General features: G+C 45.3%; 58 protein-coding genes and 2 tRNA genes (1 of these 60 cut by a window edge). 25 read left to right on the top strand and 35 right to left on the bottom strand.

The annotated features are described in order from the left end of the window. Together tgt and queA are read right to left on the bottom strand one after the other, a co-directional pair. A protein-coding gene (gene tgt / locus AZI87_RS10890; RefSeq protein WP_063207851.1) for a tRNA guanosine(34) transglycosylase Tgt crosses the window boundary here: on the bottom strand, positions 1–868 show its 5' portion. The gene continues 248 nt to the left of window position 1, outside the view; 868 of the gene's 1,116 nt are visible here — the first part of the coding sequence; it begins with the start codon at positions 866–868; its stop codon lies beyond the left edge, outside the window. Continuing rightward, positions 865–1,884 carry a tRNA preQ1(34) S-adenosylmethionine ribosyltransferase-isomerase QueA gene (queA, locus tag AZI87_RS10885; protein WP_063206729.1) on the bottom strand — a complete coding sequence of 340 codons (1,020 nt, stop codon included), beginning with the start codon at positions 1,882–1,884 and terminating at the stop codon, positions 865–867. The genes tgt and queA overlap by 4 nt, the downstream gene beginning before the upstream one ends. A 128-nt stretch (positions 1,885–2,012) precedes the next feature. Between queA and AZI87_RS10880 the strand changes: the two genes are divergently transcribed. After that, positions 2,013–2,861, top strand: coding sequence for an EamA family transporter (locus AZI87_RS10880; RefSeq protein ID WP_063206728.1), 849 nt, complete (start codon positions 2,013–2,015; stop codon positions 2,859–2,861). Between the two features lie 134 nt (positions 2,862–2,995). Here the strand turns inward: AZI87_RS10880 and AZI87_RS10875 are convergent, their stop codons facing one another. The 7 genes from AZI87_RS10875 to AZI87_RS10845 form a co-directional block, all read right to left on the bottom strand. Then, positions 2,996–3,586 (bottom strand): outer membrane beta-barrel protein, encoded by a 591-nt coding sequence (locus AZI87_RS10875; protein ID WP_081112203.1) that lies wholly within the window; start codon positions 3,584–3,586, stop codon positions 2,996–2,998. Between the two features lie 38 nt (positions 3,587–3,624). Beyond that, positions 3,625–4,170, bottom strand: a complete 546-nt coding sequence (locus tag AZI87_RS10870) for a hypothetical protein (RefSeq protein ID WP_063206726.1) — start codon at positions 4,168–4,170, stop codon at positions 3,625–3,627. Positions 4,171–4,238: 68 nt separating this feature from the next. Further along, on the bottom strand, positions 4,239–4,493 hold the full coding sequence (locus AZI87_RS10865) for a hypothetical protein (protein WP_063206725.1): 255 nt from the start codon (positions 4,491–4,493) through the stop codon (positions 4,239–4,241). 240 nt (positions 4,494–4,733) lie between these two features. Next, positions 4,734–5,300, bottom strand: coding sequence for a hypothetical protein (locus AZI87_RS10860; protein ID WP_063206724.1), 567 nt, complete (start codon positions 5,298–5,300; stop codon positions 4,734–4,736). A 3-nt stretch (positions 5,301–5,303) separates the two neighbouring features. Then, positions 5,304–6,362 (bottom strand): DUF748 domain-containing protein, encoded by a 1,059-nt coding sequence (locus AZI87_RS10855; protein WP_063206723.1) that lies wholly within the window; start codon positions 6,360–6,362, stop codon positions 5,304–5,306. A 69-nt stretch (positions 6,363–6,431) separates the two neighbouring features. Further along, positions 6,432–7,010 (bottom strand): hypothetical protein, encoded by a 579-nt coding sequence (locus AZI87_RS10850; protein ID WP_063206722.1) that lies wholly within the window; start codon positions 7,008–7,010, stop codon positions 6,432–6,434. 26 nt (positions 7,011–7,036) lie between these two features. Then, positions 7,037–7,630 carry a BON domain-containing protein gene (locus tag AZI87_RS10845; RefSeq protein WP_063206721.1) on the bottom strand — a complete coding sequence of 198 codons (594 nt, stop codon included), beginning with the start codon at positions 7,628–7,630 and terminating at the stop codon, positions 7,037–7,039. Positions 7,631–7,835: 205 nt separating this feature from the next. Between AZI87_RS10845 and AZI87_RS10840 the strand changes: the two genes are divergently transcribed. The 3 genes from AZI87_RS10840 (at position 7,836) to AZI87_RS10830 (ending at position 9,842) form a co-directional block, all read left to right on the top strand. Next, the gene (locus AZI87_RS10840; RefSeq protein WP_063206720.1) at positions 7,836–8,594 is read left to right on the top strand and encodes a BON domain-containing protein; all 759 of its coding nucleotides are present in this window, start codon (positions 7,836–7,838) and stop codon (positions 8,592–8,594) included. A 13-nt stretch (positions 8,595–8,607) separates the two neighbouring features. After that, positions 8,608–9,186, top strand: a complete 579-nt coding sequence (locus AZI87_RS10835) for a type 1 glutamine amidotransferase domain-containing protein (protein ID WP_063206719.1) — start codon at positions 8,608–8,610, stop codon at positions 9,184–9,186. Positions 9,187–9,350: 164 nt separating this feature from the next. Continuing rightward, positions 9,351–9,842: a hypothetical protein gene (locus AZI87_RS10830; protein ID WP_063206718.1), complete on the top strand. Its 492-nt coding sequence runs from the start codon at positions 9,351–9,353 to the stop codon at positions 9,840–9,842. A 37-nt stretch (positions 9,843–9,879) separates the two neighbouring features. Here AZI87_RS10830 and AZI87_RS10825 read toward each other — a convergent pair whose 3' ends face one another. After that, on the bottom strand, positions 9,880–11,010 hold the full coding sequence (locus AZI87_RS10825) for a carboxylate-amine ligase (RefSeq protein WP_063206717.1): 1,131 nt from the start codon (positions 11,008–11,010) through the stop codon (positions 9,880–9,882). Positions 11,011–11,086: 76 nt separating this feature from the next. Beyond that, the gene (locus tag AZI87_RS10820; protein ID WP_063206716.1) at positions 11,087–11,515 is read right to left on the bottom strand and encodes a hypothetical protein; all 429 of its coding nucleotides are present in this window, start codon (positions 11,513–11,515) and stop codon (positions 11,087–11,089) included. Positions 11,516–11,790: 275 nt separating this feature from the next. Here AZI87_RS10820 and AZI87_RS10815 point away from each other — a divergent pair, with 275 nt between their 5' ends. The 6 genes from AZI87_RS10815 to AZI87_RS10790 all read left to right on the top strand — a co-directional run bounded on the left by AZI87_RS10815 (position 11,791) and on the right by AZI87_RS10790 (position 17,917). Then, the gene (locus tag AZI87_RS10815; protein ID WP_063206715.1) at positions 11,791–12,288 is read left to right on the top strand and encodes a hypothetical protein; all 498 of its coding nucleotides are present in this window, start codon (positions 11,791–11,793) and stop codon (positions 12,286–12,288) included. A 454-nt stretch (positions 12,289–12,742) separates the two neighbouring features. Further along, positions 12,743–12,825: transfer RNA gene (locus AZI87_RS10810), tRNA-Leu, on the top strand. A 117-nt stretch (positions 12,826–12,942) separates the two neighbouring features. Next, complete coding sequence (locus tag AZI87_RS10805) at positions 12,943–15,774, top strand: hypothetical protein (protein WP_063206714.1); 2,832 nt, start codon at positions 12,943–12,945, stop codon at positions 15,772–15,774. A gap of 123 nt (positions 15,775–15,897) precedes the next feature. Further along, positions 15,898–16,539 (top strand): hypothetical protein, encoded by a 642-nt coding sequence (locus AZI87_RS10800; RefSeq protein WP_063206713.1) that lies wholly within the window; start codon positions 15,898–15,900, stop codon positions 16,537–16,539. Positions 16,540–16,640: 101 nt separating this feature from the next. Further along, positions 16,641–17,231: a hypothetical protein gene (locus tag AZI87_RS10795; protein WP_063206712.1), complete on the top strand. Its 591-nt coding sequence runs from the start codon at positions 16,641–16,643 to the stop codon at positions 17,229–17,231. After that, a complete protein-coding gene (locus AZI87_RS10790) occupies positions 17,231–17,917 on the top strand; it encodes a Fic family protein (RefSeq protein WP_063206711.1) in 687 nt (228 codons plus the stop codon). The genes AZI87_RS10795 and AZI87_RS10790 overlap by 1 nt, the downstream gene beginning before the upstream one ends. Here the strand turns inward: AZI87_RS10790 and AZI87_RS10785 are convergent. From AZI87_RS10785 to AZI87_RS10765, 5 genes are all read right to left on the bottom strand, one after another. After that, entirely contained in the window at positions 17,914–18,765 is an 852-nt protein-coding gene (locus tag AZI87_RS10785) for an SDR family oxidoreductase (RefSeq protein ID WP_063206710.1), read from the bottom strand. The genes AZI87_RS10790 and AZI87_RS10785 overlap by 4 nt on opposite strands. A gap of 100 nt (positions 18,766–18,865) precedes the next feature. Next, a complete protein-coding gene (locus AZI87_RS10780; protein WP_063206709.1) occupies positions 18,866–19,246 on the bottom strand; it encodes an OsmC family protein in 381 nt (126 codons plus the stop codon). Further along, positions 19,239–19,655: a hypothetical protein gene (locus AZI87_RS10775; RefSeq protein WP_063206708.1), complete on the bottom strand. Its 417-nt coding sequence runs from the start codon at positions 19,653–19,655 to the stop codon at positions 19,239–19,241. The genes AZI87_RS10780 and AZI87_RS10775 overlap by 8 nt, the downstream gene beginning before the upstream one ends. 12 nt (positions 19,656–19,667) lie before the next feature. After that, entirely contained in the window at positions 19,668–20,369 is a 702-nt protein-coding gene (locus AZI87_RS10770) for a pirin family protein (RefSeq protein ID WP_063206707.1), read from the bottom strand. Between the two features lie 92 nt (positions 20,370–20,461). After that, positions 20,462–22,870 (bottom strand): hypothetical protein, encoded by a 2,409-nt coding sequence (locus tag AZI87_RS10765; protein WP_155722556.1) that lies wholly within the window; start codon positions 22,868–22,870, stop codon positions 20,462–20,464. A 249-nt stretch (positions 22,871–23,119) separates the two neighbouring features. Here AZI87_RS10765 and AZI87_RS10760 point away from each other — a divergent pair, with 249 nt between their 5' ends. Then, positions 23,120–23,512 (top strand): hypothetical protein, encoded by a 393-nt coding sequence (locus AZI87_RS10760; protein WP_063206705.1) that lies wholly within the window; start codon positions 23,120–23,122, stop codon positions 23,510–23,512. On the opposite strand, the gene AZI87_RS10755 is transcribed toward AZI87_RS10760, so the two are convergent. Next, the gene (locus tag AZI87_RS10755; protein WP_155722555.1) at positions 23,513–26,080 is read right to left on the bottom strand and encodes a hypothetical protein; all 2,568 of its coding nucleotides are present in this window, start codon (positions 26,078–26,080) and stop codon (positions 23,513–23,515) included. It lies immediately after the preceding gene. Between the two features lie 478 nt (positions 26,081–26,558). Here AZI87_RS10755 and AZI87_RS10745 point away from each other — a divergent pair, with 478 nt between their 5' ends. The 4 genes from AZI87_RS10745 (at position 26,559) to AZI87_RS10730 (ending at position 30,389) form a co-directional block, all read left to right on the top strand. Next, positions 26,559–26,927 carry a CoA-binding protein gene (locus AZI87_RS10745; protein ID WP_063206702.1) on the top strand — a complete coding sequence of 123 codons (369 nt, stop codon included), beginning with the start codon at positions 26,559–26,561 and terminating at the stop codon, positions 26,925–26,927. A 187-nt stretch (positions 26,928–27,114) separates the two neighbouring features. Continuing rightward, the gene (locus tag AZI87_RS10740; protein WP_063206701.1) at positions 27,115–27,849 is read left to right on the top strand and encodes an outer membrane beta-barrel protein; all 735 of its coding nucleotides are present in this window, start codon (positions 27,115–27,117) and stop codon (positions 27,847–27,849) included. A 10-nt stretch (positions 27,850–27,859) separates the two neighbouring features. Further along, positions 27,860–28,867, top strand: a complete 1,008-nt coding sequence (locus AZI87_RS10735; RefSeq protein ID WP_063206700.1) for a gamma-glutamyl-gamma-aminobutyrate hydrolase family protein — start codon at positions 27,860–27,862, stop codon at positions 28,865–28,867. 121 nt (positions 28,868–28,988) lie between these two features. Then, positions 28,989–30,389 (top strand): aldehyde dehydrogenase family protein, encoded by a 1,401-nt coding sequence (locus AZI87_RS10730; protein ID WP_063206699.1) that lies wholly within the window; start codon positions 28,989–28,991, stop codon positions 30,387–30,389. Here AZI87_RS10730 and AZI87_RS10725 read toward each other — a convergent pair. From AZI87_RS10725 to AZI87_RS10710, 4 genes are all read right to left on the bottom strand, one after another. Beyond that, positions 30,386–32,614 (bottom strand): cation:proton antiporter, encoded by a 2,229-nt coding sequence (locus tag AZI87_RS10725; protein ID WP_063206698.1) that lies wholly within the window; start codon positions 32,612–32,614, stop codon positions 30,386–30,388. The genes AZI87_RS10730 and AZI87_RS10725 overlap by 4 nt on opposite strands. Before the next feature lie 93 nt (positions 32,615–32,707). After that, positions 32,708–34,336 carry a S8 family serine peptidase gene (locus AZI87_RS10720; RefSeq protein WP_063206697.1) on the bottom strand — a complete coding sequence of 543 codons (1,629 nt, stop codon included), beginning with the start codon at positions 34,334–34,336 and terminating at the stop codon, positions 32,708–32,710. Positions 34,337–34,677: 341 nt separating this feature from the next. Further along, the gene (locus AZI87_RS10715; protein ID WP_063206696.1) at positions 34,678–35,400 is read right to left on the bottom strand and encodes a dolichyl-phosphate beta-glucosyltransferase; all 723 of its coding nucleotides are present in this window, start codon (positions 35,398–35,400) and stop codon (positions 34,678–34,680) included. Further along, the gene (locus AZI87_RS10710; RefSeq protein ID WP_063206695.1) at positions 35,397–37,484 is read right to left on the bottom strand and encodes a site-specific recombinase; all 2,088 of its coding nucleotides are present in this window, start codon (positions 37,482–37,484) and stop codon (positions 35,397–35,399) included. Before AZI87_RS10710 ends, AZI87_RS10715 begins: the two co-directional genes overlap by 4 nt. 134 nt (positions 37,485–37,618) lie before the next feature. On the opposite strand from AZI87_RS10710, the gene AZI87_RS10705 reads away from it, so the two are divergent. Genes AZI87_RS10705 through AZI87_RS10690 form a run of 4 tightly spaced genes read left to right on the top strand, consistent with a single transcriptional unit; the run spans position 37,619 to position 39,915 of the window. After that, positions 37,619–38,164 (top strand): redoxin family protein, encoded by a 546-nt coding sequence (locus AZI87_RS10705; protein WP_063206694.1) that lies wholly within the window; start codon positions 37,619–37,621, stop codon positions 38,162–38,164. After that, positions 38,165–38,584 (top strand): hypothetical protein, encoded by a 420-nt coding sequence (locus AZI87_RS10700; RefSeq protein WP_063206693.1) that lies wholly within the window; start codon positions 38,165–38,167, stop codon positions 38,582–38,584. Then, entirely contained in the window at positions 38,581–39,480 is a 900-nt protein-coding gene (locus AZI87_RS10695; protein ID WP_063206692.1) for a hypothetical protein, read from the top strand. Before AZI87_RS10700 ends, AZI87_RS10695 begins: the two co-directional genes overlap by 4 nt. A gap of 9 nt (positions 39,481–39,489) precedes the next feature. Then, positions 39,490–39,915 (top strand): FixH family protein, encoded by a 426-nt coding sequence (locus AZI87_RS10690; protein WP_063206691.1) that lies wholly within the window; start codon positions 39,490–39,492, stop codon positions 39,913–39,915. Here AZI87_RS10690 and AZI87_RS10685 read toward each other — a convergent pair. Beyond that, the gene (locus AZI87_RS10685; protein WP_063206690.1) at positions 39,912–40,238 is read right to left on the bottom strand and encodes a KH domain-containing protein; all 327 of its coding nucleotides are present in this window, start codon (positions 40,236–40,238) and stop codon (positions 39,912–39,914) included. The two genes, AZI87_RS10690 and AZI87_RS10685, sit on opposite strands and share 4 nt — an antisense overlap. 649 nt (positions 40,239–40,887) lie before the next feature. On the opposite strand from AZI87_RS10685, the gene AZI87_RS10680 reads away from it, so the two are divergent. Genes AZI87_RS10680 through AZI87_RS10670 form a run of 3 tightly spaced genes read left to right on the top strand, consistent with a single transcriptional unit; the run spans position 40,888 to position 42,415 of the window. After that, entirely contained in the window at positions 40,888–41,457 is a 570-nt protein-coding gene (locus tag AZI87_RS10680) for a TetR/AcrR family transcriptional regulator (RefSeq protein ID WP_063206689.1), read from the top strand. Positions 41,458–41,474: 17 nt separating this feature from the next. Then, complete coding sequence (locus AZI87_RS10675) at positions 41,475–41,762, top strand: YciI family protein (protein WP_063206688.1); 288 nt, start codon at positions 41,475–41,477, stop codon at positions 41,760–41,762. A 47-nt stretch (positions 41,763–41,809) separates the two neighbouring features. Then, positions 41,810–42,415: a DNA-3-methyladenine glycosylase I gene (locus AZI87_RS10670; protein ID WP_063206687.1), complete on the top strand. Its 606-nt coding sequence runs from the start codon at positions 41,810–41,812 to the stop codon at positions 42,413–42,415. Positions 42,416–42,475: 60 nt separating this feature from the next. Here AZI87_RS10670 and AZI87_RS10665 read toward each other — a convergent pair whose 3' ends face one another. Together AZI87_RS10665 and AZI87_RS10660 are read right to left on the bottom strand one after the other, a co-directional pair. Then, on the bottom strand, positions 42,476–42,772 hold the full coding sequence (locus AZI87_RS10665) for a hypothetical protein (RefSeq protein WP_063206686.1): 297 nt from the start codon (positions 42,770–42,772) through the stop codon (positions 42,476–42,478). A gap of 11 nt (positions 42,773–42,783) precedes the next feature. After that, on the bottom strand, positions 42,784–43,197 hold the full coding sequence (locus tag AZI87_RS10660) for a hypothetical protein (RefSeq protein ID WP_155722554.1): 414 nt from the start codon (positions 43,195–43,197) through the stop codon (positions 42,784–42,786). A 354-nt stretch (positions 43,198–43,551) separates the two neighbouring features. Here AZI87_RS10660 and AZI87_RS10655 point away from each other — a divergent pair, with 354 nt between their 5' ends. After that, positions 43,552–44,187 (top strand): hypothetical protein, encoded by a 636-nt coding sequence (locus tag AZI87_RS10655; RefSeq protein WP_063206684.1) that lies wholly within the window; start codon positions 43,552–43,554, stop codon positions 44,185–44,187. A gap of 95 nt (positions 44,188–44,282) precedes the next feature. On the opposite strand, the gene AZI87_RS10650 is transcribed toward AZI87_RS10655, so the two are convergent. The 10 genes from AZI87_RS10650 to AZI87_RS10605 all read right to left on the bottom strand — a co-directional run bounded on the left by AZI87_RS10650 (position 44,283) and on the right by AZI87_RS10605 (position 54,521). Next, positions 44,283–44,356: transfer RNA gene (locus AZI87_RS10650), tRNA-Cys, on the bottom strand. Between the two features lie 75 nt (positions 44,357–44,431). Next, positions 44,432–45,880, bottom strand: a complete 1,449-nt coding sequence (locus tag AZI87_RS10645) for an ATP-binding protein (RefSeq protein ID WP_063206683.1) — start codon at positions 45,878–45,880, stop codon at positions 44,432–44,434. Positions 45,881–45,966: 86 nt separating this feature from the next. Then, positions 45,967–46,845: a site-specific tyrosine recombinase gene (locus tag AZI87_RS10640; protein ID WP_063206682.1), complete on the bottom strand. Its 879-nt coding sequence runs from the start codon at positions 46,843–46,845 to the stop codon at positions 45,967–45,969. Between the two features lie 115 nt (positions 46,846–46,960). Then, positions 46,961–47,572, bottom strand: coding sequence for a hypothetical protein (locus tag AZI87_RS10635; protein WP_063206681.1), 612 nt, complete (start codon positions 47,570–47,572; stop codon positions 46,961–46,963). 80 nt (positions 47,573–47,652) lie between these two features. After that, the gene (locus tag AZI87_RS10630) at positions 47,653–48,420 is read right to left on the bottom strand and encodes a hypothetical protein (RefSeq protein ID WP_063206680.1); all 768 of its coding nucleotides are present in this window, start codon (positions 48,418–48,420) and stop codon (positions 47,653–47,655) included. Positions 48,421–48,888: 468 nt separating this feature from the next. Then, on the bottom strand, positions 48,889–50,712 hold the full coding sequence (locus tag AZI87_RS10625; RefSeq protein WP_063206679.1) for a hypothetical protein: 1,824 nt from the start codon (positions 50,710–50,712) through the stop codon (positions 48,889–48,891). Between the two features lie 36 nt (positions 50,713–50,748). Further along, positions 50,749–51,906, bottom strand: a complete 1,158-nt coding sequence (locus AZI87_RS10620; protein WP_253696719.1) for a SpoIID/LytB domain-containing protein — start codon at positions 51,904–51,906, stop codon at positions 50,749–50,751. A 92-nt stretch (positions 51,907–51,998) separates the two neighbouring features. Further along, positions 51,999–52,748 carry a slipin family protein gene (locus tag AZI87_RS10615; protein ID WP_063206678.1) on the bottom strand — a complete coding sequence of 250 codons (750 nt, stop codon included), beginning with the start codon at positions 52,746–52,748 and terminating at the stop codon, positions 51,999–52,001. A 10-nt stretch (positions 52,749–52,758) separates the two neighbouring features. Next, positions 52,759–54,033, bottom strand: coding sequence for an NfeD family protein (locus AZI87_RS10610; RefSeq protein WP_063206677.1), 1,275 nt, complete (start codon positions 54,031–54,033; stop codon positions 52,759–52,761). After that, positions 54,030–54,521, bottom strand: coding sequence for a hypothetical protein (locus tag AZI87_RS10605; RefSeq protein ID WP_063206676.1), 492 nt, complete (start codon positions 54,519–54,521; stop codon positions 54,030–54,032). Before AZI87_RS10605 ends, AZI87_RS10610 begins: the two co-directional genes overlap by 4 nt. 168 nt (positions 54,522–54,689) lie before the next feature. On the opposite strand from AZI87_RS10605, the gene AZI87_RS10600 reads away from it, so the two are divergent. Continuing rightward, positions 54,690–54,896, top strand: a complete 207-nt coding sequence (locus AZI87_RS10600) for a hypothetical protein (RefSeq protein WP_063206675.1) — start codon at positions 54,690–54,692, stop codon at positions 54,894–54,896. On the opposite strand, the gene AZI87_RS10595 is transcribed toward AZI87_RS10600, so the two are convergent. After that, positions 54,893–56,083, bottom strand: coding sequence for an MFS transporter (locus AZI87_RS10595; RefSeq protein WP_063206674.1), 1,191 nt, complete (start codon positions 56,081–56,083; stop codon positions 54,893–54,895). The genes AZI87_RS10600 and AZI87_RS10595 overlap by 4 nt on opposite strands. A 76-nt stretch (positions 56,084–56,159) precedes the next feature. Between AZI87_RS10595 and AZI87_RS10590 the strand changes: the two genes are divergently transcribed. Further along, positions 56,160–56,564: a hypothetical protein gene (locus AZI87_RS10590; RefSeq protein ID WP_063206673.1), complete on the top strand. Its 405-nt coding sequence runs from the start codon at positions 56,160–56,162 to the stop codon at positions 56,562–56,564. Positions 56,565–56,671: the final 107 nt, after the last annotated feature.

Genomic DNA, 56,671 nt, shown 5'->3' with positions numbered 1-56,671 from the left:
TGCGCTTAATGCTGACTTTACCTCTCCATGTGAAGATGGTTCCGTTGCGTGCCACTCTTGTAGGCATGACGCAGTCAAACATATCAATGCCGGAATCAATCGCGATGATCAAGTCCGTGGGAGTCCCTACGCCCATCAAATAACGCGGCTTATTTGCCGGCATTTTCGGAGCTACATCTGGTAAAAGTTCGTGCATCAAATGGATAGGCTCACCCACACTGAATCCGCCCAAGGCATAACCGGGAAGATCCACCGAACAGATTTGCTCCATACTTTTTAATCGATGATTAAGACTTAAACCACCTTGGACAATACCGAATAGAAGACTCTCTTTGCGAACCATGGCATCGCGCGAACGCAACAGCCAACGGTAAGTCAAAGCCATGGATTTATCGATCTCTTCTTCGGTAGCTGGGTACTGAAGACATTCGTCAAACGCCATGATGATGTCAGAGCCTAAATCCATTTGGATTTCCATGCTCTTTTCAGGAGAGATGAAATGTTTCGCTCCATCTAAGTGCGAGCGAAACTCCACACCCTCTTCAGACATATTACGAAGCTGCGACAAAGAGAAAACTTGGAATCCACCCGAGTCCGTTAAGATCGGGCCGTGCCAGTTCATGAATTTATGAAGACCGCCCATTTTCGCAATCGTCTTTTCACCGGGACGCAAATGAAGGTGATAGGTATTTCCTAGAACAACTTGAGTGCCGCACTCTTTCAACTCTTCAGGAGTCATAGCTTTCACGGTGGCTTTCGTACCCACGGCCATAAACACCGGAGTTTGCACCGGACCGTGTGCCGTCATCAGCGTGGCACGACGTGCGTTGCCCGCAGTTTGATGAACTTTGAATTCGCCTAAAGTCATTGTTTTGTTTCCGTCCAGCACGAGAGATCTCCGTATGAAAAGAGTCGGAACTTTCGCTCAATAGCCCAGTGATAGCAAGCTTTTACTGTTTCCAGGGAAGAAAATCCAGCGACCAGGGCTAAGAGCGTGGACTGCGGCTGATGGAAGTTCGTTAAGAGGCGATTGACTACTTTAAATTTATAACCTGGTTGAATTAAAAGCTTCGTAAATCCACGGAAACCCTCTTCTGGGTTCCCTTGCAAAAGACCGTTTCCCACACTTTCTAGCGAACGCGTGGTCGTCGTCCCCAAGGACCAAACCTTGTGGCCGTTTTTACGAGCGTTATTCACGACCGCCCACGTGGCTGCTGAAACTTCCACGTATTCTTCGTGCATGTCGTGATCATTCAAATCTTCTGCGGTGACCGGTAAAAAAGTGCCTAAGCCCACGTGCAAAGTAACTTCACAAAGGACGACGCCCTTGGCTTTTAAGGCCTCCATGTCTTGTGCAGAAAAATGCAAACTTGCCGTAGGAGCTGCAAAACTTCCCGGAGTTTTTGCCCAGGCCGTTTGATACCAGGACTCATCAGCCTCTACAGTATGGCGCTGTTCACGCGCTTTTTGAATATAAGGCGGCAAAGGCAGTTCCGCGACTTTTTGGAAATAATCTTCAGTGACTTCCTGATTCAGTCGCACTTTTTGAGGACGACCTTTTTCCACTAAAGTCATGGTGACGCCCAACGGAAGCTCGAGACTAGAGCCGACTTTATATTTTTTTGAAGGAAATAAAACTTCCCAGTCTACGGAACTTGTTTGCTTAAGAAAAAGAATCTCGACGTCGCCAGCAAACACCCGGCGCTTTAAAACGCGCGTATTATTAACAACCAGCACGTCCCCTGCGGGAATCCGTGACATCAACTCTTGCAAAGTGATTTCTTGCGGAACTCCCCCTTCCACCCACATCACGCGAGAAGGCCTTTGCGGGGAAGTCGCAATCAATTCTTCAGGAAAACTAAAATCTAAATCTGCCAATTTCATGAGCCCCGTTCATACCATATTTTGAGGGTGCCTGCTTCTTTTTTGGGTCTACAGCGCATCATTGATGCAGCGTAGACCCAAAAAAGAAGCAGGCACCTTTCGGGAAAAGCAGGTATGGTGGTTTTTATATGGCTACGGGTCCTTTATTGCTTATTGGTTCGGCTTTTTTACATGCGGGATGGAATGCCTTAGCTAAATCCTCGCAAGATAAAGAAAGCTTTCTTTTTCTCACGATTTTATTGTCGGGGCTTTTTACTTTTATGACTGTGTTCGTATTTGGCCAGTTGGAGTTTCCGAATAATACGGTCGGTGCCCTGGGATTTCTTTCGGGAATTTTTGAAGGACTTTATTTTCTAACTTTGGCGAAAGCCTTGCGCACGACCAGCCTAGGAAAATCTTATAGCATCATGCGCGGTGGGGCGATGATCGTCGTCTGGATGATCTCGACCATCTTTTTACAAGAGCGCGCGGCTTTTTTACAATACTTCGGCGCATTTACAATTCTTGCCGGCATTTTTACTATGAATTTGGCGGGACGAACGAAAGACGATCTTTCGGTATTTAAGAAAGAAGATATTTGGTCTTATCTAAGCGCGGTGTTCATCGCCGGCTATCATTTGACCTACCATCAAGCTTTGGAAAGAGGCGCGGAACCGCGCACATTGTTTTTTATCGCGATGGTTGTGTCCCTGCCGTTTTTATTTTGGAGTATTCGAAAAAATCCGTTTGAAAGAATTCGCGACACCGTGAAAACAAAAGGTTGGACTGTGATCGCAACGGGAGCCGGCGCCACGGCTTCGTTCTTGATTTTCCTTTACGGCTTAAAGATTTCCGCACCGGGCTTCGCGATTTCTCTGCGCAACACTTCGATCTTCTTCGCAGTGATCTTTTCTTACTTCCTAAAAGAATCACTGACGAGAAAACAAATCCTCAGCGCCTGCGCGATCGGACTCGGCGCCTTCTTACTCAGTCTTTGAAAGGTGCCTGCTTCTTTTTTGGGTCTACGGCGCATCATTTGATGCAGCGTAGACCCAAAAAAGAAGCAGGCACCATAAAAAAGAGCCCTTACACTTCCTGTATAAGGGCTCTTTAAACTCGCAGAAAACAGGTTTTATAAAGTCAGTGGCAATGAAATACTGACTAAACCTAATTTATTTTTCAATTTGTTGTCGATCTCTCCTGAGATTGGACCAGCTTGTTCAATCTCGGAGTCGTCGTATTCAAGATCCATGTATTCAACGTTCAAGCTGACCATGAAAATCTTAAATCCAAGTCCGACTTTGGGCCCCTTCGCTCCTGTGAACTTGACGTCCACACCACCGCTTTCTTCGGGATCCAGTTCTCCGCCAAAGATGTATCCACCCCAAATGCGCAAACCGATGTTTGGCATTTGGCCACCTAAGATCACCCCGTACAGAGACGACTTGGCATCCGCATCATAATCAGTTGCCGAGTGCTCGAACTTAGGTTGTGAGTAAGATCCATCTAGGCCCATGAAGAAGACTGAGTCATAGTGATAACCCAATTTGAGATTCACACCCAACCCCTTCGTATTTCCGGTGGAATCGCCAAGTGGTGCCGGCCACTCTAACTCGTTATCACCTTTTTCATAAGTGATACCGGGTTCAATGTAAAAGCCAGCGTAAGATTGTGCGGATACAAGGAAACCTAAAACCAGCATTAGTACACTCAGATTTCTCATGTGAGCCTCCTTCACAGGTGTCATTAATTAGTAAATCACTATTCCATGTAAACCATGATCACAGCTTTAGAAGCTTTCGCTTTTTGACCAAAGAAACCCGTTTCGTCCTGAGTTTTAGGAGCTGAACCGCTTTGCTCTAGAGCTGTTTTTGTTTTTTCAGTTGGTGTTTTGAAGAATTTTTGAAGTGCGTTGGGTCTTTCAGTCATGTTGTAAGTATTGACGTCATTCACTGAAAGTTCTTTTTTCACGAAAGACTTAATGTTCTCGCCACGCTTCTTTGCAAGATCGATATCAGACTTCGACGCTTTCGTGTCTTTCGCAGGATATTCGCGGTCAGCCCACGCTGCCACTTTCAATTCGTCGATCTTGCCGCTTTCTTTTGCGGATTTAATCAAGCCGCGGATTTCTTCTTTTGCCGAGTCATTCAATGCCGATTGACCTTCATCAAAAGAAATTTCTGTAACCATAGATGCGCCCAAGTTTTTAGAAGCTGTTTCTGTTTCAGAGTCAACAGCTGCTACTGCCTTCATTGAAACCAAAGAGAGAAATGCTAAACCTACTGCTACTTTGTTGATAGTTCTCATTCTGAACTTCCTTTCCTTGATAATCAGAGAAGGCCCCACCATGGGGCCCTATCTGGTAAAACTACAAATTAATGTCTAACGTTTGTCAGAGCGTGAGCCGCCCATATTTTGACTTTGGTTTTGATTCGGACCCGTGGATCCTCGTTGATTTCCGGAGTTTGATCCCTGTTGGTTGGATTGACCGGTTTGGTTGGGATTTCTGGATTGGTTCCCTTGTTGTTGATTTGATCCTCCTTGCGAATTTCTGGACCCTTCCCCGAATTTGAGGGGTTGACTGGAATTTCCGGTTTGGGAACCGAACTGTTGTGGTTTTTGCGATCCATTATTAGTACCTCTTTGTTCAGGGCTTGTAGAAGGCGTCATGCTTTCTCCTTTTGTTTAATCGCAGTCACGACCATACGGGCTGCACATTCACTAGAGCAGGAATCAGACCAAACGAAAAAATGATTGAGATCGAATATAAAAGAATTAAACAGGAATTTTTCGACAAGCAGCCCAAGGTGCCCCAGAGCTTGCGGGGAAAATTTCCGCATGGGCTGCTTAAAGAATTGCAAGAATGAAAACTATTCTGTGATAGCCATCACGATGGCTTTTGAAGCTTTCGAAGGAGTTTTAACTGCAGTGTCTGTTGTGGGAACTCCCGCCACTTCCAAAGATTTTTTTACGCGCGCGTCAGATGTGTTCAACATCTCCTGCAAAGCATTGGGTCTTTCTGCCATACTATATGTTTCGACATCGACACCTTTACTCGCCCCTTCGATGTACTTGCGAATGGCCGTATTTCTTTTCTTTACAAGCTCCACTTCAGCTTGTGAAAGCTTCTCTGTGTGAGTTGATGGGTATTCAGAGTCTCCCCATGTAATGACTTTAAACTCTTTGATCTCGCCTGACTTCTTAGCTTGATCCATGACCTGTAAAATATTTTTTTTCATTCCGTCTGACAATGTCGCTGAACCTTTTTTGAAAGCAAACTCTGTCACGTATGAGGCTTCCTCTTCAGCTGCCACCTGTTTGGCTTCAATGCTTGGTCCCGCCGCCGCTGCTGTTTTCTCAGCCTCTTTCTTTTCATCCGTGGCACAGCCAAATACAAATCCTGAAATTAAAAGAAGAGACATCAGCTTCACGTTCATAACTTACTCCTTTTCTTCATTTGTGTTCTTATTCATTTTATATTTATTTTCCAGGCCCGTAGGCAGCTCCTTGGTATAGCCATGGGCTAAAGCGCTGCTCACAATGCCACCTTTATCTAAATTGAGTGTCCCTTTTTCGTAAGAAAAGTTCACCATGGTGGCGACAGTTTTGTCGGACTTTCTGCTAAAGATCAAATTGGCTAACTCTCCTGAAATTTCTATGCCGAAATGTTTGATGCCTTGAAAATCTTTTTTATTCCCCACAGCCTGCATGTCTTTTACAAATGGTTTTATATACCCTTTGAGTCCATTATTTTCTCCTTTGACCTCGGCGTACACATCCATTTTTCCACCGGTAAAGTTGAGAGGAAGTTTATGCGTTAAGAAAGGATTGAGCGAAGTAATATCGAACTCTTTGGCTTCAAAAGAAAGAAGCCATTCTGCGGGTGTTTTCCACTGATTGACTTCACCCACGGCGTACATAGTTGCGGAGTCTTGCAAAACGGCCTTAATCTTTGCCAAAGTGAGAGGATCTTTTTCTGTTGCCGTGGCATTGCTTATACGTCCGTCGATCTGGGTGATTTTAATCTTAAGCTCTTCCGGAAGACCTTTCATATCAGCTACGGCAACTTCTGAATTTTTAATATCGACGCGCGAGATGCGAATCGGTAAAACTTTTTTTCCCAACTCTTGCGTATCTTTTGCCGAAGCTTCCGCGTTCTTCTTTACGGCCTCCAAAAGCTGATCATTTAAATCAAACTTCATTCCTTCAACAACGATATCAGTTCTAAGATTTCCTTGAAACAAATCTCTCCATGCTAAAGAGACGTCTATATATTCAATCTTTAGAAAGCTGAGTGGTGGATCTTTAATTTTTGCTTCAATGGCCTCTAAACGATAAGCCCCGCGCAGAAAACTCAGGCTTAAGTCATCTGCGCGAATCAAAAATACCTTTGAGAAATCCCCCATGAAGACGTTCAATGGATAAAGAATCATGTAAGGAAGGGCTATGCGAAAGACAACGAGCAGGCAGATGATAATTATGAGTGTGCGTTTTTTCACTGCGGGCCTCCGAGGACGTTCTAAAAAGAAAAAGACCCCCTCTGGTCGAGGGGGTCTTTAAAGAACAGATTAAATCTGTGATGAGCGGTTCATATTATTAGCGCGTTCTTCAGCCGATTTTTGGCTGACCTCGCTAGAGCTAGAGACATCTTTAGCTCCACACGATTCAAGAATGCGTTCTGCTTTATCCTCCCAATCTGAATCATCGACGTGAACAGAAAGAAGAATGCCGCCCTCTTTAACAAATTTCTCATAACGTTTGGCTTCGTATTCTGGAATACCGATACCGACCAAGGCTCCGGCAACGCCACCAACGGCACCACCGACTCCCAGTCCGGCTAAAGCCGCCATGATAGGGCCTGCGGCAACAAGTGGGCCGAACGCAGGAATGGTCGCAATCGCGCCAATACCCGCAAGCCAACCTAATGTACCACCGACAACAGCACCAGTTCCGCTACCGATAGCCGCACCTTCCGGTGCTTTAGTGCCTTTTTCATGAGCGAATGTCGCTGTATCGCCTTTGTCAGGCATCAACACAGAGACATCCTCGGGGCGGAAGCCTTCCATCTTCAAAGTGCTTACGCAGCTTTCAAGTCCGGAACGATTTTGAAAAATACCGAAAACCACTTTTCTTCCTTGTTTTGGCATAACCACCTCCTAGTAGTTGCTACAATCTAGTAGTTCGAAACTTCAGTTTGATTATCTACATTTTTGGCGCCTTGAACGCCTTCAGCCAACTCTTCGACACGGGCTTTTTCCTGATTAGTGGCAACAGCCCCTTTGAGCGTTATATTGCCGCCTTCGGAAATTACCGTGATGTTTTTAGCACGAACAGAAAGGCCAGGGTCATTCACCAAGGACTGACGCACACGACGGGTCAAATCAGTATCAGACTGACCAGTGCCTGCTTGATCCATTGCCGTCACGCCCGCTGCACCGGCAGCTGCACCACCCATCGCCGCTCCAGAAGAACTCGATGAAGATCCGCTGCTGCCAGGTGAGCGCGATGTTGCTGAAGAACCCGTAGAAGAAGAAACTTCCGATGGATCACGACTCGCTTCAGATGTTGCCAAACTGCGATCATAGCTGCTCTCTTCAGCTGCTTGATTCACGGAAGTCGTATTCATGTTTTCCATTTCTTTTTCCAAAGCACTGCCTAAAGATTTTGTGGCTGCTTCTGTATCTGTCATGTTTTCTTTAACGGAAGTCGCCAAAGCAAGGGAAGAACTCAGTCCTACCGCCAGCATTGCAATAATACTTTTTTTCATAATAACCTCCAGTTGTTTCATCCTCGATTTTTGGGACCGTATTAATGATAGGCCAAGATCCATTTTCACTCATCGTGTTTGATAGCAGTAACCACGGCCCTGGCTGTGACGAATGTCACTAGATCATTCAAAAATGTAATGTGTTTTAGAGTGAATTCTATTTCATGCTGATGCTTTCAATAGCAATGCTCAGGAGGATATTACTATGGCACAACAGTCCCGTGGTTCTATGTATGGTCGCAACCAGGAAAGTCGTCCGCGCAAAATCGATGAGCGCGAGGATTGGTACGAGCGTGATCCCATGGATGAAAGGTCCGGCTATAGAAATGAAGTCCCGTTTTCTGAAGAACGCCGTCGCCTTCGCCGAGACGACCGCTCCGACTACTCACGTCCAACAGAATATTATCAAAAAAGAAACTATGACTCTTCATATGACTACACCGGAAGAGCTTACCCTCAACCGCGCTATCAGGGTTCTTCAGAATACCGCGAAGAATTAGACAGGGCCTATCGCCAAAACTCAGGGGAACAAAATGTCAACTCCCCTGCTTATGCGCCTTCTTCTGGATTCATTGGCTCCTCATCTTCTTCCAGCTATTTTACAAATCAACAAGAAGGCCAAGGTCAATACTACGGAAAAGGGCCACGTGGATTTACAAGATCAGATGACCGCATCAAAGAAGAGATCTGCGAGATGTTAACTCGGCACGGGCAAATCGATGCGCAAGATATTGACCTTGAAGTGGACAATGGCATCGTCACTCTTACTGGTACGGTTCCGGAAAGAAAAATGAAGCATTTGGCAGAAGACTGTGCGGAGCACTGTCTTGGCGTCAAAGACATAATAAATAATATTCGAGTTAAGAAGGAAGATGAAGAGAGTAGCAACGCTCTTCCCGCGTCCACAACCGTAGAAAAAACGACTTCCAAAAAAGGAAGAACGTCGTCGACACCAAGGCATTAAAAAGGAGGCAGTCATGACACCCTCATTAAAAGGAAAAAATATTGCGATTCTTGCAACCGATGGTTTTGAAGAATCAGAACTCTTTGAACCGAAGAAAGCTTTGGATGATGCTGGGGCAAAAACCACAGTGATTTCTTTAAAAGAAGGCGAAATCAAAGGCTGGGCGAAAACAGATTGGGGAAAGTCCATCAAGGTGGATTTAACCGTTGAAAAGGCCCGACCCGATGATTACGACGGCTTGCTTCTGCCTGGCGGCGTGATGAATCCCGACAAGCTTCGCAAGGAAAGCAAGGCTGTCGAGTTTACAAAAAAATTCGCTGACTCTGGTAAGCCCATTGCCGCCATTTGCCACGGCCCGCAATTACTTATTGAAACAGGCATGGTGAAAGGGCGTCGCATGACTTCGTACCCTTCCGTCAAGACCGACTTAAAGAATGCCGGAGCCACGTGGGAAGACAAAGAAGTGATCACCGACAATGGCTTAGTCACCAGTCGTAAACCTGAAGATATTCCAGCTTTCAATCGCAAGATGATCGAGGAATTTGCAGAGGGTCGTCACATTCAAAGACCAGGTATCGATGCTTCTATCTAATGTCATTCGTCAGATTATAATAAAAAACTTCCCACTTTAAATGCGGGAAGTTTTTTATTTTCCCCTCCTTAAGCAGGGCTTCTCTTCAAGATTTTTTGTCAGGGGTTTCGCCGAGGTTCAAACAGCGAGACAATGAAGTCTGCAAGAATATCAAGGAGGTTTTTATGAAAACTCTACTTATTGTCGCCTTAACTAGCCTCTTTGCAGCTAGCATAGGCATGGCACAAATGACGACGTCACCTAGTTCAACGGGAACTTCCACGGGCTCCACCACGAGTGGAACTACGGGAACAACCGGAACAACTGGCTCTGTGACAAGTTCTCCAACGGGAACAACAACGTCTACAACTACACCTTCAGGCACAACCACTGGTTCAGCCACAACTAGTACGTCAGACACGGGATCAACATTAGGTACTTCAACTTCATCAGTCAGTGGCGCTCCGATGGGACCTCAAGGCGCCCCTACAACAACGAATACACCTCAGACATCTCAAAACACTATGCAACCGGGACAAAGCGAACTTGAACAATCTCAGCTAGAAATGCAAAGAACTATGGAAGAAAACCAACGGGATTTGCAAAACCAAACAACTCCCACAACTCCTTCAACAACAACACCGTCTTCAACACCCGGTGGAACAAGCACCTTCTAAGGAGCGAAGACTCACGGGCGAAAAACCCGTGAGTTTTTTATACTTTCAAATCATTTTCAAAATAATCACAAAGAGAGTCGACGACGGATTCTAGTTTTTGGCTCTGTTCAAAAACCAAACGTTGCTCAAGATAACTGGGTGAAGCCATGTCTTTTTCAACGAGATCTTTTAAATACTGTTCATAGCGCATGGCTGCGGCATCTTCTTTCATCTCGTTGATTAAATCTAAAATATCCTGGCGCACCGATTTCGTATTGCCCTCGTTATCTACCAACACATCAGCATCCAAACCGAAACGAGAAGCACGCCATTTATTTTCACGAATAAACCAATCCTGTGGCGTAGGTCGGCTTTGTCCTTGATCCAACTTTTTTTCCAGATAGCGAGCTAGCAAATGAATAAAGGCCACCAGGCGACTGGTGCGGCGGATTCCAGGAAGACCATCACAAATGCGGATTTCTAACGTTCCGTAATTGGGGCTAGGACGAAGATCCCACCAGACATCTTTAAAGCTTTCGATACTTTTACTTTTCGTCAGCTTATAAATGATGCTTTCAAAGTCCGCCCACGATTCCACCTTGCAAGGATGTCCTCCCGCAGGGTGAGATTCAAAGATCGTTATTCGAGAAGACGCAAGCCCCGTGTCACGACCTGACCAATAAGGTGAACTCGCTGAAAGGGCCAACATATGAGGAAGATAATAAAGAAATTCGTTCATCATTTGGATGCAGCGATCGCCATCTTTCATTCCCAAATGAACGTGCAGTCCATAAATCATCAAACGGCGGGCGATATGTTGGTTGCGTTCAATCACATACTCATATCGCTCGGACGGATAATAAATACGATCCTGCCATCGTGCGAAGGGATGCGTGCCATTGGATGAAATACGCGCCCCGCTTTTTTGGCAAATGCGGTGAAGCTCCCGGGCAGAAAGCAAAAGTGTCTCTTCGACTTCTTGGACATTTTTGCAAATAGGAGTGTCGATCTCCAACATACTCTGGAAAATTTCAGGTTTTAAGTGAGGCCCTGGCAACGACCACTCATCAAGAATTTCTGGAGATATCGGATAGAGGTCGCGAGTTTGCGGTTGAATGATCTGCAATTCAACTTCAACCCCCAAAGTAAGGGACTCCGATTTTCCGAAGGCAATATTTGGTATCGTCATAAATTCACCCTACGGGAAAGAATCACCGAAGGGCAAATTTATATATATGAAAACGAACGATAACGCTCTGCTCGCGTTAATTTAGACCTCGGTCTAATTTTGAGTTCATGGGACTCTTGTAACCCGATTTCAAAGATGAAAGATCTAACAAAGACCCATCCGCAAACTGACACATGGTGATCATCTGACCGCTGATAGCCTCAGCACGCACCGTTGTTGCATTCAAGCTTTCGCAAGAAGAAGCGGTTGAACTAACACCGCTTAAATAGGCATTTAAAGATAAAGCGATTTTCTTATCTGTCTTATAGACGAAGAACTCGTCCGCACCGACAAAAGAATTATCAAAAGAACAAGTCCACAAGAACTGATCTTTAGTTCCTTCAACAACCAAACCTTGAAAGAAACCTTCCGCTATACGACATACGCGCATCCAAGGATTAGGGTTCGCCATTGCCGCACTCGACGAAAAACAAAGAACCATCAAAATCAAAATTTTCTTAAACATAGGGTCCTCACTGAGTGAGGCACGTATACCAGTGATTTCGGAGAATTCTCAAGAGGTTTTGAAAAAAAGGCGGCCCATCCATAGGTCTTCGCAAACACTTTTCTGTAAAAAGAAAGAGTGTAAAGACCTTAGACACTCCTATAAGTGTTGCAATCCTCATTCACGGTTTTTGTGGTATTCCATCGCGGTTTCTTCTTACTTTAGCGATTCGGGGCGGTCTCTGGTAATATCCACCCTGTTTTAACAACCTCGAATGGATAATAAAGGAGACCCTTATGAAAATGCTTCTTTCGGCATTTATTTTTCTTTCTTCTCTGAACGTATTTGCTGCTCCCGCACGTTCTCTTGAAGGCACTTACCAAGTGGCTCAAGGCTGCAAAGTTGATAACTCCCGAATCGGCGTTTTGCAACTTATGTACTTCGAAGGAACTCCTGTCACTGTCGAAACCGATTCCGCAAATGGAGTTTTGCTATTTACAGCAGAACACAACACCTTAGCATTGCCACTGACTTCAAGTTCAGAATTAGAGCACATGAACTTCGCAGACTATTATAAAAATTCAGAAGTGCGTGTCACTGAGAATGCGTATGCGATGCGAACAAAAGGTTCGGAATGGTCGACATGCGATAACTATCCATTTCCTGGAAGTCATCCTTGCCGTCGCAAATGGGATGATGCTGTCGGCATGAGCGTGAATGCTCAGGGTCAGTTGCTGATCCAATGGAAAATCGAGAACTCCAAAGGCACTTGTGTTCTAGAACGCCTGAAATAAAAAAATGGGGGAGGTCATCCCTCCCCCGGACTCACGAAGGGAACCACCAAACCTTCGAAGAGTCGCAAAATACATAGAATTTAAAACTCAATACTAAGAAGCCCTTTTATTCTTCACTTCCACCCTTTGGGGCCGGCGGGCTACTGTGACCCAGAGAGCGTACATCACGACTCCTGAGTAAAAGATGCAGAACATTGCTACGTCATGTAATTCAGTCATTGTCCTTCTCCTTTATTCGGCCTTCCCTGGCCTCGGAATCAAGCAGTGCCATCCTAGCGTCTTCTTGTTTCCGTCTTAAGAGCGTCCGTGCTCTTACTCATAGGACTGGTAGGCTACATATTCAGGTTAAAGATTTTTGCTAAAAATGTGTGCATTTTGAGGTCTAGGGGGTGATTTTATTGCGTATTGCAATATATTGACTCTGGGAAATGACAATGGTCTGATAAAGCCTCGCGCGCGGATGGTGGAATTGGTAGACACGTACGTTTGAGGGGCGTATGCGCAAGCGTGAGGGTTCAAGTCCCTCTCCGCGCACCACTAAATAATATTCCCAGAATAACTGAATAATTTTCCAGAATATCCGGAACAAGAAATCTTATCTTCCTGTTTAGTTGCCTTACCCTTTATACCCATTTGGCAATTAAAGAGGTTCAAATGAATTTAAAGGTTTTCCTGTCCCTTTTGGTGACTGCGTCTGTCGTTCACGCTCAAGAGCAAACTCCGCCGCTCACTTTAGAAGAAGCTGCGAAGCTTTATAAACCCACTTACAAAACTAACTTCAGCACTGACATGACGGCGTTCATGCAGAACTCACCCATCTTTAATGGTTTGGGTTTCGTTTACGTCAATCCAAACGGCGTATCGCCAAAAATCACTGAGACCGTAGTATTTCACACGAACACGGTGAAAGTTCCAGTGACGACAACAACGATTGTCGATGTCCCTTACACTTACACAGTCCCTGTTACGACAACAACAACGGTGACTGTTCCTTATACCTACACCGTTCCTGTCACCAGAACTTGGACAACGACATCGGTTGTTCGCACTGAGGTTGTTACTCCCTATAGCGTAGTTACCTCCCAAAGCAGTCATTTCGACATGCAGTTTGGTGGTGGCTACCTTCCATCTTGGACGGTCTCAGACGTTATTGACCAAGTCCTAGCCAATGCAGGTCAGTTAACACCTTCGGAAACCCAAACATTTAATGGTGCAGACGTTTCAAACTATTGGGTTATCAATGGAGCGCCAACAAGCGCTCAAGATGTGCGTGATGCACTGAAAAACTCTGGGACTAAAGCACCTTGGACAAAGGGAGCTGTCGATATTTCCGGATACACCACAACGGGCGTTTCCAACGCGAATACAACAACAACAATTTCAAATCCTGCCGATTATGTTGATGGGTCCGGCGTATTACATCGCGCTCGCACGATCACGGTGTCGACCTATTCCGCAGTTGAAGACAGATCCAAAACGACAGTCTATGGTTGGGTCGATACCAATGGAAACGGCATCGTCGACGACACTGACAACGTGACTGTACTTACTAATGGCTCCTTCCAGGGCAATGCGACTTCAACAACGACGACTGAAACCGGTGAACGCGTCACGTTTACTGATGAAACAGTGACGGAACATCATTCCGAAACTGTTTTAGAAGAACGCACAGGAACACGCGAAGAAACTCGTACGGAAACGCGCGACGAAGAGCGTACAGGCGTTCGTCAAGAAGAGCGTTCAGAAACTCATGAAGAAGAACGCACTGAAACGACACAAGAAGTTGTTCGCAATAAAAAGAACACCTGGAAATTCAGCTTCTCTCCTATTCTTTCGTTAGATATTCAAACGCCAACGAAGATCACGAGCTTGGATTCTCAGTTCGTAGTCCCTACTGTTTCTCAGGGAACAAGCCGTAAATTTATCGAACCTTCTTCTTCAAACAAAGGCTTCTTGGTTGAAAAGAAAATGGCTGTTACCGGAGCTATCGGTGGCGCCGTGGTTGCTCAGTATTCTGCTTGGAAACCAGGAACCGCTTTGACCTTGGGCATGGCTCCTATCGCTGGAACTGAAAAAACATTCCGTACGATTGTTAAAACAGGTTATGAAGCGGAAAATGTTAAAGTTCCTTCCGTCCCTTCTTCATTGAATGACCTTAAAAAACTGAAAATCGGTGACTCTATCAGCTTTGCGCAAATGGGTGGAGTTATGTTCTCTGCCGGTGCAGCGTACGTGGCCTTAAACGTAGGCGTTAACTACATCGCCATTGGTCAGTGGAAAACAGACATCCAAAAAGTAAACGACAATATCTACTATGTGAACCGCACTGCGCTTAAAATGAATAACTTCGGTGCTTCTATTGGTACGACATTGACGGTGGCTTATTCTGCCAACCAATTTAAATCCACAGACTCTCAGTTCTCGTGGGTATTCAACACAGCGGACTCTCAAGGCGCGAAAGCTTTGGAAAACTTCGTATTCAAAGGGATTGCCCTGGACGCTCAAAAGTTGGTGAACACGACGGGCGAAAAAGTCGTCATGGCGGTTACGAAGCAAGACAATATTGCTCGTGGTCATATGCGCACGATCAGCATGGGTGTTCCTTATATCACAGCTAGCTGGGGTAAAGGTCGCATCAACCAGACTCAATTAACTCAATACTTCCCTGACAATACTTTGGGTGACGCGAACTATTCTGTTTATTTGAAAGCGCGCGACAGTCGTATGTTCAACTGGATTGAGAACTCAACAGTGGCGTTCTCTGCAGGCCGCTACAATGTTCGTGACGTGAATACGAACGAACTTCAAGACTCTGGCTATATGGGTCAGTTCATCGTGTCTTACACGGATACGCACACGAAAGGCTCTGAGCTTCAACGTGTCGTGAACCAACTTGTCGCTTTAACGGGAATGCATAAAGAGCTTTACGTTGAAGTTCCTAAAATCGGCAACTTGGGTTACGGAGCTCTTTCATTCCAACTGACTTTTGATAAATCAGCGACAGACTTCTTAATGGCCTTGGCGACAGACCGCATGGCTTCAAGAAAACTTGAAAGAGATGCGCAAGTGTTCCTGAATGGTTACGTGCGCGGTAACGGATTTGATCGCAGAAACAACTCTTCTTCGACCGATCCTATCGGCATGTGTGGCACGATCTACAACAACGTTATCGACACTTGTATCCGCCAAGCTCAAGAAGCAACATTGGATGCCACAGGTGAAGCAATCGTGAATCTTCGTGATATGAAGGCCGCTTTGGATCGTGGTGATCGCCGTGCGTTTACGACAGCTTACGCTGACTTCGGTAAATCTTTGACAGCAAGTCCATTTACTTTCCAAGCCGTTCTTTCTGCAGCGGTTGCAGGAACTGCGGGTAAAGGGGTGAGTTCTTCTTACAACGTGTCTGGAACACGCATTAAAAACTACTCTTTAACGCCTTCTTGGGATGCGGCTTTAGTTAACGAAGTAAATCCCCTTGTTAAATAACGCTCGATTCAAATAAGTTCGTCTTAAAGGCCAGGAATTCCTGGCCTTTTGTTTTTTACCAAACGTCCGCCCTTCCATCTTTATCTTCACCCCTTCCGTTGATCTGATGACGTAGGGGATCTGATGGTGAATCGTTTTAAAGATTTTTTTAAATCAAGTCTGATGGCTGCAGCCAGCGTCATTCTGCCTGTTCTACTTTTAATATTTCTTTTTGAGAAAATCCTGATCACCTTAGAACGCTTGGCAACCCCAATAGCTCAGGCTCTGTTCCCTGCTCAATTCTTGCAAACCCCGCACGCAATGAAACTGGCGATCATATTGATCTTTGTGCTTCTATCCATGCTCCTAGGTTTTATCGCCCAGACCGAAAAGGGCCAAAAAGTGGGACGTTGGCTCGAAGAAAAAACTCTGGGTCACTTTAAGATGTATCATGTGATGAAAGAGTTTTCCGAAAGACTGATTCCTTCTAAGACTAATAAACTTTTTGAGCCCGCTTTACTAACACGCACGGACGAGATGAACGCTCTCGTCTTCATTGTTGAGTACCTTGATGACGAAAGAGTGGTGATCTTCGTTCCGGGCGTTCCCACCGCCTTTAGTGGGAATCTTTATGTGGTGCCCCGCCTAGACGTAAAGATCTTAGACGTCCCGGTCATGGACGTAGCGAAAGTTTATTCCCGTTGGGGCGTCGGATACTCGAAGATCATCAAAACAACCAATACATCAAGCCGCCTCCAAGGCATCGAACGCAGCCGGATGAACTGAGTGTCAAATCTGTCAACACTCCTGAATTTTATTCCTCTAGGGAAACCCTCTTTTTTGCGGTATAAAGCGACTCGCAGTTCGAATCATTTTAGGAGTTCCATATGAAAAAAGAGTTATTGGCTAGTGTTCTTACGTTGACAGCAGGCATGGCAAGCACGGTGTCTTTTCCGCAAACGGCTTTAGCTAAATCGACGATCGTTGAAAAAGAATTTGCGAAAAACTTTGTTTTAAAATCTGCGAACAAAGCCCGCTACACTGATAGCGAAGGTAAAGTGGTGGTGGGGCATCTGTATCTTTCGATCGAACAATCTCCGTTGACTCCGGACTCTCAAAATCAATTGCGCGGTGAAATGACAGGTGTTTTCTATTTTGAAAGTGACGAAGCGACAGAAGAATATGATGGCGTTAAGTACACGACAAAGATCGTATTAGCAGGCGATGACGGTGAAGTCCTTTTGGATCGCACTCATAAAAGCCGCGACGAAAATCGTTATTCTCTTTATGGATGCAACTCGACTTTGACTTATTGTTCTCCTGAAAACTATGAACTGACATTGGCACCAGGAAAACTTGCAACAATGAATCTGCAGTTTTCAGCCAACATCGGTATTGAAGTTGAAGAAGTATGGCAAGGGGGCTCGCAATGGTCTCCGTATGCTTACAATGCTAAGATGATTGAAATCAAAAAATAATGAGTGTTTGGCTGGAGCGTCTTTCACGCGGTTTTACCGAAGCTGAATCTTCGCAGATTCAAGCAGAGATATTTAACGTCAAAGGCCTTCAGCTGGAATTAGATTCTCTTTCAACGGAGCATCTTCAAGAGGGGCTGATTCGCATGGCCCCTTACCGCCTTAAATATTCCGGAAGTCTTCGCCATGGGCGAGTCGAATCCTGGCAACAAGCCAACTCTTATGTAGCCGAAAAAATCCAAGCCAACGAAGCTCCGACATGGCAAGACATCTTAAATCTCAATGCCCTTTTAACTAATCAAGTGAAGTCAGAGATTCGCACCAAGCCTGTCTATCTAGGACCATTTGAGGCTTGCCCGCCTGAAGATCTTGCTTTGACTCTTCAGCACTTTGAAAGAGACATTCTAACGAACAAAGCTCAGCTTGATCCGCTCATCGCAACAGCTCTTTGCCAGTACTGGCTAGTGAGCTTGCATCCTTTTGAGGATGGCAACGGTCGGACGTCAGTTCTTTTAAGTGACTGGCTCTTAGGACTTAATGGCTATTTGCCTATGAGCTTTGATACGAAGTTAGATGGCATGGTCGCAACTCTCTCTAGCGATCGAGTTTCTGCGACGCCGGGAAATGCTGTTTTGAAACTTCTTACGAATGTTCAACGGTCCTATCGACTGGTTTTGAATGACGCCTAGGTGCGCTTCATTCTAAAACCTTGCATCATCATTTTATCGATCAAAGCTGCTGGCAGTAGGCGACTCATCAAAGAAAAAATCTTTACATTCTTTCCTAGAAGATAGTAGCGTTCCGGCGATCTGCTTTCTATGGCGTGAAGCATGGCTTTTGTTACTTCCTCGACCGGAATCGCAGTTTTCACCGTATCAAGAACGCCCTGCTTTAAAGCTTCTAATTGAGGCCCGTAAACTTTGCGCATTTCTTCGCTCATGCCCTTTTGCTGATCTTCGCTGTGAGAAATTGATTTTGACCAGATTTCCGTGCGCACCGGACCGGGTTCGAAAAGAACGACTTTTACACCTAATGGCAAAAGCTCTCTTCTTAAGGAATCATTGAAAGAACGTAAGGCAAACTTGGACGAACAATATGGCGACAAGAACGGTGTGGAAATTTGACCACTGATCGAGCCCACATTGATAATACGACCTTGGGTTTCCCGCAACAGCGGAAGGAATATTTGTGTCAGTCGAACCGGTGCAAAGACATTCACGTTAAAAAGATCCTGCCACTCTTTGAGTGGCAAAGCTTCAATCGGGCCACCTACCGCAACCCCGGCATTATTCACTAATATCAACTCATCTTGAGTGTTAACTGTACGACGGATCTTTTCGAAAGCATCTTGAATATCTTGTTCATTGGTAACGTCCAACTTTAAAACTTCAAGCTGCTGGGGAAAACGAGATTGCAAAGACTGTAAGACTTCAGGCCGCCTGACACCAGCCCACACTCGATAACCTTTTTCACAAAGGCTCTTTGTTAGATCAAAACCAATCCCCGTAGAAGCTCCTGTTACCAAAACTTGTTTCAAGCAAAACTCCCCGCTAATTCTTTGGTATCATGGAGCCCATTCAGTGTCCATCTTCACTGGACTCTATCACAAGGGTCTTCACTTTAATTTGACAGTCCGTTTAAGAGACCGTCGTGCTGATTGTAATCTTGCTTTCTAAAAGGTTGTGAATAGGACACCTTTCCAGAATATCTGAAAGACGATCGCGCTGTTCTTGTGTGAGATCACCGCGATAAGAAATCTGACGACTGATTTGAGTTTCTTCCCCTTCAGAGACAATTTTAACAACCACATCTGTGGACTCTAAGGGGATGCCCTTTCGAGCCGCATACATCTGCGCAGTTAAAACCGTGCAAGCCGCCAAAGCGGCTTCCACGTACTCGTGAGGATTGGGACCTTCATCGTGTCCTCCTAATTTTTCAACAAGCCCGGCAACGAAGTGATGATTTCTGACTTTGAGTTCAGCCACCATGGCGTCTGATTTTCTTTGCGCTTTAACCATTTGCTGCCTCCATTCTTAATTCTGTTTCTGCCTTTTCAGGAACTACTGACAAGAGAGCATTGAGTTTTGAGTAGGCCAAAATAAATTCACCATCGTAACCCAAGTAACTCTGAATGCGGTCCCTAATAAGCGAGCCCTCGTGCTGCAAAACAAACACTATTTGATCTCGCACGTCCTGTAAATTCCAAGCTGGGACTTCTTCTTCATCGAGGAAGGCGTCCACATCGGCTATCAAAGTTGAAAAGGGTCTCATCCATGCAAAATTCTCGTCTTGGGTTAACAAAAAGAGGAAATCGAAAGAAGAGAGTTTTCTTTGCAAAAGCTTTTCCGCCTCCAAGCGTTCTCTTTCTAAAAATAGACGGTGAAGATTTTTAAGCTCTTTGTTGATTTCTTGCATTTGCCATTTCATGGCGCTCTCCTTTTAAGGAAGGTCGAAAAGAATAAACTCTGCGCCTTCGCTCCATTGAACTTTCAAGCGTTCAACTCCGGTAATTCCGGCGCCGTCGCCCGATTTTAAAGTTTCCCCTTCCACTTGCACATCGCCTTTGATCACTTGCACCCACAGATGGCGATGTTCATAAGTTTTCAGAAGCTTTTCTCCGGCGTCTTGGGCTTTGGCCGCGTACATATCCACGTCTTGGTTGATGGTGATAGACCCGTTACGACCATTTTTGGAAGCCACTAAAACAAGATCACTGCAGGATAAATCACTTCCGAAAAAAGTTTTTTGCTCATAACCGGGAGTCAGCCCTTTTTCTTGCGGCTGAATCCAGATTTGCAAAAAGTGCGTCGTCTGATCGTGAAGATGATTGTATTCAGAGTGACGAACTCCTGTGCCCGCGCTCATGCGTTGCACTTCGCCAGGTTTAATGATGGTGCTATTTCCCATGGAATCTTTGTGCTCTAAGGCACCTTCGATCACATAAGAAATGATTTCCATGTCCCGATGCCCGTGAGTATCGAAACCTGTCCCACCTTCGATGCGATCTTCGTTGATCACACGCAGGACGCTAAAGCCCATGTTTTTTTCGTCATAATACTCGGCAAAAGAAAAAGTGTGGTTTGAGTTGAGCCAACCGTGGTGAGCCTGTCCGCGTTCGTTTGATCTTCTTACTTGAATCATATGTTTCTCCCTATGAAGAAGAAACTACCGTCAAGTTAATATAAATGATATTTCTTATTTTTTATGAACTATATACATGTGATTTATATAGTTTAATCACAGTTACCTTCCCAGCGCCCCGCCTGCAAAGAACCGTTGCTCCAGCTTGACCAAACGCCAGAGGTATTATCCCGCACCCGCACTTGGAAAGTCATTTCTGAACCTCCGCAGCGACCTTCTAACGATAGACTATTGCTAGTCCCGCCACCGGTGACGATACCTGTAGAACCCATCCCGCCGTTGTTATTGCTAACTGTGCCTAGAATCCATTCATAACTATATCCACCACTTCCCACGCCACCGGCGGGCGTGATGGTTGCGGTGGTTCTCTGATCTCCCAATGACCCGAAGCTGACGGTGCTATACGATATACTTAAAGAAACCGCGGCATAATCCTGACAGGAAGTGATGGTGTAAGATCCTGCCATACTTCCGTTGGTACAACCCCGCGCCTGCGACAACGATGCACAAGTTGTGGGTGCCACAGCGTAAGTCGCCGAATAAGCAGTACCTAAGAAACCATGTGATACATTACCCCAAGGTGTTCCCGTACAACCATCGTTACACGCTACTTCATTAAAGCTTCCTGACAGCACTCCATCTGTGCATGTGCGCGTCTCTGCAATAGCAGAACAAGCAGATGTTGGAGCGGACTGTGAAAAACCCTGGACTGTTGCTCCGTGAGCTAGTGCTCCCCATGGTGTGCTTGTACAAGAAAGTGCGGCACGCGTTGTCACTGACCAAGCGTTGGAAGTGACGTTTCCTAAAGTTACCTGGGCCGTCACCGCCGTAGAGAAGGACGAAGATGAAGTGCGGCGGATCGTGATCGTATCCCCGGGCATAAAGCCGCCTACAGAAGTGCCACCCCAAACGCCGTTGCGCGCAATCGCTGAACAACCCGTGCAATTAGCGATAAGTGGACCATCAAAGCCACCCAGGGTGAGAGTATTTGAAGTGGTCAACGTAGAAAGCTCCACACCAGACTGAGCTGCGAATACTAAAGCATCTGGCGTGTTATCTGTACAGTGATCGCCACTTGGATCATAGCCGATGTCACAAGTTAGAACCGAACTTACTGGACAGCTGTTAGCACCACTTCCCGAACCAGAATAGACCACCGCCGTTGCGTGAACGGGAACATTGGTACATGCAAAGCGTGTGTCGTTATTCGCAGGGGAATAAAATCCTGAACCCACATCAGCACACGCGCTTCCGTCCCAGTATTTATCCGTGGCACACAACGCACGACATGTAAGACCATTTTGCGTGTAATTCGTTTCACACGTGTCGATGCTCACGATCGGACACGAGTTGCTTGTTAAACCCGAACTTGCGCCATAGCTAACACTTGCAGCGTGTGCGGGTTTATTAGTACATGCTGTGACTGTGTTAGCTCCGGCACTATCAACATAAGTACCTGTACCGGCACTCACACAAGAAGCCGAGATACTGTTTGATGGCTGATAAGTCCCTGGTGCACACTGCACGCACGAACCGGAACTTAAGTAATTTCCCGGCCCGCACTTCACGGTCAGAACCTGGATGCCGGATGCTGACCAATTTCCTGCTTCGTCACGTTCTTGCACATACAACGTATGAGTCCCAAAAGCGACATCACTGACGGAGGCATAACTCAATGACGTCGTCACCGTAGCGCCTGAAGAAAGATCTGAATCATTAATTTTATAGCGATAAACTCCATTCCCGCCGCCACCGCCACTCACCCACGTCCATACGGGGCGAATACCCGCGTCCGCGGCGGCTGGCAATAGCGGTGGATTTGGAGGAACGGTGTCAACACGAATCGCGATAGCGTCTGGTTCAGAATAAGGATCCTGACTTAATGAATTGAGAGAACGCACTTGAATCAGATGATCGGTTTCGGGATTTCCTGTTAACACCGGAAGAGTTAAAGACCAAGTGCCTGAGGTACAAGAAATCAGAGCGTTGTTCCAAGCTCCACCGCCAATTTTAACTTCCATTCCGTTTGTTTTTTCAGACAAACATGTGCCTTGTAAGAACGGAGTCGTATCGTTTGTTACAAAGTCGCGACCGCTATTTGATGTGATAATAGGCGAAGGAACAGAAGGACGCTTGTAATTCACTTCGTAAGTCGTTGGAACGGCCTTTCCATCCGGATAAACTGAAGAGGCTTCAAACAGAATCAGTCGATCATTGTTTGGATGGGGGACCTTGTAATTCACAATAAATGTTAATGTCGAAGGATCGCAGTTGGCATTTAAAGTTTCGCCTTCTACAAGAAGACGGACCTGCAAAACGTCTTCGGGACACTGCCCTTCGAGTTCCAACAAAATTTCATCCAAAACAACTTCATTGATTTTATGAGCCGTCACCGTAGGCGGCAAAGAAACAGACTTATGTAATGCAAGCTCTAGCGTACAGCCGGACGCGAAGAAAGAAGTAAGCAAAAGAAGTTCCCGAATACGCACTAGTGACTTCATCTTAAACTCTTCGGCGAACATTGCGGAATTTAAAGGTACACTCTGCTATGGTTTTGTCAGGATTGTGTTAGGAAGTGTCCTAGCTTGAAACGAAAATCCCATCGCGATGCAGTTTCTAGAGATAAATTCTAGAAAACTTTTTCTCGCAACATCACAAACGTCGAGCAGCGTTTTTCTTTACTTGGTCTCGTTAACTCCTAGCTGGAAACACCGAAATGTTACCATCCAAAATATGAGGAGGACGTTTCGATGAACAAAACAAAGCATTACGAATATTACGGGCATGAATTCAAATCTTACTTTAAACCTGTAGGTCATGGCTATGAAGTGGGGTTTACATTTGAAGGCAAACCTTTGTTTGTCGGAAACTTTGTACATAAAAAAGAAGCTATGGAATGGTGGCGTTCTTTCAATCAGGAAATACCCTACTTCTTTAGCAAGTATGAATTCCCAGTCGACGGCCCTCATCAATGGATGACAAAGTTCTTTACGAACTACATGTACACTTGCTACTACGCTTGGTTAGACAAAAAATTCAACAAGTATACAAAAGAGTACACGAAGTCGTTTGAAAGCAATGTGAAGTTCTATAAAAAGATGCAACCCGTTTGGAAAAAACGCGCTGAAAAACGTGCGGCTTAATTAAGGTGCAAGCTCTGCGGAGACGGCTGAACTGTCTCCGCCATAGCCTGCGTCTCCCCATGTGACCACCGTCCCGTCTGTTTTTACGGCAGCAAAAGCTTTGCTAGTCGAATATATTTTTACGACATTGGAACTTAATGCGGCAGCCACACTACTTGAGTCGCCACCATAAGAAGGATGCCCCCAAGTCACCACCGATCCGTTTGACTTAATCGCAGCAAAGGCATTTCTGTTCGCAAAAATTTTCACTACATTGGAACCTACGGCCGTCACCGATGTCGGCGCTGTCCCACCGCAGTTTGAAGATCCGCAGGCTGTACCACCCCACGCAATCACGCGACCATCCTGAGTTAATGCCGCAAAGGCATATTGAGTAGCGAAAACAGCCGCAATATTTCCCGCGGTCGTTGCCTCGGTTGGTGCAACACCGCCAGCGTCTGAGCTTCCCCAGGATACAACACTGCCATCATCTTTTTTCGCAGTGAATGCCGAAAAACTTGAAACCACTTCCAGGACTCCAGCTCCAGGAACCGTCAGCTCTGAAGGTGTTATTCCTCCATTAAGGCCTCCGGCTCCTCCACCCCAAGCAACAATAGAACTATCAGACTTTAAAGCCACGAATGCAAAATTATTACTGAAGAGTTTCACAACATTTGTGGAAGCAACAAGCTCCGCAGGCAACGAACTCCCATTGGAAGAGTTACCCCACGCTACGACAGAGCCATCGGACTTCAAAGCCGCGAAAGCGCCGTCGTTCGACTTCACACTCACAACTCCTGAAGACAATCGCGAGGCCACAGTCGAGCTATTTCCCCCGATGGAACTCGAGCCCCAGGTCACAACAGAACCATCCGCCTTGATAGCGGCAAAGGCGCCGGTGTTACTCACAATGCTTTTAACACTGGTCAATGCGGCACTGACGGAAGAAGAATCCCCTCCAAGGGCACCATTACCCCAAGTGACGCCAGAGCCATCCACTTTTACTGCCGCAAAAGCAGAACCCGTTCCATAGACGTCTTTAACTCCGTAGCTCAGTTGACTGACAACAGTTGAACTAGATCCTCCTGCAGCGCTATCCCCCCAGGTCGCAACAGATCCATTGGCTTTAACTGCAGCAAAGGCAATCGAGGTCGAAGCCACCTTCACGACATTTGCTGAAACATCACTTGCAACGGCAGAGCTATTACCACCCCAACTCGACTCACCCCAAGTGATCACCTTGCCACCTTTCACGGCAGCGAAGGAATAAAGATTCGAATAGATTTCAACTACAGGTAAGAGAAATGTTCTACTTATAGAACTTGAATGACCGACAGCATCTGTCAGAGTCGCCGTCAAAGACACAGAATTTGCGGACACCGCACTACTAAAATCAATTAAGGCGTTCCAAGTATCGGCGGTGCACGTCACAATACTTTGAGTCGGCCAGTTAAATGAGATGGTCTTACCATTCTCACTGCAAGTACCAGAAACAGAGGCCCATTGTGTTCGGCTCGGAAACTGAAAGTTCTCTGCCGGTGAAGTAATGATCACAGCTGGTGCAATATTATCAATCGTCACTGGCGATAACAAAAGTTGAGCTGCATGATTTCCAGCTTCATCTTGTGCCGTGTTTTCGTTCACCGTGACTGACAGCGGCCCATTTCCGGAACAATTTGTAATAACGATATTTCGACTATCACCCGTCCCATTCACAGCGACACTGCAGCCCACCGATGCCCCCGAAAGAACAATATCTGACGGTGACAGTGAGATAGTCGAAAAGCCGGAGTATCCCAAGCTCCATGAAAATGTCGAGCTCATAGATCCCGCACTCACAGGCATAGCGGCAACAGTGATTTCTGGAGCCGTTAAATCCACTTCAATCGAGTCCGTCAGAGTGCACGACGTCACATTACCCGCGGCGTCTTTGGCTTTTAAATAAAAGGTTTTAACTCCTTCACCACTCAAAACCGCAACATTACCGGAGGCAGGTCCCCAAGCTCCACCCGAGTTACAGGTGGCATCTTCTGTCACATAAACTTCAGCAATGCGTTCCCCGGTTACTATGTAGGGAATGCTTAAAGAGTTAGAATAAGCATCGCCATTTTTTAAAACAAACGAAGTGATTGTCGGTGGCACAATTTGGATGGAGATCGTGAGATTTTGCTCTTCAATAGCAAATGTTCTTTTGCTGCCTCGCCAATTTAAATTTCCCGCATTGAGCTTGATACGAACATTTGAGGCGACAACACCATTCTCCACCGCGACTGAAACCAGAAACGAACAGACATTGGTGTCACTATCACAGGATATGTCTCCTTCACGCGTGGCGTTTTGAATTTCGAACATCTCTGCTTTCAACGAAGCGGCATCTGCCATCTTCGGCAATGCCAACGACACAGGAATCCCAGTTATTTTGTTTGTCGGATTTGCTGGCGTGGATAAACCCACATCCAAAGTTTGCGACGCGAGCATTTGAACTTGGAGATCTCGCTCTGTACAAGCCTGCAAAAGAAAGCACAGGCACAGCAGGTAAACCCTGCGAAATACTTGCGCATTATTGAAAAGACGATCCACAGTTTGCACATAGACTTATCGGCACAATACACACTTTCGTCTAGAGTTTTGGCACGGTATTTTTCAAGCTCTCCTCATTCTGAGACAGACCTGATTCAGAACGGGATTTCCACAAAGACAGACCCACCTGACTTTGTAGGTTTACAGCCTACAGCCTCCTCCCCGGGAGGGATTCTCAACCTGCTTTCACTTGCTAAGAATTATTCTCAACAACTAGATTCCCCGCAAATTCCCGCCTTATCCTAAAGAAGGCGGAGGTGTTCAGTGCGAGTGGTTCGTTTAGTTTCCGGAAGCGACTGTCAAAGTTCACAACTCTCAGTAGAAGCCGTTAAACTTATTAACGCGATCGATACGGATCGTGCGAGGTCAAAGGATGTCGCAAAGCTCTGCTGCCAAGCGGGACTCTGCCCGGTGATCTTCATCAATAAAAACACAAAAGTCCGCTGAAAGAGATGACGGCCCCAATCAGGCGACATATACTTTCCGTATGAAAGAAAAAGTCGCCATTCTCGGAGCCAGTAAAAATCCAGAACGTTATTCTTACCTCGCAATGAAGATGTTGCGAGAATACGGACACACGGTATTTCCCGTAAATCCTGGCTTGGACGAAATCGAAGGCGTCCCCGTTGTCGCCTCACTCAGTAATCTTCAAGGTATCGATACGGTCACTCTTTATATGAATCCTAAAAATCTTGAACAGCATGTCGACAAGATCATAAAACTAAAACCACGTCGTGTGATTTTCAATCCGGGCACGGAGTCGCGAGAAATTGAAACCGCATTGCAGAATGCAGGCATTGAAACTTTAGAAGCCTGCACGCTCGTGATGCTAAGAACCAATCAGTTTGAAAAATAAGCCCTTGAAGTGCCAGGCGTTGTTTATCTGTTCAACGCCTTTTTTTGTTAGTGCCGCGTTCACATCTTTACCATCTCATAACGAGACATCGTTCTAAGTCCTCAAATAAACTTAAAAATCTCCTCACACTTTTCTTGCTCCTTCGGCACCGTCTTTGCTTTGTTAGAACTGCAAACAGGAGATTCAAATGAAAACAAAGATCTTTGTTACCGCTGCTTCTATCGTGATGGGTTTTTCATCAATCGCTTCTGCAAAATCCTTTAAAAGCATGCGCAACAATCAAGGGGCCGCCGGATATTCCCGCATGGATGCCATCGAACCACGATCTTCTTTCGTACATTTGGAACCTGTTATTGGTTACACTTCTTCAACATTCGGTGGCGTTGAAGGAAAAAATGGAGCGGAATTAGAAACTATCGGCGGCATGCAAGCCGGTTTAGGTTTGCGCTTAGGCCGATCTCAACTGCAGTTTGAAACAGGTCTCTATTATTCAGAGCGTGGAGCCAAACTTTCTTATCCTTATAGCTCTGACGATGTGATTGTTGCACCGGGCAGAGCAGCGTTTGATTACAAATTTAAGTATCTGGAAGCCCCCCTCTACGTTCGATATGCCTTTCAAGACCCAGAAGCCACACACTTCTTCATTAAAGGCGGTGGCGTTGTCGGACTGCTACAAGAAGCGAAAATGACCGGCACGGGAGGTCTTACAGGCAGCGTAGACATCAAAGATTCAGCGAACGAAACGGATTTTCGCGCAGGCCTCGGAGTCGGCGGCGTTCTTCGCATCAACAATATGTTTTCAGTCCTGATTCAAGGTGACTACCAATTGGGCTTAAATAAAGTAAATAAAGAAAGTGCTGAAGGAACAGAAATCAAGAATAGCTCCGTAGCTCTTTCCACTGGTCTTGTATTTGATATCTAAAGGGATATTAATGAAGTGCCTTCTCTTATTCTTAGCACTGACTCTTCAAGGACTTTCCGCCTTCGCGGCAGAAAGTCTGAAACTTTTTGAATGGCATGTTAGCGAAGCCATGGCGCCGCTGATTTTGCCAGTCAGACAATCAGAAACACCCGAACAAGCAGCACAACGGTATTTAAATAATTTAGGCAAAAACCCCGACCTCATGGAGCTATTTGAAGGACGTGTGCCCGCTTTACCTTTGCACGGCTTTAAAGCTCTCTCGCAAGAGGACCGCGAAAGTCGCGCTCTTCTTATTGCCAATCTTCCCAAAGACTACACACGCAATTCTTTGCGTGTGCAAAATTTCAAACGCATTTTCCAACAATCTCGACAGACCTCTTACATTCTTCCCATCAACGCCAACCTTGGCTTGAGCCAGGAAGAGACTCGGGAACTCTTTAAGCAGATCGCCGAAAAGTTCCCCATGATGGTGGCTATGGGCGGCGATGATGTCGACACCCACCTTTATAAAAAAGAGAACTTTCATTCGCGCAACACCATTCCCGCTCGTGACCAATTCGAAGTGGCACTTATCAAGTCTTATGTTGCACAAGAAAAAGGATTTCTTTTAGGAGTATGCCGAGGATCTCAGATCACTTCGGTCGCTCTGGGATATCAACTTATCCAAGATATTCCTTTTCACATCGGCGACAAAGTCGCCCATGGCAATGACTGGCACCCTATTGACGTCGTGGAAACGAAATACAACCTTTTAAAACCATTTGCTGACGGAAATATGAAAATGACCGTCAATTCTCTTCATCACCAGTCGGTGATTTTTAAAGAAGGTGGAATGCTGCAAATCGCGGCAAGAAGCCATGATGGCATCACCGAAGCCACTGAGTTTAAAAATGGGCGCGGAATGTTATTACAGTTTCACCCAGAGTTGATGAATAATGAATTAGGTTCTAAAATTCTGTGGAGCCTTGTGCAGCAGAAAAATCGCGTGATGCCCGCCCGTTGTTCAAAGATTTTCTAAAGTGCGGTTTGAGTCCAAAGCGGCTCGCCGCTCCTGATTCTTAACAGATATTTCAACAAGATTTTGTACTCGTCTTTAAAATAGGCGTTGCTTCCTTTACCTGGTCCTCTAACATAAATACATGCTTGAACAAATATTCCTTCATCAGAAACATTTCAGTCTTCAGCTGCGCAAAGAGCCTATCAAAACGCGCGTGGAATATTTGAATAAACTCGATGCCGTCATTCGTAAAAATATCCCCGACATCATCAAGGCTTTAAGTCACGACTTTCAAAAACCGGAAGCCGAGACTTTAATTACTGAAGTCTATCCGACACTTCATGAAATTCAGTTTGCAAAAAAGAATTTAAAAAAATGGTCCCGCCCTCAAAAAGTTAAAACACCTTTGCTTTTACTAGGCTCGAATAGTTCGATTTCTTACGAACCTCGCGGGGTCTGTTTAATCATCGCCCCGTGGAACTATCCCTTTCAACTCACTCTAGCACCTTTGATTTCGGCTATTGCGGCGGGAAACTGTGCCCTATTAAAACCTTCTGAATTTACAACGCATACATCCCGTCTTTTAAAGAGGATGATGGATGAGACCTTCGCTCCAGAGCATATAAAACTGATTGAAGGCGGCCCCGAAACCACAAGCGAACTTTTAAACCTGCCCTTCGATCACATCTTCTTCACTGGCAGTACACGCGTGGGAAAGATCATCATGGAGGCCGCAAGCAAGCATCTGACAAGCCTGACTTTGGAACTAGGCGGAAAATCCCCTACGATCGTTGACGCCTCCGCCAACATATCGCTGGCCGCAGAAAAAATAGCCTGGGCCAAGTTTCTTAATGCCGGGCAAACCTGTGTCGCACCTGACTACATTCTTGTTCAGCGCGAAATTCTTGCGGAGTTTAAAACGGAACTTTTTAAAAAGATCGAGGAGTTTTACGGCAAAAAAGAAGAGCAGAAAAAATCAAAACATCTCGCTCGTGTCGTATCGACTCATCACACCCGTCGCCTGGCGAATATGATTGAAGAAGCTAAAAACTCCAACGCAGAAATTTCCTATGGCGGAGATGTCGACGTTGGCTCTCACTATATCGCGCCCACAGTTTTAGAAAAAGTAGATCCACACGCCGCAATCATGAAGGAAGAAATCTTTGGGCCACTTCTGCCACTTGTGCCGTTTAAAGATATCGCTGATGCCGTTCACTATATAAACGAGCGCGAAAAGCCTTTATCACTTTATATTTACTCTCGAAGCAAACTCAATATTGAGCATATCTTGAAAGAGACTTCCTCCGGCGGAGTTTGCGTGAATGACTCCGTCATTCACCTTGCGAACCCCCATCTTCCCTTCGGTGGCGTTGGGCACAGTGGCATGGGTAGCTCCCATGGTTTTTTCGGTTTTAAAAACTTCTCACACGAAAAGGCCATTTTACGTCAGTCTTGGATGGGACGTCTGCTGCGCTTGATTTACCCACCCTACTCTGATTTTAAGCTGAAACTTATGAAGCTGATGATTGACCTGAAACTTTAATCAAGTTGCAGGATTTTTGTACGGTCACCGACAATCCAAAGAACATCACCTTTTTGCAAAGTCTCTGAAGAATCCGGATTCAAAATACGCATTCCTTCGCGTTCAACACCCACCACTAAGCCATTTGTCGCTTCACGCAACCCGCACTCACGAATGGTCTTATTCAAGTACGGAGAATCCTCGGTCATCACATACTGTTCCAGACTGTATTGCGAAGCTTCTCCGACACTCATCGCTGGGGAAACATCAAAGTTTTCAGAATCGATGAACGACTTAAAGCGAATCAGCTGCGCATCTGTTCCGATAACATGAACCTGATCATGAGGCATCAGGCACTCATTGCGCCCTGGGGCGGTGATTCTTTTGCGTCCACGTTCAATCAAGGCGATCGTAACACCATACTTTTCACGAATCGAAAGTTGATGAAAAGGCGTCCCTACGTAGGGAGCTTCCGGCGGAATGGTGAACTCGGTGATGTGCGCATCCCAAGGCGCCAACGCTCGGTTGCTCTTTCGCGCGTGCTTCTTTTGGACGTCATCATGAAGATTGGAAAGAAAACGATTTTCAAACCACTCGTAGATATCTCGCAATTTTTGGGAAAGAACATAACCAACAACCACCACCATCCAAAGCGTGATTCCCACCGCCCAAGCAAGAGGTACGAACTGAGCCACCATGGCACCCAATAAACCGACGGCTAGCATAATGCGCGAAACCAGAAATACGTAGTTATGATTTCCTTTACCTTGTTCGACCAACAGAATCTCAAACTGTTTGGTGCGACCAAATGCCAAGGCCCAAAGAAACGGAGCCGTTAACACCAGAGTGGCACTTAAAGAAATAAATTTAGCCGGCCCTTCTTCAACCTGTCTTTCTAACAGAAACGGCAGAAACACGCGCGCCATCAGAAGAAAGATCGCTACGACAACGACAGAATTCAAAACAACCTTCAAAATGTAAGAGCGCACTTGCTCTTTCCATTCTTTATTTCCTGACATGGAAAAAGAAATCACGCTATAGCTATCAAGAGCCGCGATCAACTTGGCGGGAAGAACTTTCTCTAAAAAAGCATACACTTTGCCCGAAGATCTTAACATGTAAGGTGTCGTAAATGCCGTTACAACCGAAACTGACACCGCAATCGGATAAATCTTTTCGCTTACGACTTTTAAGCTTAAGCCTAAGGTGGCGATGATGAATGAGAACTCACCGATTTGCGCAAGACTCATTCCTGATTGCACCGAAGACTTGAGCGTTTGTCCGGCAAGCACAGATCCCAATGTAACACTGAACGTCTTACCGACAAGAACGACACTTGATAAAATCAAAACTTCTTTCCAGTTGTCGCGAATCACAATCGGATCAATCAACATTCCGACGGAAATAAAGAACACGGCTGAAAACAGATTTTTGATGGGACCAACAAGATGATGAATACGCTCACCTTCAATGGTCTCTGCCAAAATAGAACCCATGATAAAGGCGCCCAGAGCTGAAGAAAAGCCCACGGAACTTGCAAAAACCACCATCACTAAGCAAAGACCCACAGCGACCACCAGAACGGTTTCTTCGTTCAAAAGCTTTTGGGCTTTTTTCATAAACGAAGGCAGCATGAAGATCCCGGCCACAAACCAGATAGAAAGGAAGAAAGAAAGCTTTACGATAGCACCCAACATTTCAGTGCCCGCAAAATCGCGAGTTAAAGCCACGGTTGTTAGAAGGACCATCAAAAGCACGGCCACAAGATCTTCGATAACTAAAATCCCGAAGACCTGACTGACGAAGCGAAGATTTTTGAATCCCAGCTCTTCGATGGTACGAATGATAATTGACGTGGACGAGATTGCTAAGATTCCACCCAAGAAAAGACTGTCCATCGGCGACCAATCTAATAGACGACCCGTCACGTAACCAAAAACAATCATCAACGAGATTTCTAAAATAGCCGTGAAACTCGAAGAACCACCCACCCGGAAAAGCTTCTTAAAACTGAACTCAAGGCCCAGGGCGAACAAAAGAAAAATAACGCCAATCTCGGCCCACAGGTGAATGCTGTCATTACTGACAATGGTTGGGAAGATTGTGGTCTTAGGACCGACCAGAAAGCCCGCAACAAGATATCCAAGAACAATGGGCTGATTGAGTTTTTTAAAGATCAAAGTCACTAGCCCCGCGGTACCAAGAATCAGGGCTAAATCGGAAATCATTGCTGGTAAGTGCTGCATATCAAAGATTATGACAACTCTTACAGCGGGCCACAAATAAAAAACGGCCTCCTTTTGAAGGAAGCCGTCTTTAATTTAGATTTTAAAATCTAATTACTTCGCGTTGATAGCTGCAGCAACTGCCGCTTCAGCGTTCACAAGACCTGCACCGTATTCATTGTTCGTGTTAGGACCCAATGCTGTTGCAGTTTGTTTTAGAAGTGCTTTCACTTGAGCACCCGTCAAAGCTTTGTTTGCAGACTTCATAAGAGCAACAACACCTGATACGTGAGGAGTCGCCATTGAAGTACCATCAAACGGAGCGTAGTCTGTAGCAATCGTTTGAAGAGTTGCTTTTACAGTTTGACCTGCAGTGATTGATTTCAAGATTTCTTGACCTACGTTTTGTTCGATCATGAACACCGCGATAGGAAGAACTGAACCATCATCAGTCAAAGCACCGTTGATCAAGCCAGGAGCGTTATTGTAGATAACCGCGCCAGCCGCACCCGCTTTGATAGCGTTTTTGATTTTGTCAGCGAAAGTGATTTCACCACGGCTGATCAAAGCATATTTACCTTTTACATCGATGTTCGCGAAATCAGTGTCTTTACCAAGACCTGCTGGAACAAGAACGTTGATTTCAGGAGTCAATACTTCTTTCGCACCTTGGAAAGTCGTTGAAGCAACTTTTGCAGATTTAGTGCCGATAGAGATTGTTACAGAAGACTCGCGGCCAGTTCCTTGTGGTACAGAAGAAACAACTGCAACACCTGGAGCTACGATCGCCAATTCAGGACCGTACTGAGAGAAGTCTGCTTTAAGGTTGTTGATATCAGTAGCACCTACTGCAATCACTGTAGAAAGAGCTGCTGGGTAAGAAACGCGGTTTGAACCGTTGTTACCAGAAGCTGCAACCACTGTGATGCCCGCTTTGTCTGCTTTAGCAACAGCATCGCGTTCAGCAGGAGTCGACCACATACCACCCAAAGACATAGAGATAACGTCTACTTTTTCTTGGATACCCCAGTTGATACCTTGAGCGATAGAAACGTTCGAGCAACCATTTTCAGAACAAACGCGACCCGCAAGGATTTTCGCCTTAGGAGCAACACCTGTGAAACCAGTTTTATCGATCGCACCAGCGATAGTACCCGCTACGTGAGTACCGTGACCAACGTGGTCTGTGTAATCAGAACCGTTGCTGTCACCAGTGAAGTCTTGACCTTTTTCGAAGTTAGACTTCAAAGAAGGGTGAGCTTGATCAATACCAGTATCTAGAACAAGAACGCGAGCGCCTTGGCCTTGATTAGATAGAGCCCATGCTTGAGGAGCTTTAACTGCATGGATACCCCATGGAGTTTTTTGACCTACTTTTTGTTGAGATTTTTGAGCTTTCGCCAAGAAACCTTTCACTGGGCGTGGCGCCTCGTGGAAAATCTCTTTTTCAACATAAGCAACTGCAGGATTTGCTTTCAATTTAGCAATCTCTGACTCGCTGTTTGTGTCGATGATTAGTGTATTTAGATTCTCAAGGCTGTCTTCAACTTTACCATCAACTTGTCCCAATCCATTTGGTTGTTGATCCCAGTTGAAACCTTTAAGTGCATAAGACCCCTTCATCTTATACGCCATGTGTGCCGATTTGAAGGCTTGTTTATCCTTCATAATAACAATCACACGCTCAGCTTGAGCCGCAGTCGCAAACAACACCGTAACGATGAGTGCAAATACGTTTTTCATTAAAGTCCCCCCATATCCATGGACTCCAACTATTGAAGTCCTCTATGGGTAGGCACTTCATTTCAGGTTGAAAGATTTATCAAGTACTCTTTTGGAACCACTTCAATTTTTTTTTCCACCTAAAAAAGTGAAATTTTCTGTCATGGCACTGGTAGTTCCAAAGTGGAACCTCAGCTCAAATTTAAGACAGGAACGCGGTTAAATATAAGAAACCCTTATAGAAGACATTATTTATGAGCTTGGTTTCTGCTTAATATTAAAACAACGTAAATGACGCTAAGAGTCTTCATTTTCTTGTTTGAGATCACAGAATTGTTCTTTATGACAACGAACTTTTTCCGTCAGCGAAGGCGCAGTTTCAGTTTAATCACCGTCCACAACATTTCTAAACTGTCGCGAATAATGTGCACGTGCGAGTGATCTTGATGACGCCAACGAATCGGCACTTCCGTCACGATTTTATTTCTTCTTAAGAGAAGAACTATCAGCTCCACATCCCACGCAAACCTTGTCACTTGCAAGCGCGGCAAGATTTCAGAGCGAAACACCTCATCATTGCGCAAAAGTTTAAAACCACATTGCGTATCCTGATAAGGAAGTCCGACCAGAAGCTTTAATATCTTATTAAATGTCTTTCCCATGTTCTGGCGAATCCAGTGCTGACGTCTTTCTATATGACTATGCACGAGGCCTCGCGACCCCATGACCATGTCTGATTTTACCGTCGACGGAAAAAGTTTAAAGAGTTCCTCCCACGGAGTCGCCATGTCGGCGTCGGCCACCAAGATATAATCGCCCGTAGCCTCTTTAAAGCCTGCATGAACAGCCGCACCTTTTCCTTGATTGGGAGACAACGATATCAAGCGCACCAGGGGAAATCCTTCACGATCATTCTGCGCGACTGTTGCTGTTTGATCCGTTGATCCATCATCGACAACCAGAACTTCCGTGATCACCCAATCGGGATTTTCTTCGGCGACAAATGACTTCAACGCTTGCAAAGTTTTAGGCAAGCGCTGCTCTTCATTGTACGCGGGAATAACTATAGAGATCTTTGATTTCAATGTTCGTTCCCACTCGACGAAGACCTTATGGAGGCTCCGACGGGTATAAAGAAGCTCAAAGGATTCGCGAAAAATCTTTTTGCGATCGCACGGCGGATCGCCCGTCTTTCAGTGACATTCACGCCACGAGCTTTGATCGCGGTGTAAAATGCCATACCAAAACTCACAAGCACGTTGAACGCGCCAACAAAAAAGATCCCAATCACCGCGCGCCAAAAGTCCCAGGTCTTTAAGAAATCCAGGCCTAGCACAGGTAAAGCGCCCGCTAAAGTTCCCGATGACAGCGTTACGTGTCGCACATCCAAAGGAATGCTTAAAAACTTCATGATCTCGGGCACCATTCCTAACAAGATACCTAAAGAGATATTACCTAAGAGACCTGAAATATTATTTTCTAAAAAGACCGCGATATTGCGAGCGCCTCTTTTACCAAAAATAGCGCGCAAGCTAGGGCTGCGAGCAAGAGTTTTACGCAAAGAATTTAAAGCAAACCAGTTATCTCCCCACCCGGCAATCAAACTTGACGAGTAAAGAAGAATTCCCGTGAAAGCAGCATAGATAACCGTGGGGCCTAAGATATCTACGGATTTATAAGCAGAAACGGCTTTTTCCATCGACATGATATTGTGTCCAACCAATAAAAAGAAAGCCGTATCAATTAAGATGACCGTTGGAATAACGAACATCACGTTACCTAGAATAGACGCCACCTGCGAGCGAATCAAATGCGTGATCTCGGTCACAAGATCCGCCATCCCTTTTTCAGTATCGACGTCTTCCATTTTTTCGGCTAGCGCTGGCGCTGTCATCGCCGGCTGCTTCGTTCCAAGCGTAAAGCCCGCAAGATGAATGAGCACGAAGCTCAGCGCATAGTTGATCGAAGCTAAAGAACCTTCGACGAAACCGCCCAACCCCAAGGCCAAAATACCTACTTTCACGTAAACCGTGATCGCCGTCACCGCACCACCACCGCCGGCGGCCGCGAGCATGTGACGGTATTGTTCTTTCGTGCGCGTGATGTAGTGTTCTCCCGTTTCGGCAGCACGCTCTACGACTTTGCGGGCGAATAAAGCGATGTTTTGCGAGAACAAAGATTTGATACTGCGCAGATCCTGATTTTCCTGAACGAGTTTTGAAAAGAAACTTGTGACTTTACGACTATCCAGGCGCTCGGTTAACAAAATCTCAAGCAGACTGTCGATGCGTTGTAAATAAGTGCTGAGTTTTGCGATCTGGAACACCAACGAGATGCTCACGCCGTACTCGTCAAGATGCTTGTGGACTTGCACGAGCTCTCGACGGCACTCCCACACAATCATGCGAAAGCGCGATGCTTTTTCAAAGGCCTGGTTGCGATCACCCGCAAGATAAGCATTCATAAACTCTTCATGCCCGCGCATCATCGCAAAGAACGCAGAGTCACGGAAATTTGTTTTATCTAAACGCGTGCGTATCGCTGGCGAAAGCCCAATCGCACGAACTTGAATGACGAGGTAAACCAAAGCGTCTTCAAGATCACTTTGCAAACGGTTCCAGTCACGCTCCTCAGCTGCGACTTCGTACTGAAAAAGCTCCACCAGTTTATCAAAGGTCACGTTGTCGATAGATGCCAACCACAATGGATCATCTTTGTCTGGAAAGAGCGCCCAAAACAAATATCCCAACTCGTGATCCAAAGGCGGAGTGGGCAGAAGCTTCATCATCAGACGATCTGAAAACTCACTCCACATTCCAAGTTCCTTGGGAAGTCCCGTATCGGTATAAAGCTCAATACCACTGACTTCATGAACAACCGTACGAAGAATGCGCGCGACGTTCTTTTTCCATTCCGGATTCCTGTCGAGTACCATAAGCAAAAAGCGCAAGCGAGCTACAGGCAGACGGCCTGTTTCTTTTTCCAAGTGAGAATCAACAGATCCTTCATAGCGAATCCACTGCATCAGCTTCACCAGCCATTGCAGTTGATCTTCTAATTGGCGTTGTTCTTTAGCGCCAGATAACAAAACATCGAGGTCGCTGTGGACTTTTCCACTTCGCTTGTATTGAATGAATCGTGCTCGGAGGGCCTTAAGTTTTGTAAACATACGGAAAGTTTACAGAAATCCTTTTTAAAAAGGTATGGAAAGAGGCCTATTTGAAACGCATTGCGCCGTACAGGTGGATTTACGCAACATTTGGTGGCGTTTGCGAGATAGACCTCGTGTGTTAGAAAGGCCTTATGCAAAGACTTTCGACTCTAATTCTGCTGACACTTTGGGCATCGTTTTCATGGGCCCTGCCGACTTTTGACGGAAACGATGTCACTTCACAAAAAGAATACCAGTTTTCGACATCAGATAAAGAGGCAACGGTCTTGATTTTTGTTTCTGCTAAATGTCCCTGCTCTGCCAGCCACGAAGCTTTACTGAAAAAATTATCGGAAGAATATAAAAGCATGCAGTTTGTGGGTGTTCATTCCAACTCCGATGAAACTGTCGAAGAGACCAAACAACATTTTGCCGAAGCTCAACTTCCCTTTCCTGTCATTCAAGATAGAAAATCTAAGCTAGCCAACGAACTGGGTGCGTTGAAAACACCTCATGCGTTCGTTTTTAATAAGAAAGGCGAAATGGTCTATCACGGCGGCGTGACCGACAGCCACGTCGGCCCCAGTGCGAAAAAGTTTTTCTTAAAAGAAGTTCTTGAAGACATTCATGCAGGCAAAGCGCCTCGTCACAAAGAAGGCCGCGCTTTAGGTTGCTACATCCAAAGGGAGGACAGCTAAGTGAAAGCTCTGATGCTCATTTTAAGTGTCTGTTTGTTTGCGAGTTGCGCGAATCCTGATTATGTCTCGGACGATGACCAACATCTGCAGAATAAGCCGATGGCCGACGGCGCTTACTTTTCTAAAGTTCGTATTATGGCTAAGATCAGCTGGGAAAATGCGCCGACAAGTGAACAAGCCAATGCATTCGTTTTAAATTTTTCAGCGCCTTCGGATCAGTTCAATGAATTGGCGGTCAGTCTTTGGATGCCGTCTATGGGCCATGGCTCGATTCCCGTAAAAATCGAAAAAATCAATGCGACTCAATACCGCATCACCGACGTGTACTTCTTGATGCCCGGAGATTGGGATATTCGCTTCACACTGAAAAACAACGGAGTCACGATTGACTCTTCATACGCCTCAATGATCGTTCCATGAAATATTTTGTATTTGTCTTGATTCTTTTTAGTGGCTCGCTGTCTTTGGCCGCAAGTTGTTGTGGTGGAAGTTTTTCTTTTCCCGCGCTGATTTTAGCTGACGACAAAGCTCAGGTAACAAGTACGTATTCTTACGCGCAAGTCAGCGATGAAGTTTTAGCCAATGGCAAATGGCTGCGTCGTCAGGATGGAAACTTAGCGCAAACACTGAAACTTGAAGGCGCGTCCTTGGTGAGCGACAGCTTGCAAGCCGGATTTTCGATCCCGGTGATGATGAAGTCTGCTGACAACTCTTCTGATTCTAGCGGAGTTGGCGATATTTCTTTATACCTGGGACATGAAACTTTTCCTGAAAGAACTTATTCTCGATGGAAACCCAAAGGTCTGACTTTTTTACAAGTGACCTTGCCAACAAGCCCTTCCATTTACGATTCCTCTATCACAACAGCCACAGACATTCGCGGTCGCGGTTTTTATTCCCTGGGCGGTGGCGTCGCTTTGATGAAAGCCTGGGCGACCTGGGACGCCAATTATAACGGAGAAATTCACTACTCTTTACCGCGCACGATTTCGAACGAGGCCTATGGTGGAGACGTTGAAGTAAAGCCTGGATTTGGAACCACTCAGACCGTAGGCCTTGGATGGAATCGTGGCGATTATCGCGTGGGTTCTGCACTCACCTATTTATATGAAGATGCGATTCGGCTTTCAGGCGCAACGAGTAGCGATGGCACAGCTCAAAGAAATTTCACCTTAGGATTTTCAGGCAGCTACATGATCAATCTCGCATCTGCGGTCACTGTCAGCTACAGCGACCAAAGTTGGATTGGCAATCCCGTGAATTCAAGTTTATCAAAAACATTTAATATCAGCTACCAACAACGGTGGCCTCGGTAGGAGAAGGAAATGAAACTTATTGGTTCTATTATTTTAGGAGCAGCTCTTCTTATTGCGGGTCTTCTCTTCAGTGCAAATGCCAGAGCTCAAGCTGGCGCGGCATGCCCTGTTTATTTCAAAACGTCAAATGTTTGCGCTTCGATTGAATTCACAAAAGGACCGTCTGATTCTGAAGAGTCTCAGTTCCTAGTAAAATTCTATGGGTACGCCTCTGCTAACGGCGAACCCGTGATGGTGGATCCACAAAATTTGAAAGTCGATCTTTGGATGAACATGGGCCATCATGGTCACGGTTCAGGCCCGGTCAAAGTTGTGAAACAGGATCAGGGTATTTACTTCGTCTCTGAAGCTTACTTCGTCATGGCAGGTCGCTGGCAGATCCGCCTTTTCGTGAATGGCGAAAAAGGCGAATTCGATGTCGATGTAAAACCTTAAGCGTCGACACAGTAGTACGGAATTTCAACAATGGCGCGAACACCTTTTCGCGCCAACGTCGCGCTGATCACCGCGCGCACGCCGTTGATATTCTTGCCCTTAGCGCCGATGATTTGGCCTAGGCACTTTTGATCGCATTCGACTTTATAAACAGTCGTCTTATCACCGAAACTGTATGTCACGATGATAGAATCCGGATGATCAACCAAGCCGCGAATCAATGTCTGCAACAATTCCTTGCCTTCCTCACGCACTCGACCTGAATCCAGGTCTTTAAGCTCAGGACGCTTTTTAATAACTTTGATCTCGCTTGGGCCCGTCATTTATTTCACTCCAGTAATGTTTCGGTAATAAACCTTTCGGGAGTTGTTTATGTTCTCTAAAGGGCCAAATCCCCACATTCATATTATTTTGTGTGATTTAAATCAGTTTAGGTCCACGATTCGGCTGGGATATTTTGCGAAGAATTAAATTTTCAATTCGTTGAGCTTTTATTTTACTAACAACATCCGAACAAAGCCGAATTATCAGAATTCTTTTCAGATATTTGTAATGTTGGATTCACGTCACGATCGAATTTCATGTTAAAGATCTTTGTTGCCTGGTTCGGCATTCAAGATCATGACAACTCGAAGTTGCTTTGAAAGTAAATGTCGCCTTATAAATAATCCGTACAGTGAAGGAGAACCTCTTTTGAGCAAAACAACCGAAGACAATGAAAAGCAGATCCGAATTAAAACTCTTATTATTCTGGGGTTGACGTTTATTCTGCCGTCGATCGGGACGCTGGTATTTATGGCGTTTTATCTTAATCGATAACTATTCTTTCTTTGCGTTTTCAGTCTGACGCACAATCATCTTATTTAAACTCAAAAATCAAACCCTTGACTCTTTAGGACGGTCGTCCTACTTCTAAGGTCGGTTAGGACACTTGTCCTATTGAGATGTCAACTCCTCCCCTTTGAGGTCGATATGCCTTTAGAAAAATCAACCCGCGAACACATCGTTGAATCAGCGGATGTACTTTTTTATCAAAGAGGTTTTGAACACACCTCTTTTGCTGATATCGCTAACGAGGTAAAAATATCTCGCGGAAATTTTTATCACCACTTCAAAACCAAAGATGAAATCCTTGAATCTGTGATCAAGTTGCGCCTGCATCGCACCCAAGAAATGTTGAATAGGTGGGAAGCCGATGGACAAAATCCGGCGGAACGAATTGGCAAATTCCTTCATATGCTAGTTATGAACCAGGCGAAAATTAAATTATACGGTTGTCCCGTCGGTACACTTTGTACGGAACTTGCAAAAATGGATCATGCCTCTAAGACTCACGCGAACAAACTGATGAGCTTGTTCAGAACCTGGCTAGGTAAGCAATTCGCAGCCGCTGGCTGCAAAAAAGAAGCCGATGAACTTGCCCTGCACATCCTTGCGCGCAGTCAAGGGATCGCCACTCTGGCAAATACTTTCCATGATGAGAAGTTTATAAAAAATGAAGTTCGTCAGATGGAAGAATGGCTGCAATCCAAAATTTCTTAAACACACAAGAGGAACACATGTTTATCATTTTATTGAAGTTTATAAACCGCGACCGCGCGGGCGCATTTATGGAAGGTCACATGCAGTGGCTGAAGCAAGGATTTGAAGATGGCATCTTCATTCTGGCTGGCGGCATAAAGCCTCAACTAGGCGGCGCTATTATTGCCAAAAACTCTTCTTTTGAAATCATTCAAAAGCGTGTGGATCAAGATCCCTTTGTGATTGAGAAAGTTGTTGAAGCGGAAATCTTAGAGATCAGTCCTTCTAAATTAGATGAACGCTTCGCCGATCTTTTGAAAGCATAAATCTTTTTTCCCGATTTTTTTATTCACTTTTTCCAAAGCGATAAACTATGAGCAAGACCATCCACTTTCCTGACAGAAAAAAGCGCTGCACATGGAGCGCCTCAGCTCCCGAGTTTTTAAAGTATCATGATGAGGAATGGGGCTTCCCAGTTGGCGATGACTATCGCCTTTTTGAAAAGCTGTCTCTCGAAGGATTTCAATCGGGTTTAAGTTGGCGCACGATACTCGCTAAACGAGAAAACTTCCGCAAAGCATTTCATCAATTTGATTTCAACAAGGTCGCAAAGTTCACCCAGAAAGACGTCACAAGATTACTTAAAGACGAAGGTATTATCCGCCACAAAGGAAAAATCGAAGCCGTCATCAACAATGCCAAGATGGCGCAAGAAATCGTTCGGACTCACGGCTCCCTAGCCGCTTATATTTGGAGTTTTGAGCCCGACAAGAAGGATCTTGCAACACCTCAAACGGCTTCAACCTCGGCAGCATCAATAGCGCTTTCAAAAGCATTAAAGAAACAAGGCTGGAAGTTCGTAGGACCAACAACAGTGTACGCCTTCATGCAGGCGATGGGGCTTATTAATGATCACGCTGTAGGTTGTATTATTAGATCTAAGGTTGAAGCTAAACGGCGAAGTTTTAAGAAACCATAGCCGGAGAGTGTAATCAGTTTCATACCTAAAGCAGCTCTGCGGCTCACGTAGGCAACTTTGCTAGTAAGTCATTATATAGATATAACAAACATTAACTATTACAAGAAGGCATACCAGATATCCAAAGTAGTAAATGATTTTTTCTGTTCTAGTCATATCCCCACTGCCCCATTCAATCAATTTCTTGCTACGCAACTTTAACGAAAGCTTTGCAAATAGTATCAAAGCAAACCCTACAGACATTAGGACTTTTAAATAGCCGTAATCGGATAATAAAGGGCTAATAAGAAGAAAGATAAACGCAACGCCATAAGGACCAAATAATAACCATGCGTTTATTTTAGCTTCTTTAAGCACACAGACTCCTCTTACGAAATCTTCCGACTAATACCACTTAATCCAGCTTTTTGAGCTGGCATTTTCAATTCAGCAGCTATTTGAATTACCGATTCTTCCGCAATCTCAATCGGTACAATTCTTAATATTAGAGGTGAGCTGAACAAATGAAAACCTTTTCTAAAAACTGCGATAGCGGCATATTTTTGTTCGCGGGTGGATAACAAGAGAACTTGCGGCGGAGTTGCAACTACAATTTTTCTAAATGAAGCAATTGGATATTCTTTAACTTTTCCGCGATTATGAATCAGGATTTTATTTTCTAGGATCTCAACTTCGCTAAACGCTATCTGGAAATAAAATCCGCGTAAAACAAAGCCTAACATCACCGCAGTCAAAATAAAAAGACCAGACATATCTGATGCAATTGCTATTGCAGCTTTCATAGAGTGATCGACATGATGGTAATAACTCGTGGTTTCAAGAATTAAAAGGAGCAAAAAAATTGGTAATACCACTATAAAAAATAGCTTAAAGAAATGAAGTATTGTCATTCTGCGTGCAAGTGAAATTGATAGGTCACTCGTCCGAAATTTCAAACTTCCTCCAGGTCCACACGATACTAATCGGAATAAATTTACAAAAGTTTAGTCAAAGCCCTAGTAGAATGGAAATAAACTAAATTATTTTGTGTGTATGCCGACTAATTGCTTTTTCTAGGCGAACATGCCTCAGGTCAACACATTGATATTAACAATATTTTGTTTTCTTATTTATAGATTTAGGAGAATAATTTAAACATGAATCACTTCAAAATTTACGTTTCTATCTTATTGTCTACAGTATCCGCGATAGCCTGCCCCAAAGAGAGTGATTGTTACCCGCGAGGTACAGTTTCCCTTAAAAACGGAAGAATGGCAGACGCAAGAATTTATAGCACAGTTATTCCTCGTGAAGATTCATCAATACTTGGAATAACTATTGGAGAAGATTCAACAGAAGTCTTGTTCAAAAAACTGGGGACCACAAAGAATTCCTCATCAAAAAATGGGCAGAAGTCGTACTGTTACAATAACAATAAAATTGGAACGATTGTATTTACAGTTTTTGGTGAAGAAAAGTTAGTTCAGTCCGCCACTTTGTCAGGCCGAAAAAACTCTACGTGTAGAAAAGTAAAATCAACCGATGTTTCTATTGCAAACTTTAAACTCGGTCAGAACAAAGACCAAATCATAAAACTTTTGGGTCAACCCAGTGTAGTGGATGATTCCTCAATTTATTATTTCAATATTAATTTAACACCTACAGATATATGTAAGAATTTTAAGCACGGCTCCTCTTTTACGTTTACGTTTGATAAGGATGATAAAGCCACCGAAATTGAGTTTTCTCGTGAGCATAGTTGCCTGCGAGAAAATGGAATGAAGATAAAGTAATGTAACGAAAATGCTTTAGACGTCGAAAACTTTTAACTAATTGAAGTCTCTTAGTCGCGAATTCTAATTTTTCTAAATTTTCGAGAAGAAGGAATTGGAGGTGGCGGCCGGAATTGAACCGGCGTGAGCGGTTTTGCAGACCGCGGCCTAACCACTTGGCTACACCACCTTAAAAAGGAGTCTCAATTTAAGGTTTAGGGCTCTTTAAGTCAATTGGAAAGACGGACAGTCTGCATAGAACCGCTCAGCAACCCAGGCGTTTCAATGCCTCAAACGGTACATAAGTGACTTTCAGAGCACGCTCTACATGCCGGGGTTCGAGTTTTTCACACATCTCTAAGTCGGCGTAACTTCTCGCAACGCGAAGCGTTGCTAAATCCCTGCGACGAGAGATCATCTCTTTAGGAAAGAGTTCTTCTAGGTAAAAACGAGGAAGATCCTCGATCAGCTCTTCCCAGCTCCAACGGGCCGACACCTTCCTAAATCTCAAATCATGAAGAGCGGTTTTTTTTCGGAAAAGGCGAACCTCTTCAAGGTGTTTTAAGATATCGGCGCCCAGTACCGTAGATCCGCTTTCGCGTTTTTGCGTAAAGAACAAAACTTGAAAGCGGTCGACAAGAGGTCCCGACAGTCTTTCCATATAGGATTGGCATTTCTTTAGCGAACGACCACAAACCACTTTGGATTGTGGAACCCAATCGCCGCATGGACATAAGTTTGTCGTCGCGATCACCAATGCTTCCGCAGGATGTTCTTCAATATACCTTCCCCGTCTAAGACGAATGCGGAATTCTTCCATGGGTTCACGCAAAGTTTCTTGAGCGCGTGGATTGAACTCCAAAAGTTCATCAAGAACGAGGATGCCTTTATGTGCGCGAGAAAATTCTCCTTTAAAAGGAGGCACACCCCCACCGATCAAACCGAGGGGCGATGTTGAATGGTGGGGATGAACCATAGGACGCCAATTTAGGGGGATCTTTGATTCTTTGTTATTGCGAAAGATCTCATGAAAATCTTCTTGCGAAGGCTCTTGCAATAAAGACAACAAAGATTTTGCGATGGTGCTTTTTCCAGAACCGGCAGGTCCCGCAAGCAACAACGAATGCTCACCGATCGCAATGAGTTTTAAAAGTTCAGCCTGTCTTTCGGGAAAACGAAGATCTAAACCGAACATCGGTCTTTCAATTAAATATTCTCGTGCGACTGCAGGATGAATTTCAGGTGCGAGCAAATCACGAAGCTCCTTCAAACAGGCACGCATAAAAGGAGTTTTGCGATGACTTCCCGCCCCTGTCCACACAACACGATCTTCGCTAGTTTCAAAATCTTCCGTCAGATCGTCGGGCTCAAAGACAGAACCGTTTAATGACAATTCTCCATAGACCAAAACAGAATCCTCCGCAGGCTTGGGGACTTGTTCACTTTCCCAAAGTAAACCCAAAGCCACGGCGAGTTCCAACCCTCGCGAAGACTTTTTCAAATGCGAAGGACGAAGATTCACTAAAATCTGCTGCGCTTTCGGAAATTCAAAACCTTGAGCACGAATGGCACTTTTGATTCGATGAATGCTTTCTTTGATGGCTTGATCAGGAAGACCCAAGAATTGAATTTGTGGCAACCCAGGAATCAAAGAAAGTTCGACTTCCACTGGCACCAGACGATCATTTTCACGAATTAAAGACTGTATTTTCATGCCGAAATATCTTTGCAAAAGAAATCTCGACTTACGAAAAAAACAAAGGGCTTCTTATTCTGAAGCCCCTTCGAGGTTCGGACGATCTATTTGTCCACTTCGACCATCTGCGACAGCGGATGGTGTTCTTCAATCGTGCGCGACATCGTATTTGTCGTTACACTCGTATAGATTTGTGTTGTTTGAATACTTGCGTGACCCAACAACATTTGAATCGAACGAAGATCCGCACCACTTTCCAAAAGAGCCGTCGCGCATCCATGACGGAAGCGATGTGGATTCACAGGTTCTGGGAATCCCGCTCTTAAAGACCAAGCTGCCAACCATCTCCACACATCGACGCGTGAAGGACGATGACCGCGATCATTAATCAAGATCGAAGGGCTGTTTTCTTTCACTAACATCGGACGGTGTTCTTTAAGATAAGTGGTTAGATTTTCCGCAAGCTTTTCAGTCAAAGGAACCAAACGCTCTTTGCTGCCTTTACCTAGAACTTTGATCCAACGATCCGTCGGATTGAAGTCTACGATGTTTAAAGCAATCAATTCAGAAACGCGGCAACCCAAGCCATACAAGAAAAGCAAAGTCAGCTGATTGCGAGCTGTGCGAATAGGATCTTGCACTTCAGCCGCATCAAAAAGCATTTGGAATTCTTGTGGAGTTAAAACTTTAGGAAGTCCGACTTTCACTTTCGGCGGACGAAGCTCACGAAGCTCCTCACATTTCATCCCGCGTGTCTCACAGAACTTGAAATACGTGCGCAGAGAAGAAATCACGCGCGCTTGAGAACGCGTGGAGAGTTTATTTTTCTTCATAAACTCATAAAATCCGCTCACCGTTTTGTTGGTTTTTTTGTATTCCATGTAGAGTTCTAAATCACGGCGATATGCCATCACCGTATTCTGAGAACGTCCCCGGACATTTTGAAGCTCATCAAAGAAGTCGATCCAAAGAGGTAATTCCATACCGATATTAGACCTAGACTTTCCTCGAAGCGCAAGCAATTATTATGTAAGGCTTTTGAAATAAAAAGCCCCAAGGTTTTATCCTTGGGGCGCAAGTTATTCTTAAGTTTTGATATTACAAGATCGTATCAGCAAACATCGCTGAACATACGTAGCCATTCGCGCGTACGATCGTAACTTTTGCATAAAGCTTACGACCTTCATCGACGAAACCGCCTCCAGCAACTCCAGTAGATTCGATCTTCAACTCGATGTTACCCGCAGTTGTTAGCAATGCTGGAACTGATACGTTTGCACCTAGGTTGCCAAGCTGTCCTACAGAGTATGTCTGCAAGTAGTAAGTTCCTGCTGGCACCACACAGCCTGAGTTTGTAGTATCGTAGAACGTAGTTGGTACAGTGAGAGTTCCTTGCATCGCAATGGGACCGTTGTACCACTTATAGTTGTAACCTGAAGCATTTGGCTGAATCAAACCCGCCTGCGCATACACTTGCATATTCGACAAAGTAAATGCGTTGGTCGATGCTTGGCTGCTAAAAGTTGTGATCACTGTTGGAGCAGTAATACCACCGCAGTTTTGGCAACCATTGATACCCACGATCGGCGTTGTCCCGCCGCTACCACCTTTACCACACGCTGCCAGTGTCAGAACAATTCCCAGCGCTGCTAAAGCTTTTGTGAATACCATTGCTGGAAAACTTAAAGTCTTTTTGTTAAGTCTTTCCATAAATCTCTCCTAGTTTCCAATTCTTTCTTTTAATCCCTAGTTAAACTTCTATCTAATTTCTACTTCGTTATCCGTCACTCTTATTTGATCGCTGCTGCTTTAGAAAGTCCTGAGAATGTACCAAGCTTTCTGTAACCGTCTCCAGGGTATGGAGTGTTTTTGTTCATCACAGCAGAAGCGCGGCAGTTGTAAGGACCGTCATAGATGTACCAGCATTTTCTGTAAGGTGATTGTTGAACATAGGATTGAGCAAAGTTTTTGTAGTAAACAGAGCCCGACAATGTTCCTGAACCTTGAGCGTCACCTTGGTTGATATAGTTATCAACTACTAGCACGATCGCACCGTAAGCATCTTGGAAGTATGCAGAGAAGTAGTACTTACCATTGATGATGAACCATCTGTTGAACTCAGCTTCCATCAAACCGTTATCTTTCATACCTTTATAGCTTACGTTTGTGCCGGAACCCGCTTCAAACTTACCTTCATATTGGTAACCAGTGTCTACGTAAGAGATTTTTACGACACCTGCGTATCTACCATTACCTGCGTTGTTCAAATCAACTGTCAGTTTAAAGTTCGTTGGGTTGTTCAACGGATGCATTGCTACGTAAGAGTTAAACTCTGAGATAGACACCGGAGTGAATGTCACAGTGTTTGAACCTGTTGCAGTGGAACCGTTATTGTTAGAGCCACTTCCATCTGGAGAATCAGGGATGATACCTTCTCCGCCAATGAGTGGTGGCTGAACTACTGAATTCGTTTGGAACTGATTGCTTTGACCACAACCTACACCCATAAGTGCGAATGCTGCCATCGTTAGGATCAGTTTTGAGTTGAATGTTTTCATATCAGCCTCTCTTTAAGCAGTCCGGTTTAAAAGGGACCGCTCACGAGGATACTATTGCGATGCTTGTGCCAACCCACTAAAAGTGCGCCAAACTATTGAAACCACAATACAATAGTCACATTTCTCGTGTTGAAACAGCAGCCTGTTTGTCGTCTAACGTCTGTGGCAGGTGCGCAAAATGGGCACTACTGTCACATCTTGAGATGGCAAAAAGTTCGACGAAAAAGAAAATATTTAAGATTTTTCCTCACCTTACCGAAATGGGATTGTAGCGAAAATATAAAGGAATTAGTCATGACTATCACAGCAACTAATGCATTGATCTTGGGCGCAGTTTTTATGTTCGCAGCTCGAGTCTTTTTGGGATTCTAAAATTTAACTGAATTTAGACTTTCCAAACTTTTACGAAGGACCTTCCTTGCGAAGATCCTTTTTTTATTTCTAGCTCTTCGTTTCTTCCCGAATAAATTAGAACTTACCGTGCAAGAAGACCATTCCTTGGACTTTGTTTTGAGTTGTTCCCATAACTGGTGACACCGGACCGATAACTCCAAATGGCGTGATTTGATTTCCGCGCGTGTGGGACACATTGGCGCCCAACTCGAACATTTTATTAAGCTTCTTCGTCCATTCTACAGAAACCGAGGAAGCTGGCTTGATGTCGTAAAAGGGGTCTTTGCTTTTGTTGTCAACGATGCGTCCCAGATCGGCACTCACGCTGAAAGTGCCTAACTTCTCTGTCGGCAAAACAGCCTTAATAGAGTTGCGAACGGCAATCGCGGAGGATGTATTCACTCCTTCCAAGAAATAAACATCCGCCCCCACAACAAGATAAGCTTCCTTTTTATCGGGCTTGCTGGTGTCATAGATCACACCGACGCGGTCATAAGTTGTTTGGAATTCTCGTTGATGTTTCTGTTCTAATTGAACTGGCATGAAGCTCCAAGTGCGGTCGGCAGAAGCTTTTAAGTTCAGCTCTTTCCATTCATGCTCTACACCTGCTTTGAGTTCCGTGCGAACGCCTGAAGTTGTATTCTTATCTTGGTCACCGCTTTTGGGTTTAAAATCAAAAGTAGAGGTGCTGAGTTCAACTTTTCCGGTCGTATTATTGATACGCGCGGACCCTTTAAGATCCGAACCAAAGAACAAGGTGCTTCTTTCACCGTCTTTGAAGGTATTCGTCATGCGGTCAAAACCGGGAGCCGTTAAACGAAGGGCGCCACCGTAAGTTTCAGCTGTGACCTTCACCTCATCGATCAACTTTCCATCAGAAATAATGCTTGCCCCCGTTCGAGCGGAAAGGCCTGCAGCTTCAAGACGATACGTGCCTTCGTCAGTGCGAACTTGAGTGCCCAACATAAAGCCTTTAACCGTTTTTGTTCCCATTTGCACAGCAATGGTCTGCTCGTTATTAGAAGCACGCACTGTGAAAGCACTTTGATCAGGTTTGAAAAGCGCCACACCTTTGATCGACTCTTGCACCCATTGCGAAGTCGCGGGAACATACTCATGCACTTTTCCAGGACGAGACTCAACATATTGAGTTCCTGTCAGGACGCCTAAAATTTTAGAGGAAACATCGACCGCAGACTGCAGTGTCTTCTGCTTTGTATTGTAAAGCTGAGAATAGTTTTGCACATAGTATTCACCCGTTTTGGGATCGCGGAAATGAAGAATCGCGTGTCCGCCAACTTTGTCTTTATCTAGATTCTGCTGCCACTGACCGTTGTGATGGCCCACGGCTTCGAAACCCAAGCTCTTTGCGACCTCACCAAGAACGCGATGAATGTCTCCACAGATGCCACCCTCTTTTTGCTGGCGAACGGCGTTTTGATAAACCGCTTCTAAGTTTTTATTCTCTGTCCCCGTCGCGCTGTAACCAGCAGAAAGGCGACTTCCGATCATGCTTAAAAGTAAAAGCTTTTCTTCATGATTGAACGAGACACCACTTTTATGAGCGTAAGCGACAGCGTCGTTAAGACTTTTTTGCGAAAGAAAAGCGAGATAGGCGGAATTGACTTTGCTTTGAGAACTTTGTGAAAGCTCCAGATCCTTGGGATTTTTGAATGTGACATCTAACTCTTTACCGACGACTTTGGTGTCAGCATAAAAATACCCATCGATCCAATGGGTGTTTCCCGAGTTCAAGGCTTGCGCGAAGGACTTCAGCGAATTGACGGGTTTATTTTCCGTAACACCGCAATCGATACAAGGCATTTCCGCCTCTGTTGCCAAAGAAGATGATGAGAAACTCACGACGACAAGACTCACTAAAAAAGCTGATGTTTTCATATTCAACTTTTCGGAGGATTCACTGGCTCGCTGTATTTACTTAAGTCGGGCTAAGGGGTAATAGTGTGTTAAGATCTGTTTATAATTCATTCCGGAACGCGAGAGCGCACGGCTCCCCCATTGACATAATCCAACGCCATGGCCAAAACCACGACCTTCGAATACAAAATTTTCACCGACTTTATTCATTGTAAACATTGTACTGCGAAGTTCCGTGAACCCGATCTTTTGCCGGAAATCATTGGCTGGAATCTCGGCGAAGGAAGAATCATTCATGGCGACCTTCACCGTAAGAACACGCTTGTCGGCGGCGTTGCGAATAAAATCTATTTTTGCAATCGGTGGAAGCTGCAGGCGCTTATGCAACTCTTCTTTAGATAAGGACAGCTTCCAATTCGCACGCGGGTTTGTCGGGCACGAACTGTCTATCGCTGTTCCGGTATTCACTCCATGATTCCAGACACTTTTGGCTGTCGTCGTTTTACCACCGCAATCAGAATGAAAGAACGCTTTAAGAACTTTATCATTAGAGGCATACAGCTTTTGCCCTTGAGTTTCCCTAACCGCTTGCAGAGCTTTTTTAATCAAAGGATCGTTTTCATCTTCGGCAAGAACGTGCCGGAAAACCTGATCTAAGATGCTGCTTTCTAAATGATAGGGCTTGTCTTTGCGTTCATTCATAACAGCAAGAGCGTAGGATCTTGCCGCCACGGCTTGGGCTTTTAAGCTTTCCATGGGCCAAGATAAAGGCATTTCACTGGCAAGCACTCCCACGACATAATCTTCTAAGGGCATCACGCCGACGACGTCGACCTTTTCTTTACTGGCGTGAAGAAGAACTTTTTCTGGCAATGCTTGTGCACCCACCCGCAAGTTTTCACCTTGGATATAAAGAAACTTTTCAGAGAAAAGAGTTTCAGGATCTTTATTGTTGATTCTTAAAGACCAAACCTTCTTCCCTTCTCTTTCCATCAAGCGCACCTCTGCCTGGCCACTGTCAGGAATCGCAACCTGGCGATAAGGACGATCTAAATTGTGAAATTTAAGGCCCAGGCCCGAGATTTGAACTTTTTGAGATGTAGATAAAAGACGAACACGCACTAGCTCCGACCCTGGGATGAGGGAGGATTGCGCGTCGGAAAGAAAACTGACATACACAAAGATGAAACACAAAGACGCCCAAATCAGTTTCACTGACACTCCATCCATGAAGATTTAAAACAAAAAGGGCAAGGCTTCATGCCTTACCCCCCTATTAAACCGCACAGATGAGCGCAGATGAAAGTCTAGTTTTGCTTTTGGGCATCCAAAAGTGGCTTAATGATATCCAGCGGCAAAGGAAAGATGACCGTGTTCGTCTTGTCCCCTGCGATTTCCGTCAAGGTTTGCAGGTAAGCTAACTGCAAAGCGGAAGGAGATCCAGCCAAAGTATTTGAAGCCTCTTGAAGTTTCTGCGCACGCTGAACTTCACCTTCGGCACTAATAACTTTCGCACGACGCTCACGTTCTGCTTCCGCCTCACGTGCCATCGCTCTTTGCATTTCTTTTGGAAGGTCGATCTGTTTTACTTCCACCATCGTGACCTTGATACCCCAAGCTTCTGTGTGCTTATCCAAGATACCTTGAAGAGCCGAGTTGATCTTGTCTCTGTGCTCTAACACGTCATCCAAAGGGTATTGTCCCATTACCGAACGCAAAGTTGTTTGCGCAAGTTGGCTTGTTGCGAAGTAGTAGTCTTCAATTTTTGTGATCGCCTCTAGCGGAGAAATCACTTTGAAGTAAACAACGGCATTTACTTGCATGCTCACGTTGTCTTTGGTGATGACGTCTTGAGGTTGCACGTCCATGGCGATTGTACGTGTGTCGATCTTAATCATGCGTTCAACGAAAGGAATAAGCAGGATGAGGCCGGGGCCACGCACGCCGACAGCTTTACCTAAACGAAGAACAACACCGCGCTCCCAGTCGTTAAGAATTTTGACCATGGAACTTAGGATGATTCCACCGATGATGACTATGGCTATTAAAAATTCCATTATTTTCTCCTTATAAAACTTTTTTTACATTTAAAGTAAGACCCTGGCGACCGGTGACTTGCACGCGGTCGTTCACCTGTAACGAATCTTCCGAAACGAAGATCCATGTTTCACCCATGATCTGAATCTGCCCACGATGCCCGTGAGCTTCGACTGTCATCACTACACCCGTGTGATTGGCCAAATCAGCATCGGCGTCTTTGCTTTTATGACGAATCGTCTTTAGCGCCAGATAGCCAATTCCTAAAAAGAAAACGCCCAGTACAGCGACAACAGAAATAATCAGGGACAATGGCAACGTATATCCCGTCGATTGAGCATCGAATAAAAATAAACTTCCAACGAACACCGCGACTAAACCACCGATTCCCAAAAGACCGAAGCTAGTCACAAATATTTCTAAAACAAGGAAAGCGATACCTAGAAGGATCAAAGCCAATCCTCCCCAAGCAACATCCAACTTATGAAAAGCTACCAGGGAAAGGACTAGTCCGATGCCACCGATCACTCCTGGCGCAATCATCCCTGGATTTGTGATTTCGACATAAAGAAGCCCTAAGCTTCCCATAAAAAGAAGATATGCAAACTCGGGGTCTGCGATAAAGCCTAAAACTTTATAACGGAGATCAGGGGCGAATTCTTGCAACTCCCCCACTTTGACCGAAAGCTCTTTCTTTTCATTTATTAAAACTGTTCGCGCTTCCGATTGTTTTAAAAATTCAGACTCGTTTTGTGCCAAGATGTCTAAAGCTTTCGCTTTGTGAGCGGCTTCGCTGCTCAGTGATTTTGCTTCAGTGACAATTTCTTTCGCAAATTCCAAGTTGCGACCGCGTAGCTGTGTAACTCCTTCAAGCCAGCTAACGGTGTCGTTGATGATTTTTTTGCGTAAGTCTTCAGGAGTGGCTTCACCTGTTCCCAGAATAGGCGTCGCGGCTCCAATATTCGTTGCAGTTAAGCCGCCATTGACGTGGCAGGCTTGAAGAATAATGGCCCCGGCACTGCCTGCGCCGCCTCCGCTAGGAGTGATCAAACAAAGATAAGGAATGTCTGAAGCCAGAATTTGTTCGACGATCAAACGCGTGCTTTGCAAACTTCCGCCTGGAGTATTCATACGGACAAATAACGAATCACACTTTTGTTCTTTCGCTCTTTTTTCTGCGCGAGCCAAATAGTCTGAAGTGGAGGCTGTGATTGCTTCGTTGATAGTAACCGCTAAAGTGCAGGCCGCTTCAACCTGAGCTGCCAGAAACAGAGTTACGAAAAGAGTGGCGATGACTTTGATCATAACCCTAGTTCCTTCATCACTTTTTGCAAATCATTCCACACGACCTTTTTTGCCGCAGCATCTTCAAGCAAATAGGCCGGGCTGTAGGTTTCAATCCATTTGCCAGGGCCTTTGAAAATCAACTCTCCCAAATCCTTAGGAAAAGAACTGAAAACGACGACCACACGACTTTCGCAAATCTGTGCCAGTTCTGACGGAAGTTGCGAGCGATCTTCCACCGTGCAGTCGAGTTCGAGAACTTGGATGTTCTTGAGCTTCATCGCAGTCTTCATCTTGTCGAAAAGATCGCGCACCTCAGGAAGGAAGAAACTTTCTTTGGCTTGAGTCAGAATATTGAGAAAAACCAATTCTTTTTGCTGCACGGATGTGGGTGCAAAAGCACCTTCTTGAGTGAAGAAATGAGCCTTCGTAGAACCAGATTCAGACGCTGGAAGCATCACGTTTTGCAGGCCTAAGACTTCTTGCAGGTAGTGGATATAGTCTTTCATGGCAGGGATTTTACCCAGACCTTTGGCTATAGACTAATAAAACCGGACGTAATGCAGCGCTCAAACCGCCTCAATGACCGCAAATTTAGTCTCAAGTTGAGACGATGCGCGCCGATAAGAGTATTAAGACGCCGAAGTGCGCAGTGCTAAGGCAGTAAAGGAGATCCCATGGAAATCTTTAAATTCAATATCCTCCCCACTGAAGAATTCAATAAGCGTGAGGACTTTCGCAAAGCTGTGAATAACTGCGATATCTGTGGTGGAGCTTTGGAATTTAGCTATGAACAAGCGGCCGAGTTTCATGTGCTTCAAGAAAAAGCTCAATGCCCTTGTTGCTCTTCTGAAAAAGAACCTCGCAATCACCGCGTTCACTAAACGCGCGCACGAAGTCCCTTCGCAAATCCAATCAAGGCCAACGCTGCGGCCGCAATAACGAGCGCCCACGATGTTTGGCTTAAACGAGCAACGGCTCCCCAACTGACCGAGCCGATCGCCATGCCCGCATAAAACACCGCAAGAAAAACGCCCAACATCGTCGCCTTCAAGTGCGATTTGCCAGTGATCTGGCGAGAACTCATATTCATCAATGTTGATAGCACCAACCAACCGGTTCCACATAAGAACATCGCCAGACACATGACTGAGAAGTTTGGAGCCAAACCCAACAATAAAATTCCCAACGCATAAACAATGTACGAACCCGCGAGCGAATTATTTGTGCGATGGGGTTGCATGATCTTTTCTGACAAAAACGCGCTAATACAAGCTCCTAAGCCGAAACATCCTAAGAGGGATCCATACTGCCAAGAATTTAAGGCCATCTCGACCCGTCCGCGCGTGGGATAAAGCGCCCACATGGAAGACGCGCAGAAGGTGACGAAGAAAATTTCAACCCAGAGCTTTAAATTGTGAAGAGAGAAAAGAGGCTTCCAATCTTCTTCCGTCAGAGTGATTTTCTTTTTTGTTTCAGCATGTTCTTCTTTCACGGGCCAAATCCAGAAAAAGCAAATAAGCCCCAAGAATGAAATGCTGTTGACTAAGAAAGCTGTACTGGGGCCGAAGGCGCTCAGCAAACCTCCGCCGACTGTAGGCCCGAGCACTCGCGTGATGTTAATTCCCATGTAGTACACAAGCACAGCTTGCTGCTGCATGGGATGCGGAACTAAGTCCGTCAGCACAGATTGAAACGCGGGATTCGTCATTGCAAATCCAATCCCCATTGTCAGGGCCAACGCTAACAAACTGAGTTCGGTGATTTTTTCCTGCCACACTAGATATGCAAGCAAACCCGCCGCTACGAACATAAGACCTTGCGCAAAAAGAAGAATGCGCCGGCGATGTCCTAGATCAGCCACAAATCCAGCGGGAATGCTTAAGAACAAAACCGGAAGATTCGTCGAAAAGGCTAGCAGTGAAATAACAAGCGGAGAGGTATTTAAATGTGTCATCACCCAACTGGCCGCCACATCTTGAATCCACGTCCCCAAATTTGACAAAAAAGCACAGATCCAGAAGGACCGGTACAAAGATAATTTCATGGGCGACCAAACAGACTCATTCATGACAACGAAAGCATACTACGGAAAAACTTTGCGACCAATTTCTTATTGGTAAAAAATAAAGGTGTCGGAGGTTTGTATGAAAGTTCTAATGCCTGCTCTTTTAGGTTTGTTATTGTCAGTCTCTTCTTTCGCAGCTCCAACTCCGGTAGAGATCAAAACACAAACAGGTCAAATCGAAACCAAAGGCGATCGCTACTATTCATACAACTTCGGCAGTCAATGGATCAACTTCAGCCGCTGGGTGGACTTCACCTTAAGAAACACCGGCAACCACCCCGTTCAGTTGCGCGGAGTCTTTATTATGGGCTCCAGCTATTGGGCCCAAAGCAACTGCCCGCCTATTTTGGCTCCAGAACAGGTGTGCCTCACACGCGTAGAGTTCCGTCCGTGGTTTGAAGGCTCCCATCACGGCAGACTGCGCTTCGCTTTTATCAATGACAGTATTTATATCGATTTGTATGGCTGGGGCGTTCGTCGGTAGGTCAAAAGGAACATTTGACGATCTGGCCAGCTGATTTTCCTTCGCGAATTATATTCTTTAGAGTCCACAAGCTTTGCATCGGGGCCGATCTATCTATCTATCTATCT

The organism is Bdellovibrio bacteriovorus, assembly GCF_001592745.1.
GTDB classification, from domain to species: Bacteria; Bdellovibrionota; Bdellovibrionia; order Bdellovibrionales; family Bdellovibrionaceae; genus Bdellovibrio; species Bdellovibrio bacteriovorus_B.
This window is presented reverse-complemented; position numbering and strand designations above follow the sequence as displayed.

What these genes read in the sequence shown, in the direction of transcription:
- queA (WP_063206729.1), bottom strand. Translation starts at nt 1,884, where the DNA reads ATGAAATTGGCAGATTTAGATTTTAGTTTTCCTGAAGAATTGATTGCG.
- AZI87_RS10880 (WP_063206728.1), top strand. Translation starts at nt 2,013, where the DNA reads ATGGCTACGGGTCCTTTATTGCTTATTGGTTCGGCTTTTTTACATGCG.
- AZI87_RS10875 (WP_081112203.1), bottom strand. Translation starts at nt 3,586, where the DNA reads ATGAGAAATCTGAGTGTACTAATGCTGGTTTTAGGTTTCCTTGTATCC.
- AZI87_RS10870 (WP_063206726.1), bottom strand. Translation starts at nt 4,170, where the DNA reads ATGAGAACTATCAACAAAGTAGCAGTAGGTTTAGCATTTCTCTCTTTG.
- AZI87_RS10865 (WP_063206725.1), bottom strand. Translation starts at nt 4,493, where the DNA reads ATGGATCGCAAAAACCACAACAGTTCGGTTCCCAAACCGGAAATTCCA.
- AZI87_RS10860 (WP_063206724.1), bottom strand. Translation starts at nt 5,300, where the DNA reads ATGAACGTGAAGCTGATGTCTCTTCTTTTAATTTCAGGATTTGTATTT.
- AZI87_RS10850 (WP_063206722.1), bottom strand. Translation starts at nt 7,010, where the DNA reads ATGCCAAAACAAGGAAGAAAAGTGGTTTTCGGTATTTTTCAAAATCGT.
- AZI87_RS10845 (WP_063206721.1), bottom strand. Translation starts at nt 7,630, where the DNA reads ATGAAAAAAAGTATTATTGCAATGCTGGCGGTAGGACTGAGTTCTTCC.
- AZI87_RS10840 (WP_063206720.1), top strand. Translation starts at nt 7,836, where the DNA reads ATGGCACAACAGTCCCGTGGTTCTATGTATGGTCGCAACCAGGAAAGT.
- AZI87_RS10835 (WP_063206719.1), top strand. Translation starts at nt 8,608, where the DNA reads ATGACACCCTCATTAAAAGGAAAAAATATTGCGATTCTTGCAACCGAT.
- AZI87_RS10830 (WP_063206718.1), top strand. Translation starts at nt 9,351, where the DNA reads ATGAAAACTCTACTTATTGTCGCCTTAACTAGCCTCTTTGCAGCTAGC.
- AZI87_RS10825 (WP_063206717.1), bottom strand. Translation starts at nt 11,010, where the DNA reads ATGACGATACCAAATATTGCCTTCGGAAAATCGGAGTCCCTTACTTTG.
- AZI87_RS10820 (WP_063206716.1), bottom strand. Translation starts at nt 11,515, where the DNA reads ATGTTTAAGAAAATTTTGATTTTGATGGTTCTTTGTTTTTCGTCGAGT.
- AZI87_RS10815 (WP_063206715.1), top strand. Translation starts at nt 11,791, where the DNA reads ATGAAAATGCTTCTTTCGGCATTTATTTTTCTTTCTTCTCTGAACGTA.
- AZI87_RS10805 (WP_063206714.1), top strand. Translation starts at nt 12,943, where the DNA reads ATGAATTTAAAGGTTTTCCTGTCCCTTTTGGTGACTGCGTCTGTCGTT.
- AZI87_RS10800 (WP_063206713.1), top strand. Translation starts at nt 15,898, where the DNA reads ATGGTGAATCGTTTTAAAGATTTTTTTAAATCAAGTCTGATGGCTGCA.
- AZI87_RS10795 (WP_063206712.1), top strand. Translation starts at nt 16,641, where the DNA reads ATGAAAAAAGAGTTATTGGCTAGTGTTCTTACGTTGACAGCAGGCATG.
- AZI87_RS10790 (WP_063206711.1), top strand. Translation starts at nt 17,231, where the DNA reads ATGAGTGTTTGGCTGGAGCGTCTTTCACGCGGTTTTACCGAAGCTGAA.
- AZI87_RS10780 (WP_063206709.1), bottom strand. Translation starts at nt 19,246, where the DNA reads ATGGTTAAAGCGCAAAGAAAATCAGACGCCATGGTGGCTGAACTCAAA.
- AZI87_RS10775 (WP_063206708.1), bottom strand. Translation starts at nt 19,655, where the DNA reads ATGAAATGGCAAATGCAAGAAATCAACAAAGAGCTTAAAAATCTTCAC.
- AZI87_RS10770 (WP_063206707.1), bottom strand. Translation starts at nt 20,369, where the DNA reads ATGATTCAAGTAAGAAGATCAAACGAACGCGGACAGGCTCACCACGGT.
- AZI87_RS10765 (WP_155722556.1), bottom strand. Translation starts at nt 22,870, where the DNA reads ATGAAGTCACTAGTGCGTATTCGGGAACTTCTTTTGCTTACTTCTTTC.
- AZI87_RS10760 (WP_063206705.1), top strand. Translation starts at nt 23,120, where the DNA reads ATGAACAAAACAAAGCATTACGAATATTACGGGCATGAATTCAAATCT.
- AZI87_RS10745 (WP_063206702.1), top strand. Translation starts at nt 26,559, where the DNA reads ATGAAAGAAAAAGTCGCCATTCTCGGAGCCAGTAAAAATCCAGAACGT.
- AZI87_RS10740 (WP_063206701.1), top strand. Translation starts at nt 27,115, where the DNA reads ATGAAAACAAAGATCTTTGTTACCGCTGCTTCTATCGTGATGGGTTTT.
- AZI87_RS10735 (WP_063206700.1), top strand. Translation starts at nt 27,860, where the DNA reads ATGAAGTGCCTTCTCTTATTCTTAGCACTGACTCTTCAAGGACTTTCC.
- AZI87_RS10730 (WP_063206699.1), top strand. Translation starts at nt 28,989, where the DNA reads ATGCTTGAACAAATATTCCTTCATCAGAAACATTTCAGTCTTCAGCTG.
- AZI87_RS10725 (WP_063206698.1), bottom strand. Translation starts at nt 32,614, where the DNA reads ATGCAGCACTTACCAGCAATGATTTCCGATTTAGCCCTGATTCTTGGT.
- AZI87_RS10720 (WP_063206697.1), bottom strand. Translation starts at nt 34,336, where the DNA reads ATGAAAAACGTATTTGCACTCATCGTTACGGTGTTGTTTGCGACTGCG.
- AZI87_RS10710 (WP_063206695.1), bottom strand. Translation starts at nt 37,484, where the DNA reads ATGTTTACAAAACTTAAGGCCCTCCGAGCACGATTCATTCAATACAAG.
- AZI87_RS10705 (WP_063206694.1), top strand. Translation starts at nt 37,619, where the DNA reads ATGCAAAGACTTTCGACTCTAATTCTGCTGACACTTTGGGCATCGTTT.
- AZI87_RS10695 (WP_063206692.1), top strand. Translation starts at nt 38,581, where the DNA reads ATGAAATATTTTGTATTTGTCTTGATTCTTTTTAGTGGCTCGCTGTCT.
- AZI87_RS10690 (WP_063206691.1), top strand. Translation starts at nt 39,490, where the DNA reads ATGAAACTTATTGGTTCTATTATTTTAGGAGCAGCTCTTCTTATTGCG.
- AZI87_RS10685 (WP_063206690.1), bottom strand. Translation starts at nt 40,238, where the DNA reads ATGACGGGCCCAAGCGAGATCAAAGTTATTAAAAAGCGTCCTGAGCTT.
- AZI87_RS10680 (WP_063206689.1), top strand. Translation starts at nt 40,888, where the DNA reads ATGCCTTTAGAAAAATCAACCCGCGAACACATCGTTGAATCAGCGGAT.
- AZI87_RS10675 (WP_063206688.1), top strand. Translation starts at nt 41,475, where the DNA reads ATGTTTATCATTTTATTGAAGTTTATAAACCGCGACCGCGCGGGCGCA.
- AZI87_RS10670 (WP_063206687.1), top strand. Translation starts at nt 41,810, where the DNA reads ATGAGCAAGACCATCCACTTTCCTGACAGAAAAAAGCGCTGCACATGG.
- AZI87_RS10660 (WP_155722554.1), bottom strand. Translation starts at nt 43,197, where the DNA reads ATGAAAGCTGCAATAGCAATTGCATCAGATATGTCTGGTCTTTTTATT.
- AZI87_RS10655 (WP_063206684.1), top strand. Translation starts at nt 43,552, where the DNA reads ATGAATCACTTCAAAATTTACGTTTCTATCTTATTGTCTACAGTATCC.
- AZI87_RS10645 (WP_063206683.1), bottom strand. Translation starts at nt 45,880, where the DNA reads ATGAAAATACAGTCTTTAATTCGTGAAAATGATCGTCTGGTGCCAGTG.
- AZI87_RS10640 (WP_063206682.1), bottom strand. Translation starts at nt 46,845, where the DNA reads ATGGAATTACCTCTTTGGATCGACTTCTTTGATGAGCTTCAAAATGTC.
- AZI87_RS10635 (WP_063206681.1), bottom strand. Translation starts at nt 47,572, where the DNA reads ATGGAAAGACTTAACAAAAAGACTTTAAGTTTTCCAGCAATGGTATTC.
- AZI87_RS10630 (WP_063206680.1), bottom strand. Translation starts at nt 48,420, where the DNA reads ATGAAAACATTCAACTCAAAACTGATCCTAACGATGGCAGCATTCGCA.
- AZI87_RS10625 (WP_063206679.1), bottom strand. Translation starts at nt 50,712, where the DNA reads ATGAAAACATCAGCTTTTTTAGTGAGTCTTGTCGTCGTGAGTTTCTCA.
- AZI87_RS10615 (WP_063206678.1), bottom strand. Translation starts at nt 52,748, where the DNA reads ATGGAATTTTTAATAGCCATAGTCATCATCGGTGGAATCATCCTAAGT.
- AZI87_RS10610 (WP_063206677.1), bottom strand. Translation starts at nt 54,033, where the DNA reads ATGATCAAAGTCATCGCCACTCTTTTCGTAACTCTGTTTCTGGCAGCT.
- AZI87_RS10605 (WP_063206676.1), bottom strand. Translation starts at nt 54,521, where the DNA reads ATGAAAGACTATATCCACTACCTGCAAGAAGTCTTAGGCCTGCAAAAC.
- AZI87_RS10600 (WP_063206675.1), top strand. Translation starts at nt 54,690, where the DNA reads ATGGAAATCTTTAAATTCAATATCCTCCCCACTGAAGAATTCAATAAG.
- AZI87_RS10595 (WP_063206674.1), bottom strand. Translation starts at nt 56,083, where the DNA reads ATGAATGAGTCTGTTTGGTCGCCCATGAAATTATCTTTGTACCGGTCC.
- AZI87_RS10590 (WP_063206673.1), top strand. Translation starts at nt 56,160, where the DNA reads ATGAAAGTTCTAATGCCTGCTCTTTTAGGTTTGTTATTGTCAGTCTCT.